This window comes from Shewanella sp. SM101, from assembly GCF_025654465.1.
Lineage (GTDB): Bacteria > Pseudomonadota > Gammaproteobacteria > Enterobacterales > Shewanellaceae > Shewanella > Shewanella oncorhynchi.
Window position 1 is genome coordinate 1 of sequence record NZ_JAKKRH010000039.1, and the last position, 43,396, is coordinate 43,396.

Sequence of the window (43,396 nt, forward strand, 5' to 3'; positions counted from 1 at the left end):
TCGCATGATATGATTTTGGCTTAGTGAATGGGTTTTCTTATTTTCAATTAATCAACTAGGCATCAACCTATGAACATAGAAACAATCAGTTTTTTGAAGAAAAATGCCGCGAGCTTAACCCTCGATGAACCGATGATTATTACTCAAAATGGTGTACCTGCTTACGTTATCGAGTCGGTAGCGGATAGAAATCGACGTGATGAGGCGATAGCTTTACTCAAGCTAGTCAGTTTTGCAAAAAGCGATCAACAAAATGGCCGCACTATGTCATCAAGTGCATTCAAGGAACGCTTGGCGGGTCGTAAACTGGCTTTAAAGGATAATAAGTAGTATGTCTGTGGTAAAACTTGAATATACCAAGACATTTGAAGATACCGTAGATAGTGCTATATCTCACTATTCCCAATGGCATGACGAGATCACTATTATTGAGAGARTTGAGGCAGTTATTGAGGCATTTGAAGCATCTGTGACGCAAAATCCTTTGAGCCATGCATTATGTCAAGAGTTAGTTGAACTTGGCATTACTCAAGTAAGGCACGCGATAAAAGAGGATTTTAGAATACTGTACGAGGTTAGCTACATTAATGATGAGTCTCTTGTTACTGTGCTACTTTTTTTGAACCAACGACCAAGCATACAGAATCAACTGATCAATCATTGCTTGGTTTATAAGTAATTGCTTGCGGCAGTGAGAATCGAGGACGGTCTTTAGTCACGAGAATCTAGGATACTCACAAGCTGGCTTTAGACTCTAGCTGCGAAGCGCTCTAGCGTTCTTCGAACGTCGCTTTGCTAAGGATGTCGTCACGTTTTTCGCTATTTTGGTATGCGAGTTTTGTACTTTGGGTCACTCGGGTTTGTAAACATTTCATCAAAAGAAAATATTTATGTCATTAATGAGCATCATCAATACTTCGGCTTCAAGTCAATCACGTAACCGCTCGCAAACACTCGAAAAATTGTGGCAAGACTACGAAAAAAAACAATTAAGAAATAAACGTTATCAAACAAAATTAGAGGGTTTTTATCGCGAGTTCACCTCACAATTACTTGAAAAAGAGCAGGCCGTATGTGATGCCTCAGCCCAATGGGTGCGTCATTTATTGACTTTTGTGCCGCGTAAATCCATTAAAGGTCGCCAAAGGGAGGCGCTGCTAGAATGGATTGACGAAGAAATAAGTATTATTGAATCGAACCCGTTTAATCCTATCAATACTCACGAAATACGCGATAGCTTCACTAGCTTGCTTATGGCTTATCAAGCAACCTTGCCTAAGCAAGACATTGGTCAGCACGAGCTTGATGCTTTTCGTGAAGAGTTAGAATCTATGTTTGGCTTTGAGTTGGATATAGACGATGCGCAACTGTCTGAACTCATTGATGAACCGGCGAAGTTCCAGGCATTTTTTGAGCAAAAATTGGCTGAGCAGCACAATAAGGCTTTTGATGACGGCGACGCTGAAAATGCGTTTGAGCAAGATGAGGCTGAGTATGATGCCCAAGAGGATGATTTTTTCTTTGAATCGAGTCAACCAGAGCAAGCATTAAGCCTTGAGTTATTTAGCGATAAAACCATGACCAAATTGTATCGACAATTGGCGAATCAATTTCATCCCGATAAAGAGCCTGAACCTGCTAAAAAGGCGCTAAAAAAAGAGTTGATGCAGCAACTATCTCAAGCCAAGAAAAGCAAGGATGCTGTCGCCTTGCTGATGTTGGCCCTTGAATATCTACCAGAGTATAAGCTTGAAGCCGATGCAGATATGGTTAAACGTATTGAGGCTGCGTTGCAGGTTAAAATTAGTTTATTAAATCAAGATTATCAATCAATGCAGAATGGTAATGATATTAAAAGTATGATTTGGCAACGTTTTGGTAGTGGTTCAAAAGCATCACGCGCTAGGGAGTTGGCCCAATATGGTGATCATCTCACGATTGAAACTGAAGAGTTACTCGCAAAAGTGACTAAGATCAAAACAGTACAAGCGATACAAAAGGAATTAAACCAACGTAGCCAACGGGGGAGTTTTAACGACATTTTTGATTTTGCGATGTTTGATGACGAAACTCTTGATGAATTTTGGCAATACAAATAGCGCAATGATGATGCTTCGTAACGGCTAGGACGGCCTTCGGCCGCAAGTACGCAGCAAAAAGCACTGCTGCTAGGATGCCTTCGGCCCTAGGACGCTCGCCAGCTCGCTTTAGAACGCCACTACGTCGCTTTAGACTCTGGCAGCGAAGCGATAGCTTCTACGAACGCCGCTTTGCGGCTACGGAACGTCACTGCGTGACTTACGGATAACGGAGCGGGCTGTGCCCTGACAGTGAGTGAGCGCGCGAGCGTTCCGTAATCCTTCTCTTTTCTGTCATTCCCGCGAACGACTGTATGGTCAATTTTGTTCCATACAAAATATGACATTTCCACCCTCCATGGTAGTTAGATGCAGGAGGTACGAGCCCAGGGACGGGCGAAGGTAGAATAATGCAGGAGCAATTATCGAGAATAACGTAAGCGTCCGCCGAAGCACACCTTCATAACTTGACCATATGTCGCCATCCTTGTTCTTCTGAATCATAGGAGAACGATATGTTTGGTAACTGTAGTGGCTTGCACACATAATCCCTTCGGCGCGATTACATCCGCCAAACTGGGCTCACATTAGCTGATAATAAGCGGGACCACCGACTCACATTAACTGCCAATAAACAGCCATGATCCAACAAGCTCGTAGAGAGTCGAGATATGCTGTATCAGCGGACAAGCAACAAGGCCTTAATGTAGGCTAACTTTACATTTTTGGCGCGTTGGGCAAATTCGGTATGATTAAAACTGCTCCCTGAAGCCTTCGGCTATTTTCTCCAGTTGGTTCATTAAGCCGCTATCACGATCGGTATTATCGACATCATTCGGCTTGTTCTTATCCCAACGTTTAATGATGGCTATCAGTAGGTAACAATGGCTGTTGAAGAAGCCTGGACAATACACCAGAACATAACCGCTGGTCCGTTTGAATTGCACTAGCTTGAGCGGAAAACCTGCAGCTTTGAAATGCAGATGTTGTAATTCAAGATACGAGCGGTTATGGGTAAACAGGTAAGGAACGTCGCGGCCAAAGGTGGTAGGCAGGCCTTTACCTTCCTTATACACCCGAAAATCATCTACTAATGCTTTGGTAGCCAGCTCACCTAGGGCCTCTTTTAAATAGGGATGCGTAAATATGCGTACCGCCTTTACTTCCATTCCTCAAATTGTCACTTGGCACCTTGCTTCAGTTTGTTGGCCATCTGAGTAGAAACCTTATCCATGTTTAGATTGGCAGCAGTAAACTGGGCAGGGATGCTTTCCAATGTGGTGGTGCCACGTTGGGCAAACTCACAAAACGCCGTCATTTCTTCAAACAGTGACGCCGGTACCGCATAAAACTGGATTTGGTTATTAGATGACACCGCAATTGCATCTCCTTGGGCTTCGGCTAATGCAGCACTGGGGTTTGATTTGAACTTGCTGATCGGTGTGGTATAGCCACATAAAATTTTCTGTAACATCATAGCTCCATTTTCTACTGTTGCGACAGTTATACTAAGACCTAAGTATAGACCTAAATTTAGACCTATACCAGTATCGGATTATTCATCCATCAAGTTCAAATAAACGACGGATTTAGTGGTTACCTGCAAGTCGATGGTTACGCCGGTTATGCTAAAACCGATGCCGAACTCGTGGGCTGCTGGGCCCATGCTCGTCGTAAGTTCACAGAGGCTGAAATCGCTCAGCCTAAAGGCAAAACGGGCAAGGCAAACTGGGCTCTGAACCATATCCAGAAAATCTACAGAATCGAAACCTTGAATAAAGACTCAAGTCCCGAGGTTCGCCGCCAACAAAGGCAGCTGCACAGCCAACCCTTACTGGATGAGTTGCATCGTTGGCTGGAGAAATCACAACGCCATGTGCCACCTAAAAGCAGCTTTGGGAAGGCAATAACCTACTGCCTTAATCAATGGCCCAATTTGAACCGCTATCTTGAGGATGGGCGACTGAATATCGACAATAATCGCGCAGAGCGAGCCATAAAGCCGTTCGTCATTGGCCGTAAAAATTGGCTATTTGCCAATACGGCCAATGGAGCAAAAGCCAGTGCCATACTGTACAGCATGATAGAAACTGCCAAGGCTAATGGGCTTATGCCTTTTGACTATCTCATGTACTGCCTAGATCAGCTGTCACTCAAGCCAGAAAGCCTGGATCATTTGTTACCTTGGAATGCAAAACTAGGCTAGGTGCAGATCACCGGACGGATACTAACATTCAGTTTGGCTGATAAGCCAAACATGGCAATTTATCCTCAATCAGTGTAATGTAGTTTGATGTATACATTGTATGATGAGGTTTACCATGAGTGTCATGTCAGTGCGCTTATCCGATGAAATCGAGCAAAAGCTGGTACAGCTTGCCCAGTCAACTGGCAGAACTAAATCGTGGTTGGCCAGCCAAGCGATTCAGGATTATTTAGACCGGGAAGCTTGGCAAATTGCTGAAATCCAAGCCGCATTACGTGAAGCCGATGCCGGTGATTTTGTGCCAGAGAACGAGATGAATGCCAAGTTCCAGCGTTGGGGGAACAATGCGGGTTAAATGGTTGCGCAAGGCCGCGCAAAATCTTGAAGATGCGTATGATTATTTAGCCAAAGACAACCCCAAGGTCGCTCAAGCATTCGTGCAAGACGTTTACCGCTTAGTGAACTTATTGCCGGTGCAACCCGCCATGGGACGGGCTGGGCGCGTAGTTGGTACACGGGAACAGGTTATACAGGATTACCCGTTCATCATCCCGTACAGGGTTAAGCAAGATGAAATCCATATTCTACGGATATTCCACACGCGATTACGCTTACCTAGTCAGTGGTAAAAAAATTGATTTAATTGCAAAAAGTGCTACGAGCTCCTCAGAATTTTTTAAGCGGCTTTAGGCAAGAGTGATTCATTGACATCCTCCACCTCCTTTAGGGGGGGGAGGATGTCAATTCCAGCAGAACCTTCTTAGCTACACAATCCCACAATCCCAAAATCCCACAATCCCACAATCCCACAATCCCACAATCCCACAATCCCACAATCCCACAATCCCACAATCCCACAAATACCCGAGCATGAAGGAGAGTACACGCTTGCTCGCAGCAATATGGTAAAAATCAAAAAATTAATATATTTTCCCAAAAAGGGAAATTAATTATTGACTATCGTTTATGCGTTTCCCATAATGGGAAATATAGAAAAGGGGATTGCATGAGAGTTGTTTCAAGAGTCGCATTGCGGGAGTTTTGGGAGCAGCCCATTTATCAAGATAGTGAGCAACCTCTCAAGTCATGGTACGAGGAAGCTAAAAACGCTAACTGGCAAAATCCGCAAGACATAAAAGCGTTGTACCGCAACGCGAGTTTTGTTGGCAATAACAGGGTGGTATTCAACATCCACGGCAATAAGTACCGTCTTATTGTGGCCGTGAATTACAAGTTTGCAATGGTCTATGTTCGCTTTGTTGGTTCTCATGCTGAGTATGACAAAGTTGATGCAACCACAATTTAGGAGGTTTGCAATGCAAATTAAACCGATCAGAACCGTGGCTGATAATGAAGCAGCCTTAAAGCGTATTGAACAGCTTTTTGATGCTGAACCTAACACGCCAGAGGGTGATGAGCTGGAAGTGTTGATCACGCTGGTGAGCGCGTTTGAGGACGCTCATTTTCCAATTGAAACGCCAGATCCAATCGCGGCCATTCAGTTTCGCATGGAACAGCAAGGGCTTGTTGATGCCGATATGGTGCCGTTCCTTGGGCAACGTAGCCGAGTATCAGAAGTGCTAAACCGCCAACGTCGGCTTAGTCTGAACATGATCCGCAAGCTGAATGAGGGGCTTAAAATCCCTCTGCCTTGCTTGGTCAAAGAATACCAATTAGCTAAATAACGGAATGTCTATGACTACTCACAAGCATGGCGAATCGAGAAATCAGAGGGTAGAAAGTACCCAAGGCCAATTTGACATCCTCCACCTCCTTTATCGTCATCGGATGAGACTCAGCCTTTTCTTCTTTAAGTGAGCGATAGCGTCTCAATGGGTATTCAAATTTATATTCTTCTGCCGCGAGGCTTACCATGGAGACGATGAGCCACAGTAAGTTATTAATGCGACGGTTAGATAATTGACGGGTATTATCTGCTCTCACCATTTGCATTAACTGCTGACGATAAAAATCGACCTGCGATAGGGTGATCTCATTCATCAATGTATTGCCAAATTGTGGGATCAGATACTTATCTAAAACGTTTTGTATGGTGTTTCTATAGCTATTTTTCCACGTCGCCTTTTTGCGTTCAAACCACTGATAGGCAAAATCATTGAAAAATGGATATTCACGAGCAGGATGTTTCTCACGCTGCAACAGCTCAAATTGAGCGATTTTTTTACTTTTGGGGAAATAATCACGGTATTGGAAGCAGCCTAAGTCTATCTCTGCATTCATTTTTTTGAGTGTTGTCTTGGCAGTTGCAAGGTTTTTAGGTGTGGCCAGCATTTTTGTGCCTTTGCCTAGACGCTTACTCATTAACATTACTTTGATTTGGTATCTAACATCATATATTATTGCTGTGTTAACTATTCACACAAATAGGTGGAAACATGTCACGGACAACCAGTGTTACTATCGGATCACAGTTAGATGAATTTGTCAGTCAGCTTATTTCGTCAGGTCGCTATGGCTCGACAAGCGAAGTTGTTCGTTCTGCCTTACGACTATTAGAAAGACAAGAAAACCAGACGATAGCTTTGAAAATGGCGATTGAAGCTGGTGAGCAAAGTGGTGAATGCGCATTATCACTTCATGACATCGCTGCAATGGTGAAACAAAAGCACAATGTATAAACTTTCCAACCTTGCTGCCGAAGACTTTGAGCGAATTTTTGAATACACCCTATTGAACTTTGGTGTTAAGCAAGCGGATGACTATACGGTAAGTATGCATAATGCTTTGTTGGCAATCACTGAGCAGCCTCTAATGGGGCATGAGTGTCCAGAAATTGCTAAAGAACTTCGACGTCATAATCATCATAAACATGCGATTTTCTATAAAAAACAGACTTATGGGATCTACATCCTCCGCATCCTTCATCAACAAATGGAACCATTACGGCATTTTTATCCAGATACTGAGTGACTTCTCACCGCCCTATCGGGTGATGCTTTTTATTTCGTTAGCCGCTGCTCGATAGTATCGAAACTTACGCAGCTTCCATAAGCAGAAATGACCGTCCAGCCGCCTTTAATTCTAGAACTCTTGAATTGCTGGGTTGGCCGTATCTTGATGTTGATCCGCGAGCTATCAGCCAAGCACTCGATATTGCACCTTAATATGAAGTTATACATTGTATAACCCCATATTTGGTGGTAGCATGTTTAAACAATGTATCATGGTTGGTGAGGTTAATATGCAGACCAGTATCAAAAAATGGGGGAACTCTGCCGGAGCAATTATCCCTGCTGCCGTGCTGAAGAAGGCAGGGTTCGGTATGGGGGATCAAGTTGAAATAGAGGTTGTTCAGGGGTGTATTGTGATGAGCCCAGCAACCCCAATATTCACACTTGATGAGTTGCTAAGTGCCAGTCCAAAAGGGTCTTTTGAACTTGATTCAGAAGATACTCAATGGCTGAGTTCGTCACCTGTAGGCAAGGAAGAAATCTAATGAGTTACACCCCAAAACGAGGTGACATAGTGTGGATTGATTTTGACCCATCTGCGGGACACGAGCAGGCTCATCATCGTCCTGCGCTGGTACTTTCGCCTGAGCCGTTCAACAAGCAAATTCAACTTGCTTTAGTCGCACCAATAACATCTAGGGTTAGAGGTCATGGTTTCGAGGTTGCTGTTGATACCGATAAAACCAAAGGTGTTGTTTTGTGTCAACAAGTCAAGACGATTGACTACGCAGCAAGGGACGTCAAGTATATCGAAAAAGCTCCCGTTGCAGTGCTAAATGAAGTGCTCGCAAAAGTGCGAGTATTGGTCAGTTAAGAAGAGGAAATCAGATATGGCTCAACCCTCCTATACTCGTGATCAATGAAGATGCTTGATTTTCAGTGACATGAGGATTAAGGTCGCTGTCACGAGACTACTCCTGACCAAAAACAAGTCCTAGAGACCCTGCATGCTCAAACGCGTGACGGGCTTGTTTGTGACCGCATTAAAGCAGTACTTCTTGCATCCGAAGGCTGGACCGCGGCAATGATTTCTCAAGCATTACGGATAAATGAATCAACGGTCCGCCGTCACCTTGCCGATTACACCTTGTCAGAGAAGCTCAAGTCTGAAAATGTCGCGGTTCACAAAGCCTGTAATCTGTTGAGCAAACCGCAGAGTTAATTGCCCATTTAACTCAGACTCAGGCAACCAAAATCTCACACGGCTGGATATATACAGGGCAGGACAAAGCCAAAGAAACCAACGGCAGTCGTAGGCGGCGTAAACTGATTGTAAGCTTACGGCAGCATAGCTGAACTTAATCAACATAGTCTGATTTACTAAATTAGCGCGAGCATTCGCTGCTTTTTCATGGCATTTGGCGACCATCAATCTAGTTTTTGCTTTTCTTGATAGCTGACGCTGCTTACGTCTGAGGTTTTTCTCAGCACGCTTTACAAATCTTCGGTTGGCTATCTTTTTGCCATTCGATTCGATGGCGAAATGAAACAGCCCCAGATCAACACCTGTGACCTTGCTTGCAGTGTGAAGTAAAGTTGGTACTTCCACTCCATCATCAGTAAGAATTGATGCGTATGTCAAATTAACGTTTGGAGAAGAGAGAAAGGGATGCGCTCTTGTTCCAGTCGTAAGTTAGGTTGCCAATGGGCCTTGAGTCGTTGGTATAGCAGTTGCTCTGTCTCATTTAAGTTGGGGAGCTGTTCGGCTCTGTGGGCTGTGGCAGAAGGCTCGCTTCCCCACCAAGAGCGGCAGGCAAGTAGGGTTGCTTCATCCATTAGTAGAGAACGGGTACGCGGAAAATAGCTGCGTAGTTGCGATAACATGGCAAAGCCATGGCTGTCGATATCGCCCCAGTAGTGGATCTGGCAAGCGCCCAGCCAGGGCACCTCTTTGAGCAGTTGCACGCCATAACCCAGGCCGAAAATCACCAGTCCATTGCGTACCCCAGGAAATGCCAGGCCGTTGATCTTGTTCTCGGTAATAAAAACCCGATCCACCAGCAGGTCCAGCTTGGCGAAGTCGCGCACCGTCAAGGTGATGTCGCTGGCCCCGGCAAACTCGGCCGCCAGTTGCGGGTCAAGTAGACGAAAGCGGACCTGCGGTTCCTCGTAGCGCAGGCCAAAGCGCCGTTCGAAGCCGTGATCGCGCAAGCTGGTCACGGTCGGGTCAATCGCCTGCTCTGGTAGCAGCTGATCCAGCAGACTCTTCAGTATGCTTTTGTGTTGCTCGATAAATTTGGTATCGACGCCGGGTATGTCCAGTTGGCGCAGGTAGCAATCGGGGCGTGGGTGAGCACAGAAGTGGCGGCAGACGGCGATGAGCTCAGGCCAATGACCCGCCTGCTTTTCTAGTTGTGCCGGATTGTCCAGCAACCAGGCCTGCAGCGCCGGGAAGGCGGCGAGCAGCCGTGCGTGCTCATCGCAAAAGATCCGCCAAGCCTGTGCCTGCCCGACAAAGCGGGCCAAGGCGGCCATATCGGCAAACTCGACGGCAGCAGGCAGCCATTGGCGCCCCATGGTCGGGTAGTTGACCTCCTGCTGCTGCAACGTGATGCCGGGCAGATCGGTCAGTCCCTCCTGCAGGCGGGCGATCTGCTGGCGCAGGGCGGCAAAGTCGTGCAGCAGTGCTTTGTCGGTGGGGCGGGATAGTTTGATGGTGAGGGGGAACAGTGATTCCCCCTCAAGCCAGGCCCGATGCAGTCCATAACCTTGCCATTTCTTCAGTAGTTTCTGCTTGAGTGTCTTGAGTTCGATCATGGTCATGTCTCCACGGAACCATTCACGTCTGAAGCCTGCACCTCAGCAATCGGGACCTCAGAAACCAGCGTGCTGTAGCTGCCGAGAGCCTGATGTTGAGCCAGCCGTTGCCGATACTCCTCGATGGTCATGTTCAGCAGCATGGATCGATTCTGCTTCAGATCGACAAAGTGCACATGGCGGACATAGTGCTCGATGACATCGAGTTTTTGCAGGGGGGTGACCAGCAGCAGTTGCAGCCCCAGCTTCTTGAACAGCTCCAGCCCGAAGCGGGTGCTGTCTTTGGAGCCACGAGCGAAAGCTTCATCGATCACCACCAGATTGAAGCGGCGCTCGGCACGGGTCTGGGTAGTCTCGCTGCCGACCAGCCTGTATTGCAGCAAGATAGCGGCGGCCAGAATGGAGTAGGCCAGTTTCTCCTTCTGTCCCCCCGATTTACCACCGGAGTCGGAGTAACACTCCTTCTCGCTGCCATCCTCCCGGTAGCGTTCGATAACGTTGAACAAATGCCAGAAGCGCACATCGACGACCTTCTGGGTCCATTTTGCATCTTGTCGCATCTGCTCGATCAGTGACTTTACTTGTTCGAACTTCTGCTCCGAGTAGAGGTTGTCATCCAGCGTGTGCTCGACACACTGTTTGATACGCTGCTTGAACTCGCGGATCTCCACATCAGGGGAGGAGACGCTGTCAATCTCGATAAAAGTGCCGATCTGGTAGTCCAGTGCATACAGCGACTGGTTAATGAGCCGGATGCGGGCACTGATCTCCTCTTCATGTTTGTCGAGCTGGCTGCGAAACAGCGCCATGGCGCGGATGGTGTCGCGGTTAAGCATCTCCTTGAAACGCGCTTCGTGGCGTGGCAGATCCTCCTGCTGCAGTTGTTGGAGGATCTGTTGATATTCCTTCAATGCCGCCAGATTCTTGTCCAGTTCACTGGCATCGTTGGGAAAGCGGTAGTGGAAGGTGCTCATGGCATCGATCATTTGCCCCTCCTTCTTGCGCCGTTTCTCCTCCAGATGTTGCACCCGCTCGTTGAGTTTACCGCGCAGCAAGCTGGTCTGGTTAGTCAGCATGTCGAAGCGCAACCCGGCGCTGGCACCATACTCCTGATAGAACTGGGTCAGGGTCGCAAAACAGCGCTCGCGCAAGATCGGCGGGACGCTAGCCAGCAAGGCCTCTTTTTCCGTCAGGGCAAGGGTATCGGTCTCGATCTCACTCTGTTGTTGCCCCACGCTGGTTAGCAGGTTATCGCGCTCGCTCCCGAGCGCCTTGAAAGCTTGCTTGGCCAAGGTTAATTGTTGCTGCAGCGTCTGAAGCAGGTCCGAACTCTGCTCCAGTATCTGTACTTCTTGCTGCAGCCGTTCTATCTGCTCGCTAAAACGTGGCCAGTTAATCTGTTCAAACCCCAGATTGAAATCGGCCAGTCTTAACGCCTGATGACGAAGTTTGTCGAGCATGCTGCGGCGCTGCTCCTGTTGTTGCAGCTGCTGCTGGCGTTGTTGGATTTGCTGCTGCAACTGGCTGTACTGTTGGGCCAGCAGTAGGATCTTCTCCTTGTTGCTCCAGCCCAGCACATAGCGGCTCTTATCCTGCAGGGCGTGCCTGTCGTCTTTCTCATGACGTGAGGGGCCGGATTTGATCTGGCCGTTGATGGATAACGCCTTGTCGCTGCGGCGAAAGGTGGCCAGATCCTCGCAGCAGAGATAGTCAAAGCGTTGCAGCTCTTTGTGCAACCAGTCGTATTGCTCACAGGCCGGTTTTATCTCCAGCTTGCCCAGCAGCGAGCCAGGCGTCGCCGGGCTTGGCAGATAATCGGCAGGCTGGCGTACCCGGTAATAGACCAGGCGACTGCCCAGATGGGTTTTTTCCACCCATTCGCTGATCGTGGGGTAGAGTCGCTCCGGCACCAGCAGGCTCAGGGCAAAATTGTGCAGCACCCGCTCCATGGCCCCTTGCCAGGCGAGTTCCTTACCCTTGACCTGCAGTAGCTCACCGACAAAGGGGAGCTGGCTCTCATCTAACCCCAGTTCGGCACAGAGTCGCTCGCGTATGGCCAACTGCTGAGCGGGAATGTTGCTCTGGCGTTTCTTCAGGGCGGCGAGTTCGTCGCCCAGTTGCTGCAGTTGGGCGCTCTGCTGCCACTCCTGCTGCTTGAGCGTATCTCGCTGCTGCTCCAGTTGGGCCAACTCGCCCATCAGTGTCTCGGCCCTTTCCTTGGCGGCGGCCTGGTTGCTGACAAAGCAGTCGAGTTCCAGAGTATCCGGCAGGGCCAGGGCTTGGGTCAGATCGCGATAGTCTTTGTAGTGATGGCGAGCCGTGTCGCGCGCCTGACTCAGGCGGTGCATCTCCCCCTGCAGCTGTTGCAGGCGGCTACCGCCATTTTCCAGGATCTGTTGATGCAAGGTGGCAACCTGTTGCTCCTGCTCACCGAGCCTACGATCCAGGCTCTCGCGCTGCAGTTGTAGCTTGTCCAGGTTCTGGCGGCTGCGCTGCAGTCGCTTCTGATAGAGGGAGATGGCATGTTGTGCCATGAAGCCATCGGTCAGCTCCCGACACTGCTGGATATGCTGTTTCTCCTGTTCGGCCTGCAGCACGTTCTCCCCCAGTCGGCTGACAGGCTCCAGCAACTCGACCTTCTGGCGGGCTGCGACCACCGCATCATGCAGCCGCTTGAGATCGTCATAGTTGCGCTCCAATTCCTGGATCAGCCCCTCGACATCGGGCTGGGTCAGCATGTTCTGGCGTACGAAGTCAGTGACCGAGCCCACGGACTTCATCGAGATGGTCTGATTGAAGAGATCCAGCGCCTTGCCATCGTTACCCAGTCCCAGCGCCTTGCAAAAGGCTTGCTGATAGGGGCCAAAGCTGTCGAACAGCTCGCAGCCACCCTGCTGTTTTAGTTGCTTTTTCAGTCCGGCTATCTTGTCACCAAAGCCGCTGAAGTGGTTGGCGATGGTAAGGGGCTGCTCGGCCACCAGAAACAGTCGCTTGACCCGCTTCTCTGCGGGTGGCAGCCAGCATACCTGGGCCAGGGTCACGCTCTGTTGCAGGGCGGCGGAGTGGAACTGGGCCAGCAGAACGCTGTAGTGATCCTTGCCGCGCAGGCCGACCGGACGCGCCTTGCCATAGTCATCCTGCTGGGAGGTATAGAAGCCATGGAAGTAGGACTCCAGCGAGCGTTCCTTCTCCTCGGCGCCTGCCGCCTTGTTGAAGGCCAGCTTGCGGGTGGGAACCAGCAGGGTGGTGAGACCGTCCACCAGTGTCGATTTGCCACTGCCGATGTTGCCGGTCAGCAGGCTGTTGTCGCCCTCTACGGCCAGATGCCAGATTTGCTGATCGAAGGTGCCCCAGTTGAACACCTCGAAACGCATCAGGCGAAAGCCCTGCAGGGCCTGGTTTGGCAGGCTGTGCTTGGCTGAGATTTGCGCGTTCAGCTCACTATTCACTCGGTGTTCTCCTCGTTGTACTCTTCAGCGTTCTCTGTCGTATTCCCGGCGACAGCCAGTTTTTGCGCTAGTAGCTGGTTGAATTCCACTATCTGTTCGGCGGTGACAAAGGCCTTGAGAATGCGCGGCACCTCGAAGTCATCCGGATGCTTGGGTAGCATTGAGAGGAAGCCCATCTCATCGCATTTTTTGATCAGCGCATCCAGCTCGCGGCGTTGCTTTACCTCATTACCCACCTCGGGGTAGTAGGGTAACAACCACTGGTGGATCTCCTGCCGGGTGACGATGAGGCGGGGCGCACTCTCTGCGCTGTCGTGCTCGGCCAGCCGCTTGCGCAGGCAGACCAATAGCAGTGTCTGGCCAAAGCTCAGGTTACGGCGGCTGATCAGGCGTGGTAACTCCTGACCGGACTCTTCTTCCGCGCTCTCGGGCTGCTTCAAGAAGGCGTACCCTTCGGCCTCGTCGATCAGCAAGGAGAGGCCAATCTGCTGGAAGTAGTCGCGGATGCTGTGTTGTTCGCGCAGTAATACCTGCCAGAGATCCCGTTGCCGATGCAGATAGAGAGGGCCCTTGAGCAGCCGGATGAGCACGGCAGACTTGTCCCGTTGGGCATCCGCCCCCAGTGCGCTTGTTTCATGGATGGTCGACATGGTTACAGCTCCCTGACAAAGGTGATGGCTGGAATGCGCAATATCCGCCAGAGTTCAGGCTCGGCCTGCCAGCGGATCTGTTGTTCCCGGGTGGTGTCGATGTGAGCAGGCAGCGTTTGCTCGCAGGCCAGCTTGATATAGGTGAGCACCTCATCCAAGCCATGGCGTATCGGGTAGTGTTCGATGACCTGGGCCAGGCTCACCTGACCTTGATAGTCACTCAGACAACGTTGGATGTGGCGTTGCAACTGCTGTTCGTCGATATGGCTCACCTCGAACAGGGTACGCAGATCCACTTCTGCCTGTGGCACGGCTTCGGCTACCGAGTTATTGAACTGTTCGCTCTGCGGCGGATGGTAGAGACCGCGACTCAGCAGTACAGAGAGCGTGGCCTGTTGCTCTGACACAGAGGCAAAATCCGGATAGCTGCGGCTATCAAGCCCTTCCAAGCGATGCGCCTGTGCCTCGAAGTCGCGGATCAGTTCCAAAATGCGTTTATTGTCCTGGGATTGCTCTTGGATGTAACGGCGCAACTGGTCGGTGATCTGCTGGCGGGTGATGTTCACCTTGGTTCCCGCATCCAGCAGGTAACTGTAGAGATGGCTGAGCAGGGTGTCCTGTTGCACCAGATTTCTCGCCTCTTCATGTTCTAGCAGTGACTGCAGGTTCTGGCGCATGGCACTGCGCATCTGTGGCGTCATCAGTAGCTCGAAGAAGGCGCTGAAGGACAGTCCTTCGTCCGAGTTGTCGATGACATCCTGATCGCCAAACACCTGATCCAGTACCAGTCCCTTATGCAGGCCACTCTGGGTGATGGTCTTGCGTGTCTCCTTGTCCAGACTGCGGAAGTTGGCTTCCACTTGGCGAAAATCCCCCAGCAGTTGGCGCGAGAGATCGCCCAGAAAAAACAGCCGTTCGCGGATCTGGGTCGCTGACATCCCCGTATCCTGTCCCTGCTCGACGGCACAGATGGCCTGCTCAATCTCGGCCTTGCGAGCGCTCAGGGTGGCGAGCTTGGATGCACTGTCTTCAGTGGTGCCGTGGACCAGCTCTCCGATCAGATCGAGCAACAGTTTGAGCCGTGACTCGGTGCCGACAAACCGGCGCCCCTGCATCTCCTCGATCCAGCGCAGGGCTTTTTCGATCTCGGGCAACAGGTCGCACTCGGGTTCATCGCTCTGCAGTGGCAGGTATTTGCGCAGATAGCCGCCCCGGCTGTTGATCCAGTCGTCGACATAGGCGCGGGCACTCTTGGGAAACAGCTCGGGACCATGGCTGTCGGCAATGTCCTGCAGATGATGTTCCAGTGCGTCGATCAGTTCCTGATAGGGGATGGCACGGCGGTTTTTAGCCAGAAAGGCCCGATGCAGAAAGCTGGCGAGCAGGGCAAAGTGAGGGGAGCGCAACAGACGCAGCGCCAAGCTTTGCTCCTTGAACTGCTCCAGAAACTCAAAGCTCAGATCCTGATTCATGGGGCAACTCCAGGCAGCAGGCGGCAGTTGGTCAGTGTGGCGACTACGTCATGGTTGGCCAGTCTGAGCGGATGGGAACGGGGATCGAGCCGGGCATCTGGTGAGCAGTCGACTCGCCACTGTTGCAACAAGTAACCCACCAGCGCCTCGCGCACTGTCAGCGTTAATTGTCCATCGGTCATGCCATAGTCCAAGGCTATGGCTTCTGGGTGGACAAGCGCGGGGTGGGGGACGAGTGTCAGCGTCATCTGTCGCTGCCAGGCGAGATCTGCCTCGCGCTGTTCTGTGTTTGGGGCTTGCGCCAATTCGTGCACTTGCAGCAGGCGGGTGGTGACGAAGTCGCGAAACTCACCATGCCGCCGGTCGTAGGCGCGGACATGCCAACGGTGGCCGTTGTTAACCAAGACATGGGGGACCAGCTCACGCTCTGTCTCACCGGAACTTAAGGAGTGATAGCGCACGCTGATGGCCCGCCGCTGCGTGATGGCGCGCATCAGGGTGGCTATGGTGTTGCTGTCTGGATGGATGAGGCGGATGGCATCTACACAGTGTTCGCCGGGTGGCGAGATCTGTTTTACGCCTTCACCCATACCCTGGCTCAGGCGGCTGAGCAGGGTTTCCGGCTCATGGTTAAACAGCGGTACAAATTTTTGCGTTATGTGATAGCGCTTGGTTTGGTGTTTGAACTCTAGGTTTTCCGGAGCCAGTTCACGGTATAGCGCCAAATCCCGGGTACAGGAGGCAGATCCGACCGCAAACTGGCGTAGCAGATCGGTTTTGCTCACCTCGCCAAAGTAGTAGAGGCAGAAGTCTATAAACTCCAAGCGGTTACGTTGAGCATGAGGATAGAGATGAAAATCACCAAGTCTTGACATAGGACTTCTCATTTTGCTTTAGTGCGCTTTATAGTATATGGCTAATCAAAATGATGCAATCATTTTGATTAGATGGTGGCGGTTTTGCTCACCAACCCACGAATTGGAGAGCAACTGTTCCAGTTTGAGCCCTGTGAGGTTAGGAGGATTTTGGTTGGGGAGTACGATGTTCGTTATGAGATCCTTGATTCGATTATCTACATGCTGCGACTATGGTATACGCGAGAAAATCGTTGAACAAAACGCCCGCGCAATCCCGCTCCTTTAGGTGCGGGCCAAGCGGGAGGTGTATTGTAGTTGGTAACACTGCTTCAGTTTGAGGGGTAACTACCTTGAAAAACACCGATCTTGCTGTAGTGCAGCAAATTTGGGGCCACTGGCAACTGATGGTTGCTATCTGTGGTCACCTTGAACTTACGAGCTGCTTTGGCTTTTAACCCTTGTCTTTTCATGCTGTTCAATATCGTTTTCAGGTCTGCATGGTCGCCATTTTCAGCCAACGCAACCTGAATATGGCGCGCACCGTCACGTTGCTTACCTTGCGTAAAAGCCTTATTGATTTTCTCGTCCAGCGCGGCCCGCCGTAGGGCTTTCTCGCCAGGTTCTTCACCGGTACGACGCCACTGATAATACCCACTTCGCGATACACCAAACACAGCGGCCATGCGCAGCAGGCGGAACCTGTGTTGGTGCTCCAGCATAAATTCAAATGCAGCTACTTTTGATTTTTCGCGAAGTAGGTTGCGGCCTTTTTTAAGATGGCTAAATCCTCAGCCTGATCAGCCAGTTGGCGACGTAACTTAGCTACTTCGGCCGCTAGTTCAGCTTCACGCTGGCTGGTAGTGGATTTTTTCTCTGATGCATTACGCCAGTTGTAAATCTGGGTTTCGTATAGCTTCAACTGCGGTGCTGCTTCGGCCACGCCAACACGCTCGGTCAGTTTCTGGGCTTCGGTTTTAAATTCTGCGGTATAAGTCTTACGGTTCTTTTTAGTTGTCATAGGCACCTCGTTATGTGATTTTACTCACTTAGCGCGGTGTACAGAACTACTGGATCAGATCACACAAAAGTGTGATTTGGTTGCCTTTGACATTCAGGGATTCACATCATCGCTTTGGCCAACGCGCAATCTAAACCTAAAAGTGGGATATAAATCCTATAATATTCAGTAAAGTGGGAATATAGTCCTGCCTTTCACATGTTAGAGTTGCTTTGATTTCAAAGTTGGACTATATTCCCATTAATGGCTGAATAGTGGGAATATAGTCCCTTTGGTTGGTGGTGTGGCTAAGCGTGATTTACACAATGTACTGTTTCCAAAGCAACGCAAAATCCTGACTCATTTTGGTGAGGACTTGTTGTTGGCGATGAAACGACGTGGTTTTACAAAAAAGCTGCTGTGTGAACGTACTGGTTTTGATCATAAAACCGTGAACAAAGTCTTCGCAGGTGATCCGGGCGTTGCCATAGGCACTTACTTAAAAGTAATGGCCGTACTTGGCATGGAAAGCAACTTTGCGGAAATGGCCGCTCATGATGAAGTGGGTATCAAGCTGCAAAACATAAAATTGCTGGAAGGTTCAAGATGAGCCGTGAAATCGTCGAAGTCTATGCCGACTGGCAGCCAATCGAAGCGCCACTGCTAATAGGGCGGCTTACTTATAGCGATTCAAGCCGAGGTGGCGTGTTTAGTTTTGCCTACGATAAAGCATTTTTAACCTCAACCTGTCGCTTGCAAATTGATCCAATCTTGACGCTTCACTCCGGTGAACTCTACAACGATGAAGCCGATAAAAACTTTCGCGCATTTCTTGATTCATCGCCTGATAGATGGGGACGTATTTTAATGCAACGGCGTGCGGCGATTGATGCGCGCAAAGGCATTCGAGCAACAAGTCGATTAAACGAATTGGATTACCTGTTGGACGTGCACGACTCTTACCGGATGGGTGGTATTCGATTTAAGCGAGCAGGCTCGAATGCTTTTTTGGACGACAATTCTGAATTTGCTGCGCCGCCAATGGCTTCTTTGCGAGAGCTAGAGCACGCAGCCATGCAGATTGAAAAAGACGATGACATCGACAGTGACGAGTATTATCGCTGGTTGAAAATGCTGATTTCTCCAGGCTCATCATTAGGTGGTGCAAGGCCCAAGGCTTGTGTCACAGATGAACAAGGCCACTTGTGGATTGCAAAGTTTCCCAATCTAAATGATACCCATGACGTGGGCGCATGGGAGATGGTCTGTTATGAATTGGCTTTGGCGGCAGGTGTTGACATGTTTCCAAGTGAGATCAAGCAGTTTTCGTCACAGCACCATACCTTTTTAACAAAACGGTTTGACCGCGATGGCGAAAAGCGACTGCATTTTTCATCGGCCATGACACAGCTTCAATACTATGATGGTGAACAATTTCAAGGTGCCAGCTACTTAGAGATTGCTGAATTTATTTCCAATTGTGGTGCGCAAACCGAAGCTGATTTAGCACAGTTATGGCGACGTATCGTGTTTAATATTGCGGTGTCCAACACGGATGATCACCTGCGTAACCATGGGTTTTTATTAACAAAGAATGGTTGGATGTTATCACCCGCTTATGATTTAAACCCGATAGTGGGTAAGCATGGCCTGCATCTGAATATTACCGATACAGACAACGCTCTAGACTACCAATTAGCCTTTGACGTAAAAGACTTCTTCCGACTTTCGCAAACCCAAGCCACGCAAATTTACGATGAAGTATTAATGGCGGTTAAGCAATGGCAAACCGTTGCTAAGCGGCTAGGGGTCAGCCGAGCCGAGCAAACCATGAAACAATCAGCGTTTAACGTTTAATGGTGAGCTTACGGCAGCGTAGCTCAACTTATTTCAATTAATAATCAACAGATCCTTATTACGTATCAAAGCGCCTCTGCCAACTGATTTGAACCACTGACTTTTTTGTATCGATCTTGTAATTGTAAACTATACCCTTTTTCTAGTAGCCATGAAGAGTTCAGTACAACACCTTTAGGTGCTATAAAAAAGTAGTTGGTTTATTTGCTTTGATTTTCTAAACTCGTAGGATAAAAGTAACTTAAAGCTGTGGAACAAGGAGGCGCAAAGGATATACGCCCTGTCATTGAGAAAGAACTTCTTCATTACGACATCTTGTATGCACTGGATGAAGCTAGGGTACTCGATAACTTGGTTTTTCAGGGCGGAACTTCACAGCGTTTGTGCGAGAATCAAATCGATATAGTGAATATCTTGATTTGCAGGAGGTAGGGACTTCAATAGTAAGATGTTAATTGCAATGAAGCAGGTCATTGAAAAGTATATCGGTAATCGGTATGGGCTTGAGTTGTAGCTCGTAGCATGTTCAGTGACATATGATGCAAATTAGCGACATTTTATGCCGCATTCTCCCGGTAAATTTGGCAGGCATCCTCGCCAAATATTACATCTAACTGTTGACGGCGAAACTATTCATGGTGACCCAGAACGTATTCACGAATGTCCGTCCAACCACGAGCCCCTGCAATGACGGCACTGAGTGCACCAAACTGAGCATCAAATAATGCTTTCATTTAGTTGTTGCATAGGCCCATTGCACGATTTAATGAATACAGGGAGAGTATATAGCATATAAGGCGCAGCAAAAAGGACGGCCTTCGGCTGGGAGACGCTTTGGCGTTGCGACGCAACTGCTAGAACGCCACTACGTGGCTCTAGGGTTTAGACTCTAGTAGCGATGCGCTTAAGCATTCTACGAATGCTGTTTTACTGCTGCAGGTTATAGATACACTCAGCGCCATCTTTGATGGCTTGTTATATATCCTATCCATACTTATAATTTATGCGCACAAACAACGCGCATGGGTTATTGTTATGAGAAACAAATATAGCAATCAAGTACACAAAAAAGCTACAAATTTAAGCTTAAACAGTGAGTTATTAGCGGAAGCTAAACGCCTGAACATAAATCTTTCAGCGACAATGGAAAAGGCTCTTGAGAAAGAAGTAAAGCATCGTCTAAAAGCCGAATGGTTAGAACAAAATGCCCAAGCGATTAACGCTTGCAATGAATTGGTTGAAAAACAAGGCTTATTTTCTGATTCTTACCGAGTATTCTAATGTCACAGTTTGCCTTATACCAAAACCACGATAAGAGCACTGCAATTGCATATCCTTACTTTGTTGATGTTCAAAGTGAATTGCTTAATATTTTGAATACTCGGTTAGTTATTCCGCTAACACCTGTCGAACTATTGGAGAAAAAAGCCCCTAGGCATTTATGCCCTGTGATCCATATCGATGAGGGTGACTTCGTGATGTTAACTCACCAAATGGCAAGTGTACCAACGAAGATTTTACGTGAGCCTGTCAATGAGTTGAGTAGTTTCAGGGATGAGATCGTAGCGGCTATCGATTTTTTGATTACTGGCATATAACAGAAGCTGGAGCGTTGCTCGAGATGTATGGACTCCTTTGGCTAATCTTTGAATCGATTAAGACCGTATCCTCTTAGTGGGAGGGAGTCCATACATCTAGGAACGCCGTTTTACCGCTGCAGGTTACTGAACGGGCTCCGCCCGGACGGTGAGCTTGCGAGCGTTCAGTCAACCGTCAACGTCTTTGCTTTTCCTCCCATCTTATTTTCTCTGACTGTTTTTGCGTTTTTTAGGTGTCATTAATTAGTATTTTTCTTAATTACTGAGTACTGTAGGTTGCATTAATTAGCTGTTTTATCTATTTTTGAGTGCTATAGTGTTCATTAATTGTCGTCTGCTTTTAGGGGTTAGGTAATGCAAATTTTAACGGTGCAGATGAACATTGCCGGAGAATGGCGTGATGTTGCTTTGGTGGAGTTTTATGCGCCAGATAAGGGCACTGGCGGGCCATGTGTATTAAATTATGAGATTGAACATGTCACGTCTTACTTCCATCAATTTGCGCAAACTGCAGTGAGTGTATCGTTACCCGTTGATAATATCCCGTTGCGAAGCCCTCACTGGCATCGTTTTTTAGAAGATATTATGCCAGCAGGTTCCAGCCGGGATTATTGGGTTAAGCGGCTTGGGTTGCAGGATTTGCCTAATTTGGAACGTGATTTCCAATTGTTGAAATATGGAACTATCGCGCCAATTGGCAACTTACGTATAAAAGAATCGGTGCCTGAAAAGGCTAAAAGATCATTACCTGTTACCTTTAGTATCGCTGATGTCAGTGAGTTGCAGATTGATTTTATTGAGTATGCCCAGTCTCGCGGTGCAGCAGCAGGTGGCGCTTCCGGCGCAGGCGGGGCCGCACCTAAGTTATTAGTGCGATTAAATGCGCAGCAAGATGTTTGGATTGATACCTTTCAAGATGATCCGCGTAATCTCGATCAGCCTTATTTAGTTAAGTTTCCAAGGGGTAAAACCACTCTGGATGGCGATATTTTGCGAGCAGAGTATCATTTTTATCATGAGCTTACACAATTGGGCTTTGAGACTATTTCCGTTGAGTCGATGAAGCTTATTGAAGCTGAACGAGGCCCTTCTTTATGGTTGCCACGCTTTGATTACGGTGTTGAGGCGGGAGCAATGGTGAGTTATGGCATGGAGTCGGTTTATGCCATTTTAGGTGAGCCGACAGCAAAGCCTTTGCTACATGCCGATGTGATTAGACGGCTTTTGGCCGCGTTTAATAAAAAAGAAAATTATGGTAATACCAGGACGCTACTCGACGTTGAGGCTGAGCTTGAAGGCAAGAGTGGCATTGAGGCGTTTGTGATTGAATGGGTACGTAGAGATTTATTAAATATTGCCTTTGGAAATTCAGATAATCATGGCCGAAATACCTCTTTTATCAAGTATGGAAACCGCGTCCAGCTGGCACCCATTTATGATTTTGCGCCAATGAAAGCAGATTATGAGATGATCACTCGTACCTTTACCTGGGGTGAGGGAATGGAGTTAGGTGGCGTGTATAACTTTCCTGCAATTGCAGAACATTTATCTGATTTACTGTCGCCTAATGAGTTAATGAGCGCTTTGAATGAAACCGCTGCTCGTTTGCTTGGTCTTGAGCAACGTTTACGTCAGCGGGGTGTGCCAGAATCGATTCTTGCGCATTCGGGAATTGGTTTTGCCACGTTAGAAGCGAGAATGCAGCAATGGGGGCTATTATGACGGTTTCATCTAATGTTGCAACGGATTCGATTGAAACAAAAGGCAGAGGTGGTCGAAAAAAAATTTCGGTTAATCGAAAGCCTTTGACCCTTAAAGATAGGGAAGATTTATTATTAGCCGCTACATTGGATCTCTTTTCGGGGAAAAAGACTCAAGGTCAAGTACTTAAATGGCTGAGAGTTGAGTTGTTATCACTGAGCCAGGACCAATATGCCAAAATGGTTGGCGTTAGCCGTAAAGCATTGTCTGATATCGAAAGTGATAAAGGTAAAAACGGTGTTGAGTTGATTAATCGAGTTTTTAGCGGAGTCGGGTTTCGTATAGCAATAATGCCAAAGGATAGTGTCGTGCTGAAAATGGCGGTAGAGGCGATTTAGAAGCTAAGATCTAGAACGCCGCAAAGCGACGACTGCCTGGGTGCAGATGCAAGTCAGGAATTAGATTGCCAAGCCCATGCTTTAATTGACATGGTGAACCCCGTTTAACATTAGCTATATGCCAACACTTGCATCCCCGCAAAACGAGGAACAATTTTCCGTCCTACGCTGAATGTGCAATGTAGTCATTGACTGCATTTTCTACCGCTGCATTCAAACTAATGCTTTGCGATAGCGCAATTTCATTAAGTCGAGCGTGAACCTCTGGCGAGATCCGAACGTTGAATTTGCCAGAGAAGTTTTTGTAAGGCTCAATGCCACGCTCCTGACACATCTCTAAAAAAACGCTTAATGACTTCGCGCCCTCGGCTTCCAATTGAGCGACGCTTTCACCATAGAAATCCGCGCCGCCGTTTAAGCCTACGAACTCACCACGGAATGTTTCAGCGTCTGGATCATAATCAATAAAGGCTTTTACCCCGTTGATCATCATAAGATTTTTCATGCTTTCACCCCGTTCCTTTCTAACCATTTTTTGATGCTTATCACTGCGTCTTTGTCAGTTTCTTTCTGAGGATGTGGGCGGTGATATACCTGAACTTCACCAAACAGCACCACACCAATTCGAGACCCCTCACGCTCTTCAATGTCAGCCCCTAGAGCAATAAACAGCGCTTCAATATCAGACCACTTGATAGCTCCGCTGACAGGCCTAGCAAAGATAGCCGTCAACGTTCTTAAATGTTTTTTGTTCATAAAGTCTCATAATCCGTTAAATCGATAGTACTACTTTTTAGTATCATTTCAAGCGAATTTGGTACTATTTTTTAGTACCACCAATCAAAATGCATTAGCGGCAATTGCCCACATTGATACGGGGTCTGTAGTTAGTAATTTTTGTGTTGTCTCCAAAGTGCGATTGCCAAGCATATGAAGTATGTGAGCAACATCGTAGCCGAGGCGGTGAAGCTCTACTGCGAATGCTCTACGTCCAGATAGCACACTTGGCTGCTCAATCCCCGCATTTTTTAGTAACGTCTCTATCTCATTAAGCGTAAAACCCCGTACTTTTATTGCGGGGATGTAAGCGTCCATATGTGTGAGTAGAATAAAGTCTCCACACTGTAATTGTATATTTAGCTCTTAACGCTTGGTTTAAGTCACATTCCCTTTCGCCTGAAGATATTGAATTAAAGGCGCATAATCGCCGGCATCAGCTTGGCGTAAGCTCGCAATGTACTCACCCCGCTCTTGGCTTTGTTTATCCAAATCTGTATTGGACCAAACTAAAGGCTTTTGTTTGAGTAGTACCATTCGTATGCAGTCCGTCATCACGCGCGAGTGACGTTCGTTGCCGTTAGGAAAAGGGTGAATTTTAACTAACCTGTGCTGTATCCGAGCCGAGAGTTCTAGGCTGTCATAGTGTTCAAACTCAATCCAGCATTTGATGTCTTCCAGTAAGTTGTGTAAATCTGGCCGGATATTCAGCGGATCGACACCAATGTTCAACTCTCGGTGACGGTAGCTGCCGGCCCATTCCCACACATCACCAAGCAAACGTTGATGCAACTCTTCCACAAACGCCATAGAAAGAATGTCATCCATGCTGGTTTTAGGCGTCGTGGCTAACCAACTCAACCCTTGTAGTATGTTGGCATTTTCAAGCTCATTAAGCTCTTCGCGAGTCGTGATGTGATCAAATTTCAGCCCGGCAACATCATCAGCATTTAGTTGGGTTGCGCCCTCTGGTTCAACAAAGAGACTCATTGGTATTTCTCCTGCAAACTGACTTTCCACAAATCTCGGGTGCTGCCAGTTTTAATCTCATTGGCTAATTGAACCAGCGCTTGCTGTTGTTGCTCTGAGGTTAACTGCTGTGCTTCTAAAAACATCGATTGGTGGCTCATGGCCAAACGCTGCTTGGCCAACTCCATAGCGCGCGCTTCTATCATGTCATCAATCGACTGACGCGGAATAATCGCATAAACCAGTTCGGCATCGAGCCCGCTCGCCAGTTGTTTAAGTTGTTTGAGTGTGATGGTTTCATCGGCTTCTTTACGCTCCAATATGGAGACTTGATTACGAGAGAGATTAAGACGTTCACCTAATTGCGCGCCCGACATCCCCAAGGCCTCACGGATACTGCGCACCCAACCATTTTTCGGCGGTTTAGGCACAGATAAACCGAGTAAAGCGCTGATTTTTGCTTTGACTTGCTTGAGTGCAACGGCATAGACACCGGATTTTTTCATAATTTTGTATCTCTAATTAAATACAATGAAACGACAATAGTATCTAATTTTACATACATTATAAGGATTCTTGTATCTAATTTTTAATACACATAAAAGGCAAATGTATCGATTATAAAATACGCTACTTATTTGGCTATCTGTTTACTGGATAATGGTCGTGTCAAATTCATCTTGGAAGAGCAAACGTCTTCGGCAGCGCTAGTTTATAAGGCTGCCACCTTGAATGCGGCTGAAATGGCACTGGATGAGCTGGAGACAAAATGGGGCGATAAATACCCTGTGGTGATTAAATCATGGCGTAACAAGTGGGCGCTGCTATCGGTGTATTTCAAATACCCAGACTATGTCCGTACTACTATCTACACCACCAATGCAGTTGAAGCGGTACATCGACAATCCAGGAAGCTAACCAAAACGAAGGGCGGTTTTGCTAACGAGAACAGTTTACTCAAGCTGCTTTACGCGGGTATATTGAAGGCCTCTGAGCGCTGGACTCACCCCATCTCATCCAAAATTGGAATTTTACGCTATCACAGCTCTCAATCCATTTTGAGGGGCGCTTAGAAAACCATATCGATCTGTGAAATTAACCTGACACAGAATTATGAACAGCCTCAATTTAGCTCAAATCTAATCTGACGGAGTCGTCAGAAAAAACGAGTAATTGTCAGAGCAGATCTGAGCGTGTACACCGTTATCAACCAGTATTTGATAAGACAACAGTCGCTCAACAACCCTGCGACAGCACAATAATGAGGGCAGGGAAGTGTCTCAAATGGCCATTTTTAGCAAAGTAAATGTCTCAGCGCTAAAGTGATTTATGCTTAAGATGCTGAATTTTATTTGAAAAAACCTATAGCAATGTGTGAGTCTATTAGGGGGCACATCATCATTAGATGAAGCGCTATTGATGCTTAACCCGTTACCGAACAATGCCTGAATCGTTCACTCCTTACGGTAAGCTAAGCGTGATGTTTATCGTCAATCAATGGCACGCATGCGCCTCTGTGTTCGCTCCGCCTTGCACAGGTAGCATTCTTCTTGCACCCCGTACTTAAAAAGGTCACGTTGCTCTACAGGTAAAGTTGTATACTTTCGGGCTTTTTATTTTTCTAACCTTTTACTTTGGGATAGGCGATATGCGAATACTCATTACCGGTGGTGCAGGGTTTATTGGATCGGCATTAGTGCGAATGCTGATTGAGCAAACGATGTGCATCGTGATCAATGTCGATAAGTTAACCTATGCCAGTCATCCAGAGGCTTTAGCGGCTATTGCCGATAGTGAGCGCTATCATTTTGTGCAGGCAGATATTTGCGATAGGGCAAGGTTAGACCAGGTGTTGCAGCAATTCCAACCCGATCTTGTGATGCATTTAGCGGCCGAAAGCCATGTGGACCGTTCAATAGATGGGCCCGCGGAGTTTATTCAAACCAATATCGTGGGAACTTACACACTGCTCGAGGCATGCCGTAGTTATTATCAAACTTTAGGGCAAGCACAACAGCGCCGTTTTCGATTGCACCATATTTCCACCGACGAGGTTTATGGCTCCCTTGGAAAGGCGGGGCTATTTAGTGAAACCAGCGCCTATGATCCTAGTTCTCCTTATTCTGCCAGCAAGGCATCGGCGGACCATCTTGTTCGCGCCTGGCATCGTACCTATGGTTTACCGATAGTTATTACTAACTGCTCTAATAACTATGGCCCTTTTCAATACCCTGAAAAGCTGATCCCTTTAATGGTGAATAATGCGTTATTGGGAAAACCACTGCCCGTTTACGGCAATGGCCAGCAGGTGCGGGATTGGTTGTATGTGGATGATCATGTTAAGGCGTTATTTTTAGTCGCCACTGAAGGGCAACTAGGGGAAACCTATAATATTGGAGGCTCAAATGAATACACTAATCTTGCTGTGGTGCAGCGAATTTGCGATCTCTTAGAAGAGTTAGTGCCCACTCATCCGCAGTCTCTGACAATGAGTGGCATGGGGTTTCGTGATTTAATACAACATGTTGCTGATCGTCCAGGCCATGATGTGCGCTACGCCATTGACGCGAGTAAAATTCAACGTGAATTAGGTTGGCAACCACTCGAATCCTTTGATTCAGGCCTTAGGAAAACGGTCGAGTGGATAGTGCAAGCGGTCTAAAAACCACCGCGTAATTGATGTCAGAGTACTTTTAGGATCTAATTTAATTTGATAAACCTGGTGCATGTAATTTGTATCGACATACCACCGCTACCGTAATGTCAGAAAATGGTGCCGACATTCGCTATATCCAAGAGCAGCTAGGCCATGCAGATATTTCGACAACACAAGTCTATACCCAGGTGACGATTGGTAAGCTAAAGGAGGTTTATCATCATACGCACCCTGCAGCACGAGAGGGGGAATGAATCTTGAAGAGTGTTGGTGATGATGCAGAGGAAATAGGAAAAGCCCCTATCGGGAGTATATAGTGAAAACTGTGTATAACTGCGAGTGAGTGAGTGCTAGCCCAGTTAATGCTGGGTTTTTTATTGCGCCGAGAATGTACACAGTGTGTACATTCAGTATGTATATTCTAATCTGGTAACGCTTGTTGTTTTGTAATAGCCGCTGCGCGGCGGTTTAGCAGGATGAAGGCTTGGTCTGATAATACACAGCACATAGAATACACTATATATTCATTCGTGTTTTGACCATAAAAAAGGCCACATAAAGTGGCCTAGATACACATTATACACAGTCCAAACAGCTATATATAACTAACGGGGCTTTATTCACAAAACCAATGAATTACACTGCCATGGATTTGGCTTCAATAATCATTTTATTCTGTGACTCAGTCGCTTTCTTGATAACTTGAGTATACACACGTTTTTTCTCTGCTGAACTTGCGTTCATAACAAAGGCTGAAAGCTTGGATGTAGTAACGTTAATTTTAGCTGTATTGGTCGACATAGATTTCTCACATAAAACAGCCTAAAAAATAGGCTCAGGTGGCAAGTTTAGCAGTCTTATTAATTCTGTGCGAGAGTATTTTTTCTTTATATGATGCTGAACATCCGTAATGTTATCATGGTAAATACGAGTGCTACCATCATTGTTCTTTATCAGTAAATCTATCTTGATTGCCGCGCCATATTTGGCTTTGACTTGCCGGACTACCTCTTGCGAATTTAAGAATTGATCGATAAATGTAGTAGGTAAAATGCGTCTGCCTTCAAGCTTTTCTCTTGCTTGGACAAACTCCCAGGCTAGTGTAGGTTCTTGATAAACAAAGATGATGAGCACGGCTCGATTTCGCTTTAGTGAGCGCTCGATATTTTTACAAGCGATATCAAAGTTTGAAAAAGTACCATCTAAGATGAAACTTTGGTTGTTGTTAAAAATTCTGTCTAGGGTTGGTTCAACAATAAGGCTGACAGCTTTCTGAAAGAGGAATGAATTTTCACCAGTGTACTCTTGGAAGAAGACTCTTAGCTCATCAGGGTCAAGCCTAATAATTCCCGTTTCATCAAACATTTCAAGAAACGCTTTTGAAGCTTCGGTTTTTCCAGCGCCAGGAGAGCCGCACATAAAAATAGACACAGGTTGTTGATCAGCTGGAAACTTGTCCAAATCGGTCAGTTCTCGAGCTATCCGAGTACTATTTGCTTTCGCATAGGTGACCGCTTGAGTTTCAATTTCTGTTTCTTGCTCTGTCATAGTCAGTGATAACGTTACCAGATTTAAACAACATGATATCAGCCAACTCAAGTTGAGTATAACTTACGGGGTTTTACAGCATGTTTTCGTTGCGCATGAGTTTATCAAATGCGTTGCCATCGCTTCGAGATGCGTTTGCAACATAAGGTGCATAGACATCAAATAATAACCGAGTATCACTGTGGCCAAGCATTTGAGATATATACAGTGGATTTTCTAGGGCTGCGATATGCAGCACTGCCGCGGTGTGACGAGTTTCATAAGCTCGTCGACGTTTCAGTCCCGCTTTAATGAGTGTCGGGTACCATAATTTTTTGCTAACAAAATGGGTATCCAGTGGCGCATCTGATTTGCCAGTAAACACAAAGCCTGACTCTGACAATGCCAAATTTTTAATGCGTTTAAAGGCATCGTATACCGTGTCACACATCTTAAGATCACGCCTAGATTTTGGTGTTTTCACATCACATACTTCACCATTCACCCAGTTTTGCCGTATGCGAATTAAGCGGTGATTAAAATCAACATGTTGCCACTCTAATCCATGTATTTCACAGCTGCGCATGCCGGTCCAAAACCGAATGATGAAGTAATCTTTCCATTCGGGAGGGACGTGGGATAGGAAAAGTTTAACCTCCTTTATCGTCATCGGATGAGACTCAGCCTTTTCTTCTTTAAGTGAGCGATAGCGCCTCAATGGGTATTCAAATTTATATTCTTCTGCCGCGAGGCTTACCATGGAGACGATGGGCCACAGTAAGTTATTAATGCGCCGATTAGATAATTGACGGGTATTATCTGCTTTCACCATTTGCATTAACTGCTGGCGATAAAAATCAACCTGCGATAGGGTGATCTCATTCATCAATGTATTGCCAAATTGTGGGATCAGATACTTATCTAAAACGTTTTGCATGGTGTTTCTATAGCTATTTTTCCACGTCGCCTTTTTGCGTTCAAACCACTGATAAGCAAAATCATTGAAAAATGGATATTCACGATCAGGATGTTTTTCACGCTGCAACTGCTCAAATTGAGTGACTTTTTTACTTTTGGGAAAATAGTCACGGTATTGAAAGCAGCCTAAGTCTATCTCAGCGTTCATTTTTTTGAGCGTAGTTTTGGCAGTAGCAAGGTTTTTAGGTGTGGCCAGCATTTTTGTGCCTTCACGAAAACGGCAGCCATAAAGATGCATGTCGAACTGAATACGCCCATTGGGGCGCACACGAATATGAGCCATAGGTGGCCTCCATCAAATAGCACTGTCCCTATCCGATGGAATTCGTTAGAATTTCGCCATCGGCTGGGTCTGTGTTAATAGCTAGTGCAGCCGATACGGGGGAGGGTGGTTGCAGCCGCTCTCTCCCAACTGCTTATTTATTAGGTTAACCGCACTTTTACATCGCGCAACTCAACCTGAAATGTCCCTTCCAATAGTTGCAGTTTGCCAACTATTGGTTAAAAACACACCTATCAATATAACTAATACTGTTTATTTGTCCAGTATTTTGTTTTAAATTGCTGCGCTTTTTAAATTGACCATTTACCAATGAAAATTGTTGTGCAATTTAGCGGAAGTTTGTTGCCGTCATTTACCTCACAACCACACATAACCGTATTCAGTTTAAGTTTGGGGGCTGACTTAATCATCGGCAAACCCATATTCATCGATATTGGCTAAATCGCCACTGTTTTCTGTGATGTTTTCGGAATGCTTATTGTTCGGTTTAGGTGCTAAATCAGGATGAGTCGTTGGCAAATAAACACGAGCGTTCTTGAGTTTATCTTCTGTTTGGTTTTCTGTCGTGTCGGTGTATTGCGCATGCGACTCTATGTCATTAACTGGAGTATCAATTTCGTCTGGCACATCGCTTGGTTGTTCGGCAAACAAATCGAGTTCTCCTTGGCGCGATGGCGGCAAAATGTAGCGGTCATCGTAAGTGTTCAGGTACTCGTTTTTCAATTTTTGATATGCAGCTAACTGTGATTGTTCTGATACTAAGTTAAGGCTATCAAACGGTGACATATCTTCTGGTTTATCAAAGAAATTGAGTTTCAGTTCACCATTTTGATTTTGAGTTAACGTAATGCGGATCTCGCCTCCTTTAGCAAAAATTTTTAATTTCATGTCTTTGAGAGTGCGAGGCGAATAGGAAAATAATAATGCGTTGTGATTATGAAGGTGTTTAACGCTGACTTCGCGAATGAACTCCCGACGTCCGGGCAACATGCATGAGAATAACCTGTTGCTGTCAAACAGTAGCATCGCAGTATTGAGCGATCTAACGCTGGTTTCTTTTAAGATCATGTTATTTAACTGTTTGAAATCGTATAAATTAGATGCAAATTCAAGGAGTAACGTGCTTTCCTGAGTTATTTTTCGATGAAATTGCTCTATGCCTTCCAGAGAGATACTTTGCGTGTGCTGGTCAGTTTTAAACGTGAGTAGTTCTCCTTCTAAGCTAAACGCTATGCTGCCTGTTTCAGAGTTCATGTACAGCGTTTTAAGCGTTTGGCTTGCGGCTTCAGTCAAGGGGAGGGTATGAGGTAAGTCGATATTGTCTTGTAATCGTTTGGTCGTGACTTCACCATTTTTCTGGAAGCGGATCTCTTTTTCATTTTTTCTAAATTCAACAAAATCAAAAGGTATGATTGAATTGGTTGAATTGATAATGTCAACAATCGAGCGTCTGTTCAGCTCATGATAAGCACGTTGAGTATTGGCCACCTGATATTGAATATGATTTTCATGAGCAGCGTCTAATTCAAAACGGGACATTGGGAAATGTATTGAATCATCAATCTTTTTGTCGTCTCTGAGTAATAAACAATACTCGATATTGATGTATTTGCCATTTTTGTACCTGAGCTCAAAAATATACTGATTGGCTAGGGTATTAAACTCTTGCTGTTGCTCTTTCATGCACATGAAAAAATCGAAAGGGATTGAGAATTCAGCATTCTTCAAACCATGGCCTTTTTCGAGAGGTATTTCAATTTGTCCATATTGACCAGGGGCACCACCAATAAGGAGCATACGGCTGTTATCGCTGTCGATAAACACACTGATACATGCATCCGAATGATGTTTGTCTAGTGCATTTATCATATTGATAAACAAGGGAGATTTTATTTTCGGGATTAATATCTTTGACATAATACACCTAGTTGTTCTGTTGAAAGTGTGAGAGATATAGCTGTGTTTGTTGAACGACAAATTGCAGATCCACTAACTTAGCGTGCTGCTTATGAGGGTTTAGTTTGGTTTCACTCAATTTGGGCGTCAGAGTGATGGTCAGTTCGCTTTGACCAACAGGTTGTTTTTGAAGCGTTATTGTTTCACCCAATTGAGCAAAATGGTCTTTTAACCTGTTTAATAGAATGTCGATTTTTGTTTTTCTATTCACGGTTAACACAAAGCTGGGCGCTAACCAGCGCCACAGTGGCTGACGAAATACTGCTGCAAAATGTCGTGCATTTTTGACATTACACGCCAAGGTTAATGTTAATGCTGGATGTATGCCGTTGCTTAGCACGATTGCTGGCAAATTACTGAGTGCTGTGATTTGCGCTTTGGTCATTGGCAAGAATTGATATTTGCCTGGAGATTGCGAGATTTGGCTTAATAACGGCCAGTTAACCTCTTTTACTTTTCGCATTTCAAGAAATAGATATTGAAGAAAGTCATGAGAAATTTTGTTGGCGTTACCAAGCCATTTTTGATGATACTTGACGGTGTCTTGTGCAATCGAGACTGTATGAAAATCGCTGAGCGGCTTTTGGGCGACACTATTTTTATTCGTCTTAAATAGATGTTGTCTCAGTGCTGTCTCTGTGAGTAAGACGTGGTTTTGACGCTTCTGGTTAATGTCTTTTGCTTGGTAATCAGGGCTGATTAAAGCGAGTTGACGTGATAGATCATTTGAGTCGTTTTTTAACCCCAGCAAATATCGCAATTCACTATGCGAGAATTCTCGAGGCTGTGATTCACCAAAGCCTGGCCGATAGAATGGGTAAAGCCAGTCTATATCGTGCAGATAGGACCATCGAGTTGTTGCATAGTACTCGTGTCCGATTTGACGAGTCATTTCATCTAACAAAATCCCATCATTACACAGTGAAAATGGTTGCCCTTCAAGCCAATAGTCAAATCGCGCAGCAAGCACGTCATCATGGAGTAAGCGTTTCATTTGCTCTGTATTCGTGGTTTGCTGTGGCGGCAGATTGTATGCAAGGTGCAGTGCTTGCAGCATAAATAAATGTACACCGCTATGACGCAGGTGATGAAACCGCGCTTGCTGGCCGCATATTGCTTTGATGCATTTAGTGGCAGGTAATAAGTATTGCAACTGCCGTGAATGGTATGGCTCATCCGTGAAGCCGATCAAATGCTGGTGAGGTTCACAAAGCTCACTGTTTTTTATCACAATTCTGACTAAAATCGCGAATTCTTCCGGTATGACTGTATAGACGACGCGTGAATGTTTGCTTTTGGTCGTCCCCTCCTTAGTATTTGTGATATTGAAACGAAACAATTGTTTATTCGCTGGATCAACAAATACATCCTTTAAACGAAGACGCAGTAACTCTCCTCGGCGCAACATTGCGAAATAGCTGATAATGACAGTGACTGCGCAAAATAACCTCTGCAATAACCCCCCGTAGGGCGGCGCGATGAGCTTTGCGACGATTTCATGCAACTGTTCTATTGAGATCCGAAATGGATCAACACCTGGAGGGCTGAGTGGTGGTTCGAACTGGCTAATGTCTAAATGGTCTGTGAGTGATTGGTGACGCATAAAGCGAAAAAAATACAGCATGATCAGTTGCTCTGTTTCAGTCGCTAAATTGTCATAAATGTTGTGGCTCCATTGTTGTAGTAGTTCTTGGTCTATTGCTTGGTCATAACTGAGCGGGCTCGTGAGTTTTAATTGAATATTGCAGTATTTTTTGATGGTGCTGTCTGCGAGTTTTTGCTTTTTTACCCCACCGAAATTGATGAGTTCTAACGTGTATCGATAGAGCATTGTTGGCAGGATATTGTCTACAGGCCAATGACTAAGGTCATGGACACATTCTGTAATCTTATTGCGATTATTTTGCAGTTCGAGGTGCGGCCATTTCTTCGAGGCTTGATTGGCTTTAGGTATTGCGGTAACTGCCATTTCGTCATAATCGATGCCATAAATTCTCACTAATTGTCGTTGTTGGTCCTTCTTGTCAACCGAGACTAAAGGGGTTGCGACATGACGTTCTGGGTAACTAATATCTTTTAAGAATGTAGGAACGACATGATCGCGATAGTGCCAAACGGCTTGAAAAAGGTGCTGGTAATGACGAGAGACCTGAGTTGATATGGAGAATGACGTTAATAAGGTTTCTAATCTTTTTAGCAACTGCTTTTCAGTTAGCTTGCTATGCGAATATGCCTGATATTCCGTCAATGATTGATAGACAAATAAGGGCAGGTGATACCGGCTTGATTTCGGTAGATCGTCTTGATTAGATGACTTATCTAAGTGTTTGATATTAAGATATGTTTGTCTTTCAATACGCTGAATGCTTTCTTTGTCGTTAATGATGTTGACGAGATGTGCAATGGTTAGTGGCGCAATTTCAAGTGCGATAATCAATGCCATAAACTCAGCTGACAGTGCGGAGCGCTGTTGCAAGAACTGAGCTTTGACGTTTTCATACTCTGTTTGCAGTTTAAATGCATCGTTCGCTTGAGCTGTGATGCATTCATACCATCTTAAATCAGGATCTGGCCAAGGCAGCTTTTCAATCTCAGGAGTTTGCCACTTCAGTGCTTCTTTGAGGTAGACAATAATGGCTTCTAGCGCACGTTTATAGTGACGTTGCTTGCCTGTAGGTACAGATCTGATGATTTTATTGATGACTTGTAAATCTTGAAGAGTGATTTCACGACTATTGGGTTGGCTGATTAATATGTGAGTCGGCTTTTGAGCTGAAAGGTTTGAGGCTTTGAGTGTTGGGTTCGGCCACTGGCTGATCACCCAGCTAATGGCATCTATGCCAGCGTTTGACAAGCCCTGACGTTGGTGATAATTGTAAATCTCAACAGGGTTTAATTTGTTGAATAAACTAGACATATTTCAACTCCTTTAAGCCGTATCGAGCCGGCAGACTATCAAGAAATAAGTCTTGTTGTTTTATGCTTGCTGGAAATGTATGGTCACTGCCCAGATGTTCACCGTACTCCGCGTGTCCCATTAAGCGATCAATTTGGTGTGTTGTCAGTTTATGTATAATGCTGGTAGCGGCACTTTGCGCAAATTGATGACGCAACACATAGGGGACAATGCCATTGGCTCTTTGATGTAAAAATTGTCGCAGCGATTTTGCTGATATTGCAGTCGCTTGATTATTTGCATCATATAAACTCCATGCCCAGGGAAGAGCATTGCTCAAATTCAGCTTCAAACTGAGTTTTTGTTGCAGCGTGGTGTAATGCAGAATTTGTTGTCTCAGATAGTCACAAATTCTGATTTCGCGTTGAAAGCCTTTATCAGATACTGTCGTGCGGCGGTAATCATAGTGTGATTGTTTATTGATAGAGATAGCATGGGTAGGGCGCATGCCCGTAAGCAGTATAAATAACAGCGCAGTATGGTTAGCGCAGAGATTGTGATAATGAATTAAAGCGGCTTGACCAGCTTTGTTTTCAGGCTTAGATGAAGTTATCTCGTCATGAAGATGACGAAAAATCGCAACAATCTCACTCTCGGGTATAAGTCGACTACTACCGAAAACCACGGACTCGTCTGCGTATTTTTCTAGGTCTTCACCAACCCATTTACTATGAAAACTCACACCCACTTTTGAACTTGTAATATTAGCGGGAATGTTTCTTTTGGCGTTGTCATTTAATAGTGAAATGCTGGGAAGTGTGGCATTACTTACTGCTGAACTCGACGAGAATGTGAGTGTCAGCAACTTGCTCACACCTAGAGAGTTTGCATGAGTGAATAATCGACTGAGATACCGATCTTGCGCGTGAAATAGCTCTGTTCGAACGTGTTCACTGTTTTTTTGCTGATAAACCGCTGCATGTCGATGGTGCCGTATATCAGCAGGTAATAATAATGATTTAGTTAAACTGGATAGTTGATTATCTGTGCGAATACAGCGTGTTATGTACTTAAAAAACAATTGCTTTCTTATCGCTGGAAAGTGTTCGATCTCGGCAGGTTTTCGCCATTTTGCCATGAGCAGATTAAGCAATTGTTGTTTTTCCGCTGCCGTTAGCCATGAAACGTTATAGCTGTGATTGCTAACGAAGGGTTTGAAAATGTGGATTAAGCAATTAGGGATGGGTTGCCATTCAAATTTTTTATCGCCGCTTTGAGTAATGGTTGCACGTGCGTAATAGGTCCAAGACTTGCCATCCTCAAACTTCTGATTTTTGAATCGATGTGCTTCGCATGCATCACTATTTCTTACTTTATGACAGTCGGGAATATCATCTACTGTGATGGGTTTTTCACTGGCTCGCAGGAGAAAGTCATCTAACTGCTGAGTAAGCCATAAATACATAAAAACAATCAATAATTTGCCTGTGTTGGTGTCATGACTCTGTTTTTGGGCTTGATAAAACATCTTCATTAACGCTGTGTTAGTACTGAGTCTATCTGGCATAACACCGCCGGAATTTTTTATCCTATTACTTTTAGCATTAGCTTGTAGCTTTCCCATTACTCATATCCTTTTTCGATATCTGAGGTATGAATTGCACTGGGAGAGAGTTGCGCTAAGTGATCTACTTGCAGTTTGAATTTGATGAGCCTGCGCGCAGCAAAGGAGATTGAGGTTCGGTTCTGTGGGACACTCTCACTCTGTTTAACCTCTTCATTTGCCAGCAGTCTGATAAGTTGTGGGTGTTGCTGTGAAAGTAAATTTAGCAGTACTTTTTCAGACTTATCGATACTCATAACCAAGCTCCAACATCAAGGTCTTTAGATTAAATCACAAAAAAATGGTAAATATCTTCAATTCAGGAACTAATTTCGTAGCTAAAATTAAAATTTGTTATTTAGGTCTTTATTTTCGAGTTTATTTTTTTATTGGTCTATTGAGTTAATTTAAGCAGTTGCATTAATCATGGTCACTGAATATTAATATGAGATTACGTTGTTGCGCTACAGTTTTTTTAAAGGTTTACTTAGATGTAAACATGTTGCTTCTAGTTGTTGATACTATTTATTAGTTATATTCTGGTTGTAATGGAGACTTTTTATTCTGTTATTCCATAAAATTCTGCCCATCAGAGGAATTAAGATGATAAGCAAGGCGTTAGTGGGAGTGTTTGTACATCTTAAATCATCTGTTCTTGCTTGAGAATAGGCTAGGGTGCTGTTATTGGCTATAAGTACAGAGGCAATTTACTCATATTGACTTCTACTTCTAGCTATCATTAAAATGGACTGTTATCTAATTTGTTAGGAGAGTTTTTGTTAAATAAAGTTTTGCAAGGTTACAAAATAAAGTTTCTCAAGGTCACAAAATAAAGTTTCTCAAGGTCACAAAATAAAGTTTCTTAAGGTTACAGAATGTAAAGTATCGCTCTCAATTTTAAAGAACATTAAATGTAAAATGCCTATTAGCGTTAAGATAGACCAGGTTGTCGTGAAATGCTAAAGAATAAAGGGTGATTTTAGCATATAATCAACTGATTTATATGGGTATTAATCATTTTAAAATCATTAGTTTTTCCGTTGCAAATGACATCTATTGGCCTTGTGCCATTAAAAGGTTCATTATAATTCACCATGTTCATAAACCCATAAATATTTTCAGGGTTACTAAAAAGCGCATTTAAGCTAGCGTGAATATTCAGTATATAGCTGATCCTTTCGACTTGGTCTTGACTGAAGTTAACCTTTTCAATATCAAGGTTGCTATACTTTTCAGGTAGCTTTAGTAAAGTCTGAATTTGCTGTTGGTTGCAGTTCCATTTTTCCAATATTTGCAAGGCTGTTGTCATGCAAGCCCTTACTGTGGTTGATTCGTTTTGCATACTCTTTCCTCTGCATTAATCTTGATCTGATCCAGTAATAGTGGACACTTTGCTAAGCACTATTTTTTAATTCAAAGTTTTCTGGGCTCAAATACCCAAGAGCACTATGCCGTCTGGTCCGATTGTAATCAACCTCAATATACTCAAATACCGTTTGTCTCATTTGATCACGTGTCATGAGTGGCTCATCTTGCAGCGCTTCAACTTTCAATGAATGGAAAAAGCTTTCTACACAAGCGTTATCCCAACAATTTCCTTTACGGTTCATGCTTTGCACAAGCTGATGTTTTTGCTCTAAGGCTCGATAATCGTTTGCGCAGTATTGGCTGCCTCGGTCGCTATGGATAATCACACCAGTAGGAAAGCATCGGCGGAATAATGCCATCTTCAACGCGTCACAAACAAGCTCCGATGTCATTCTGCTTGCCATCGACCAACCCACAACGGTACGAGAGTAAAGGTCAATAATTACAGCCAGATAGAGCCATCCTTCGCTGGTGTACAAATACGTGATGTCTCCAGCCCACTTCAGGTTTGGCGCAGTAGCAGTAAAGTTCTGCTCTAGCAAATTAGGCGCGACGGGATGCTTATGGTGACTGTCAGTAGTTACCTTAAATTTCCTCGCCGCCTTTGCCACTAAACTCTGCCGTGACATGCTAGCCATAATGGTTTTGATATCTGCCTTACAATTATTTTCCGCTAAATCTTGCTGAATACGCCGTGCGCCGTTGCGCCTATTGGAATCATCAAAGGACGCTTTAATCAGCACGTCACGGGCCATACGCTTAAGCGCTCTAGGACTTAGCGCCGTGCCGTTCTGTCGCCAAGTGTAAAACCACTACGCGATACCTTGAGCACCGCCACCATTCGCTTGAGAGAAAAGCGGTGCTGGTGCTCAAGGATAAACTCAAATCTGGCTACTTTTGGTTCTTCGCGAAGTAGGTAGCCGCCTTTTTAGGATTGCTAAATCTTCGGCTTGTTCAGCGAGTTGGCGTTTAAGCCTTGCGACCTCAGCAGCAAGCTCTGCTTCTCTTGTCGTGGTATTTGATTTCTTCTCGGAACTTGAGCGCCAATTGTATAGCTGTGACTCATAAAGATTAAGCTCACGCGCTGCGGCAATCTTCTGAGCGAGCTTCAGCTTTAAATTCTTGCGTGTGGATTTTACGGGGTTTCTTTGTTGACATACTTCACCTCAATAAGCGATTTTACTCACTTAGCGAGATGTCCAAAAGTATTGGATTAGATCACTCTAAACACTACCTGTAGCGGCTTGCACACATAATATCTTCGGCGGGATTACATCCGCCAATCTGGGCTAACATTAATTGCCAATGGGCGCAGATTAACTAACAACGGGCTTGCATTCATCTTGGTGGACTCACATTAACTGCCAATAAAAGTACGCTAAGCTTCTTACCCAGCTGAACGGTCACTTGCCAACTTTTTAGCAACCCGAATTACCGTTCTATCCGACACATTGGTGAGTTTGGCGGTATCGCTAATACTCAGCTTGTTAACAACTCGTAGCTGATAGATTTTTTCGTGTAGATCTGAGTCTGCTTGCCGTCCTCTGTATTTCCCTTCCTCTTTGGCTTTCTTTATTCCTTCAGCCTGACGGCGCCGGCGATCTTGATAATCTTTTCTCGCGATAGCAGCTAGCATATCCATCATCATGCTATTTATCGCTTTGATCATCGATCCAGTAAATTCATTGGTGATTTGGGGAGAGAGTGCAATATGGCTGGTTGGCAAGTCCAGGCTAATCACTTTGAGTTCTTTCTCGTGCAGCATTTCTTTTAATGTGAACCAGCTTTTCTCATCCAGACGAGAAAGCCTGTCTATCTGTTCAATGATGATTGCATCGCCTTTCGCAGCATCATCAAGTAAACGAAGAAGTTCTGGTCTTTGCAGCGAAGCTCCTGATTCATTTTCGATGTACCATCCAGCGATACGAAATCCCTTCTCCTGTACAAACTTTTGTAAGGTGCTCTGTGCTCGTTTCGCATTTTGATCGCTAGTTGATGCCCTAAGATAGCCAAAGATGTACATAATCCGACCTAAGTGACATTTAAGTTATGACCTAACGGTGTGTGCCATATAGGTTATGACAAATATATAAAAACTGCCACTTTTTACATGTGATTTTGAAGTATACCTTATTGTCATGGTGTAGTTAACATTACTTTGATTTGGTATCTAACATCATATATTATTACTGTGTTAATTATTCACACAAATAGGTGGAAACATGTCACGGACAACCAGTGTTACTATCGGATCACAGTTAGATGAGTTTGTCGGTCAGCTTATTTCGTCAGGTCGCTACGGCTCGACAAGCGAAGTTGTTCGTTCTGCCTTACGACTATTAGAAAGACAAGAAAACCAGACCATAGCTTTGAAAATGGCGATTGAAGCTGGTGAGCAAAGTGGTGAATGCGCATTATCACTTCATGACATCGCTGCAATGGTGAAACAAAAGCACAATGTATAAACTTTCCAACCTTGCTGCCGAAGACTTTGAGCGAATTTTTGAATACACCTTATTGAACTTTGGTGTTAAGCAAGCGGATGACTATACAGTAAGTATGCATAAGGCTTTGTTGGCAATCACTGAGCAGCCTCTAACCCAGCGCATCAACTGATAAATTGATTTTTACAAGTTGCCCATATAGTTCGAGTAATTTAGATTCACTTTTTATGGTTTTCGCAGTATTGGCCAATTGATATTGAGACGTAATGGTTTGCAGCTTAGTAATAATTTCATTGCCAGTCTGTTTTAGCGTTTCGTACATAGTTTGATCAGCAGTATCTAGAAACCAGTTACGAGCATCTTGATCCATTTGCTTCATCTGTACGGTGACGGCATTAATTTCGGCAATGGCTTGCCAATTGATACCTTCAATCGATGATTTCATCACTTCTACATGCTGTGCCTGCATGTCCGTAATTGATTGGGCTAATTGCATAGCTTCGGCAGATTTTTCTGCCTTAGAGTCAATTAGTTGGGTGAGATTTTCGTAAATTGTTTTATATTCAATTAAATGACTAATAGCCTCATCTAATATGGCTGCTTCTGTAGCGTTGCTGTACTTGGATCTTTCAACTTCAAGAATTGAAGTCATCAATTCGATATTGTCTCCAAGTACTTGTTTGTCCTTTTCCTTCATCGAGCGAAGGTAGTTTTCCCGAGCTGCCTTCGTGTCTGAAATGGCTTTGTTGAGGGATTGAATTGCAACCATTTTATCGCTGCTATCAATGGTATTTATTAGTCCCAGCCATCCTGTAATGGCTAAAACAAAGCTGAAAAAAATAACTATACCGAAACCTAAGCCCAGTTTGCCCGCAATTGAGATATTGCGCATTGTACCTTTTTCATCCTTATTTCTGCTGACAGTCTGACCATGTATATAACGTCCACAAGGCTAACCATGATGTAGTGTATTTACTCTAGATGGTTTCTTTGATTGGAAATCCTCATCAAACAGATCGATTGTTTGTTTAACCGCCCAAATTTAGCGAAATGTGAATGTTTTGCAATTGTAAAAATCACACAATATTAAAAAAATGTCATATCTATGACCTATATCATTAAATGAGTAACATAATGAATTAGGAGTAGCTCAAGTGGAGGCTCATGATACTGATGATAGACACGTGAAGAACTATTACACCTAAATAACTGATCCTAATACTGCTACATCTATGCTTTGCCGTGTCTATTCTCGGGAAATGGTGAAACGGTTTCTATGAAATGCCTTACCTTGCCGAGGAGTTCTCGGATGTTACTGCAACTATTATTGCGAGTTATCGTTTCATGCAGAGCAAGCTATAGCCGCTCTATTTTGTTGACCCACGGTGAATATACTGGTTGAACAGTAACCTGAATTTAGCTGCTCCAGCGGTTACGTTGGTAACCAAAGTACTGTGGACATAGCTGAATAAGCAAAGATAGGTAGAGTAATATTAGGGGCTATTGGCAAGATTGCTGGCAGCCAGCCACTGCGTCAAGGACTTAAGCCCATCAACGCCGCATCCGGTGTACCATCTTAACCAGCTACCGATACTGGAGCGTGTGGCACCAGTAGTATGATGAACGTCGGTAATCGACTGCCCTTGATGTAGCATCAACATAGCGATAAGACGTCGGGCTAAGTGCTTGTTCTTGGTTTTACTGATCAATTTCTGCAGTTGCTTGCGTTATGCGCGACAAAGTGGTTTTAAGATGGCCAATCTCAGTCCTCGACGAGTGGTGGGCTTGTTTGGCGATAGATCAGATCACTCAAACGGTAGTGTAAAAAATCTATGTAAGTGGGACTCTATTCATGTATTTAAAAGGAATAAAGAATGTCAATATTAGACCAGCTTATCGATCAGTTATTAGCTAGCTGATAACAAACCTCCTGAAGACTTGCTCGGCGAACAAGGTTGTCTGTCCGCTCTTTCTGCTGACTTGCACCTTTCAGTTTTAAGGAGTGATGTCGTGGTTAATAACTTAAAAAAATCAATATTTTGCTTGGAATTTGGCCAGCGTAAATCTATAGCCTATATAGCAAGTCTTTATTTTTATTCCGTTTTTTTAAATACTCTTAATAGTCAAGCCTAAAAATAAATTAAAACTATTTAAGCATTACGCAATAATGAATAGTTGACTAAAATACTCAACAAATATAACATGCGCAATATAAGCATGTTTAATGAATGCTAGTCCTAAATAGATTAAGTAGAGGTAGTTCTGATGAGTTCATCATTGACTAAGTTCACTAAAACTGATGATAAAACCAAAAATGTTACCCAATTTGTGCCGGACACGGATGATAATACTGCAACGGATACCAAAAACACTGAGCAACCTGAACAGGTAAAAACGGTAGAAAAACCTAAATCCCCTGGTTTTTGTTGTGGTTCTTGTTCATAAACCACTTGCTTTAGAATTTTAATATCAACTTACATGTATAGCAGGGCACTAATTAAAAAATAGCTTATGGTGCTTTTTATTAGAAATAATACATGCTTATTAATAAGCAATGGAAATAAGCTAGCAATGCTTATCTCTCTTCAAACTCATCTAGGCTATTTTTTGTTGTTTATGGTTGATATAAAAATGACTAATAGTCAAGTTTTTCTCAGTCGATATGATTCTTCGAATACTTATGATTGGTTTTCGAATACACCAGAATTCAGATAATAACTGCGACACTCTAATCGAGGTGTAGAAGAAGCCAACTGCTGAAAAGTGGTACGCTTTATCTCGCCAAAGTAAAAGAGTATCACCATGAATTATCAACAATTGACCGAAGCAAGACGATACCAGATTTCCGTACTGTTAGAACAGGGCTTTTCGATAGCACACATAGCTAAATGCATTGATTGTCATCGCTCTAGTGTCTATAGGGAAGTTAAACGATGCCAAGGGCAAT

Annotated in this window: 46 protein-coding genes and 8 pseudogenes; 27 read left to right on the forward strand and 27 right to left on the reverse strand. The window is 45.1% G+C overall.

Translation table 11 applies throughout. The features are described from left to right. Positions 1-69 precede the first annotated feature (69 nt). The 3 genes from L5M38_RS18340 (at position 70) to L5M38_RS18350 (ending at position 2,099) form a co-directional block, all read left to right on the forward strand. Positions 70-330 (forward strand): type II toxin-antitoxin system Phd/YefM family antitoxin, encoded by a 261-nt coding sequence (locus L5M38_RS18340; RefSeq protein WP_115017884.1) that lies wholly within the window; start codon positions 70-72, stop codon positions 328-330. 1 nt (position 331) lies between these two features. Continuing rightward, positions 332-679 carry a type II toxin-antitoxin system RelE/ParE family toxin gene (locus L5M38_RS18345; RefSeq protein WP_263179926.1) on the forward strand — a complete coding sequence of 116 codons (348 nt, stop codon included), beginning with the start codon at positions 332-334 and terminating at the stop codon, positions 677-679. A gap of 211 nt (positions 680-890) precedes the next feature. Beyond that, positions 891-2,099 (forward strand): J domain-containing protein, encoded by a 1,209-nt coding sequence (locus tag L5M38_RS18350; RefSeq protein ID WP_263179927.1) that lies wholly within the window; start codon positions 891-893, stop codon positions 2,097-2,099. Between the two features lie 119 nt (positions 2,100-2,218). On the opposite strand, the gene L5M38_RS18355 is transcribed toward L5M38_RS18350, so the two are convergent. The 3 genes from L5M38_RS18355 to L5M38_RS18365 all read right to left on the reverse strand — a co-directional run bounded on the left by L5M38_RS18355 (position 2,219) and on the right by L5M38_RS18365 (position 3,552). Continuing rightward, the gene (locus L5M38_RS18355) at positions 2,219-2,425 is read right to left on the reverse strand and encodes a hypothetical protein (RefSeq protein WP_263179928.1); all 207 of its coding nucleotides are present in this window, start codon (positions 2,423-2,425) and stop codon (positions 2,219-2,221) included. 405 nt (positions 2,426-2,830) lie between these two features. Next, positions 2,831-3,247 (reverse strand): type II toxin-antitoxin system YafO family toxin, encoded by a 417-nt coding sequence (locus L5M38_RS18360; RefSeq protein WP_069453197.1) that lies wholly within the window; start codon positions 3,245-3,247, stop codon positions 2,831-2,833. A gap of 11 nt (positions 3,248-3,258) precedes the next feature. Further along, positions 3,259-3,552 carry an antitoxin of toxin-antitoxin stability system gene (locus L5M38_RS18365; protein ID WP_086904668.1) on the reverse strand — a complete coding sequence of 98 codons (294 nt, stop codon included), beginning with the start codon at positions 3,550-3,552 and terminating at the stop codon, positions 3,259-3,261. Between the two features lie 90 nt (positions 3,553-3,642). Between L5M38_RS18365 and tnpC the strand changes: the two are divergent. The 5 genes and pseudogenes from tnpC to L5M38_RS18390 all read left to right on the forward strand — a co-directional run. Next, positions 3,643-4,284, forward strand: a pseudogene (gene tnpC, locus L5M38_RS18370) (IS66 family transposase); the annotation flags it as partial. A gap of 115 nt (positions 4,285-4,399) precedes the next feature. Further along, positions 4,400-4,639, forward strand: a complete 240-nt coding sequence (locus L5M38_RS18375) for a CopG family ribbon-helix-helix protein (RefSeq protein WP_069453195.1) — start codon at positions 4,400-4,402, stop codon at positions 4,637-4,639. Next, positions 4,629-4,913, forward strand: a complete 285-nt coding sequence (locus tag L5M38_RS18380; protein WP_069453194.1) for a type II toxin-antitoxin system RelE/ParE family toxin — start codon at positions 4,629-4,631, stop codon at positions 4,911-4,913. Before L5M38_RS18375 ends, L5M38_RS18380 begins: the two co-directional genes overlap by 11 nt. A 377-nt stretch (positions 4,914-5,290) precedes the next feature. Further along, a complete protein-coding gene (locus tag L5M38_RS18385; protein ID WP_014610937.1) occupies positions 5,291-5,590 on the forward strand; it encodes a type II toxin-antitoxin system HigB family toxin in 300 nt (99 codons plus the stop codon). Positions 5,591-5,600: 10 nt separating this feature from the next. Continuing rightward, positions 5,601-5,969, forward strand: a complete 369-nt coding sequence (locus L5M38_RS18390; RefSeq protein ID WP_014610936.1) for a type II toxin-antitoxin system HigA family antitoxin — start codon at positions 5,601-5,603, stop codon at positions 5,967-5,969. Here the strand turns inward: L5M38_RS18390 and L5M38_RS18395 are convergent. Then, positions 5,962-6,660 carry an Arm DNA-binding domain-containing protein gene (locus L5M38_RS18395; RefSeq protein ID WP_317630252.1) on the reverse strand — a complete coding sequence of 233 codons (699 nt, stop codon included), beginning with the start codon at positions 6,658-6,660 and terminating at the stop codon, positions 5,962-5,964. The genes L5M38_RS18390 and L5M38_RS18395 overlap by 8 nt on opposite strands. Before the next feature lie 20 nt (positions 6,661-6,680). On the opposite strand from L5M38_RS18395, the gene L5M38_RS18400 reads away from it, so the two are divergent. The 5 genes and pseudogenes from L5M38_RS18400 to L5M38_RS18420 form a co-directional block, all read left to right on the forward strand. Further along, on the forward strand, positions 6,681-6,923 hold the full coding sequence (locus L5M38_RS18400; protein WP_014610908.1) for a type II toxin-antitoxin system ParD family antitoxin: 243 nt from the start codon (positions 6,681-6,683) through the stop codon (positions 6,921-6,923). Next, positions 6,916-7,215 (forward strand): type II toxin-antitoxin system RelE/ParE family toxin, encoded by a 300-nt coding sequence (locus tag L5M38_RS18405; RefSeq protein ID WP_014610935.1) that lies wholly within the window; start codon positions 6,916-6,918, stop codon positions 7,213-7,215. Before L5M38_RS18400 ends, L5M38_RS18405 begins: the two co-directional genes overlap by 8 nt. 235 nt (positions 7,216-7,450) lie before the next feature. Further along, complete coding sequence (locus L5M38_RS18410) at positions 7,451-7,741, forward strand: AbrB/MazE/SpoVT family DNA-binding domain-containing protein (RefSeq protein ID WP_220777345.1); 291 nt, start codon at positions 7,451-7,453, stop codon at positions 7,739-7,741. Continuing rightward, on the forward strand, positions 7,741-8,070 hold the full coding sequence (locus L5M38_RS18415; protein WP_014610905.1) for a type II toxin-antitoxin system PemK/MazF family toxin: 330 nt from the start codon (positions 7,741-7,743) through the stop codon (positions 8,068-8,070). The genes L5M38_RS18410 and L5M38_RS18415 overlap by 1 nt, the downstream gene beginning before the upstream one ends. Before the next feature lie 129 nt (positions 8,071-8,199). Beyond that, positions 8,200-8,537 (forward strand): annotated as a pseudogene (locus L5M38_RS18420) (helix-turn-helix domain-containing protein); the annotation flags it as partial. 40 nt (positions 8,538-8,577) lie between these two features. On the opposite strand, the pseudogene L5M38_RS18425 reads toward L5M38_RS18420, so the two are convergent. From L5M38_RS18425 to L5M38_RS18450, 6 genes and pseudogenes are all read right to left on the reverse strand, one after another. Next, positions 8,578-8,805, reverse strand: a pseudogene (locus L5M38_RS18425) (transposase); the annotation flags it as partial. A gap of 29 nt (positions 8,806-8,834) precedes the next feature. Beyond that, entirely contained in the window at positions 8,835-10,013 is a 1,179-nt protein-coding gene (locus tag L5M38_RS18430; protein WP_069453191.1) for a Wadjet anti-phage system protein JetD domain-containing protein, read from the reverse strand. 2 nt (positions 10,014-10,015) lie between these two features. Continuing rightward, on the reverse strand, positions 10,016-13,462 hold the full coding sequence (locus L5M38_RS18435; RefSeq protein ID WP_263179933.1) for an ATP-binding protein: 3,447 nt from the start codon (positions 13,460-13,462) through the stop codon (positions 10,016-10,018). Then, positions 13,459-14,112 carry a DUF4194 domain-containing protein gene (locus L5M38_RS18440; protein ID WP_088585322.1) on the reverse strand — a complete coding sequence of 218 codons (654 nt, stop codon included), beginning with the start codon at positions 14,110-14,112 and terminating at the stop codon, positions 13,459-13,461. Before L5M38_RS18440 ends, L5M38_RS18435 begins: the two co-directional genes overlap by 4 nt. Before the next feature lie 2 nt (positions 14,113-14,114). Continuing rightward, complete coding sequence (locus L5M38_RS18445; protein WP_263179935.1) at positions 14,115-15,584, reverse strand: DUF3375 domain-containing protein; 1,470 nt, start codon at positions 15,582-15,584, stop codon at positions 14,115-14,117. Continuing rightward, positions 15,581-16,459: a helix-turn-helix transcriptional regulator gene (locus tag L5M38_RS18450; RefSeq protein ID WP_261762700.1), complete on the reverse strand. Its 879-nt coding sequence runs from the start codon at positions 16,457-16,459 to the stop codon at positions 15,581-15,583. The genes L5M38_RS18445 and L5M38_RS18450 overlap by 4 nt, the downstream gene beginning before the upstream one ends. A gap of 81 nt (positions 16,460-16,540) precedes the next feature. On the opposite strand from L5M38_RS18450, the pseudogene L5M38_RS24485 reads away from it, so the two are divergent. Then, positions 16,541-16,696 (forward strand): annotated as a pseudogene (locus L5M38_RS24485) (type II toxin-antitoxin system RelE/ParE family toxin); the annotation flags it as partial. A 122-nt stretch (positions 16,697-16,818) separates the two neighbouring features. On the opposite strand, the pseudogene L5M38_RS18455 reads toward L5M38_RS24485, so the two are convergent. After that, positions 16,819-17,459: pseudogene (locus tag L5M38_RS18455) on the reverse strand (transposase); the annotation flags it as partial. A 283-nt stretch (positions 17,460-17,742) separates the two neighbouring features. Between L5M38_RS18455 and L5M38_RS18460 the strand changes: the two are divergent. The 6 genes from L5M38_RS18460 to L5M38_RS18485 all read left to right on the forward strand — a co-directional run bounded on the left by L5M38_RS18460 (position 17,743) and on the right by L5M38_RS18485 (position 22,992). Further along, entirely contained in the window at positions 17,743-18,048 is a 306-nt protein-coding gene (locus L5M38_RS18460) for a helix-turn-helix domain-containing protein (RefSeq protein WP_004249763.1), read from the forward strand. Further along, positions 18,045-19,295, forward strand: a complete 1,251-nt coding sequence (locus tag L5M38_RS18465) for a type II toxin-antitoxin system HipA family toxin (RefSeq protein ID WP_263179937.1) — start codon at positions 18,045-18,047, stop codon at positions 19,293-19,295. Before L5M38_RS18460 ends, L5M38_RS18465 begins: the two co-directional genes overlap by 4 nt. A 1,035-nt stretch (positions 19,296-20,330) precedes the next feature. Continuing rightward, positions 20,331-20,576, forward strand: coding sequence for a type II toxin-antitoxin system CcdA family antitoxin (locus L5M38_RS18470; protein ID WP_014610893.1), 246 nt, complete (start codon positions 20,331-20,333; stop codon positions 20,574-20,576). Further along, entirely contained in the window at positions 20,576-20,893 is a 318-nt protein-coding gene (locus L5M38_RS18475) for a CcdB family protein (RefSeq protein ID WP_014610892.1), read from the forward strand. The genes L5M38_RS18470 and L5M38_RS18475 overlap by 1 nt, the downstream gene beginning before the upstream one ends. A 354-nt stretch (positions 20,894-21,247) precedes the next feature. Then, complete coding sequence (locus L5M38_RS18480; protein WP_014610930.1) at positions 21,248-22,615, forward strand: type II toxin-antitoxin system HipA family toxin; 1,368 nt, start codon at positions 21,248-21,250, stop codon at positions 22,613-22,615. Beyond that, positions 22,612-22,992: a helix-turn-helix transcriptional regulator gene (locus L5M38_RS18485; RefSeq protein ID WP_263179939.1), complete on the forward strand. Its 381-nt coding sequence runs from the start codon at positions 22,612-22,614 to the stop codon at positions 22,990-22,992. Before L5M38_RS18480 ends, L5M38_RS18485 begins: the two co-directional genes overlap by 4 nt. Before the next feature lie 163 nt (positions 22,993-23,155). Here the strand turns inward: L5M38_RS18485 and L5M38_RS18490 are convergent, their stop codons facing one another. The 4 genes from L5M38_RS18490 to L5M38_RS18505 form a co-directional block, all read right to left on the reverse strand. Continuing rightward, entirely contained in the window at positions 23,156-23,497 is a 342-nt protein-coding gene (locus L5M38_RS18490; RefSeq protein ID WP_014610929.1) for a type II toxin-antitoxin system HicB family antitoxin, read from the reverse strand. Further along, positions 23,494-23,748, reverse strand: a complete 255-nt coding sequence (locus L5M38_RS18495) for a type II toxin-antitoxin system HicA family toxin (RefSeq protein ID WP_014610888.1) — start codon at positions 23,746-23,748, stop codon at positions 23,494-23,496. Before L5M38_RS18495 ends, L5M38_RS18490 begins: the two co-directional genes overlap by 4 nt. Before the next feature lie 399 nt (positions 23,749-24,147). Continuing rightward, positions 24,148-24,759: a mobile mystery protein B gene (locus tag L5M38_RS18500; protein ID WP_115014218.1), complete on the reverse strand. Its 612-nt coding sequence runs from the start codon at positions 24,757-24,759 to the stop codon at positions 24,148-24,150. Then, positions 24,756-25,244 carry a mobile mystery protein A gene (locus L5M38_RS18505; RefSeq protein ID WP_069453178.1) on the reverse strand — a complete coding sequence of 163 codons (489 nt, stop codon included), beginning with the start codon at positions 25,242-25,244 and terminating at the stop codon, positions 24,756-24,758. Before L5M38_RS18505 ends, L5M38_RS18500 begins: the two co-directional genes overlap by 4 nt. 204 nt (positions 25,245-25,448) lie before the next feature. On the opposite strand from L5M38_RS18505, the pseudogene L5M38_RS18510 reads away from it, so the two are divergent. From L5M38_RS18510 to L5M38_RS18520, 3 genes and pseudogenes are all read left to right on the forward strand, one after another. After that, positions 25,449-25,831, forward strand: a pseudogene (locus L5M38_RS18510) (transposase); the annotation flags it as partial. 555 nt (positions 25,832-26,386) lie between these two features. Continuing rightward, on the forward strand, positions 26,387-27,400 hold the full coding sequence (gene rfbB / locus L5M38_RS18515) for a dTDP-glucose 4,6-dehydratase (protein ID WP_069453176.1): 1,014 nt from the start codon (positions 26,387-26,389) through the stop codon (positions 27,398-27,400). A gap of 71 nt (positions 27,401-27,471) precedes the next feature. Beyond that, positions 27,472-27,648 (forward strand): tyrosine-type recombinase/integrase, encoded by a 177-nt coding sequence (locus L5M38_RS18520; RefSeq protein ID WP_205403037.1) that lies wholly within the window; start codon positions 27,472-27,474, stop codon positions 27,646-27,648. 382 nt (positions 27,649-28,030) lie between these two features. Here the strand turns inward: L5M38_RS18520 and L5M38_RS18525 are convergent, their stop codons facing one another. From L5M38_RS18525 to L5M38_RS18570, 10 genes and pseudogenes are all read right to left on the reverse strand, one after another. Next, positions 28,031-28,195 carry a hypothetical protein gene (locus L5M38_RS18525; RefSeq protein ID WP_014610884.1) on the reverse strand — a complete coding sequence of 55 codons (165 nt, stop codon included), beginning with the start codon at positions 28,193-28,195 and terminating at the stop codon, positions 28,031-28,033. Positions 28,196-28,216: 21 nt separating this feature from the next. Beyond that, positions 28,217-28,942 carry a zeta toxin family protein gene (locus tag L5M38_RS18530; RefSeq protein ID WP_263179941.1) on the reverse strand — a complete coding sequence of 242 codons (726 nt, stop codon included), beginning with the start codon at positions 28,940-28,942 and terminating at the stop codon, positions 28,217-28,219. 73 nt (positions 28,943-29,015) lie between these two features. Beyond that, positions 29,016-30,182 carry an Arm DNA-binding domain-containing protein gene (locus tag L5M38_RS18535; RefSeq protein WP_014610925.1) on the reverse strand — a complete coding sequence of 389 codons (1,167 nt, stop codon included), beginning with the start codon at positions 30,180-30,182 and terminating at the stop codon, positions 29,016-29,018. A gap of 402 nt (positions 30,183-30,584) precedes the next feature. Continuing rightward, entirely contained in the window at positions 30,585-32,099 is a 1,515-nt protein-coding gene (locus tag L5M38_RS18540; protein ID WP_263179943.1) for a hypothetical protein, read from the reverse strand. A gap of 7 nt (positions 32,100-32,106) precedes the next feature. Continuing rightward, positions 32,107-35,055, reverse strand: coding sequence for a hypothetical protein (locus tag L5M38_RS18545; RefSeq protein ID WP_263179944.1), 2,949 nt, complete (start codon positions 35,053-35,055; stop codon positions 32,107-32,109). After that, positions 35,048-36,658 carry a hypothetical protein gene (locus tag L5M38_RS18550; protein WP_263179946.1) on the reverse strand — a complete coding sequence of 537 codons (1,611 nt, stop codon included), beginning with the start codon at positions 36,656-36,658 and terminating at the stop codon, positions 35,048-35,050. The genes L5M38_RS18545 and L5M38_RS18550 overlap by 8 nt, the downstream gene beginning before the upstream one ends. Further along, positions 36,658-36,894, reverse strand: a complete 237-nt coding sequence (locus tag L5M38_RS18555; RefSeq protein ID WP_263179947.1) for a hypothetical protein — start codon at positions 36,892-36,894, stop codon at positions 36,658-36,660. Before L5M38_RS18555 ends, L5M38_RS18550 begins: the two co-directional genes overlap by 1 nt. A gap of 722 nt (positions 36,895-37,616) precedes the next feature. Then, on the reverse strand, positions 37,617-37,979 hold the full coding sequence (locus L5M38_RS18560) for a hypothetical protein (protein ID WP_263179948.1): 363 nt from the start codon (positions 37,977-37,979) through the stop codon (positions 37,617-37,619). Between the two features lie 52 nt (positions 37,980-38,031). Next, a pseudogene (locus L5M38_RS18565) lies at positions 38,032-39,163 on the reverse strand (IS3 family transposase). A 229-nt stretch (positions 39,164-39,392) separates the two neighbouring features. Further along, on the reverse strand, positions 39,393-40,028 hold the full coding sequence (locus L5M38_RS18570) for a recombinase family protein (protein WP_014610919.1): 636 nt from the start codon (positions 40,026-40,028) through the stop codon (positions 39,393-39,395). Between the two features lie 199 nt (positions 40,029-40,227). Here L5M38_RS18570 and L5M38_RS18575 point away from each other — a divergent pair, with 199 nt between their 5' ends. Further along, positions 40,228-40,470 carry a type II toxin-antitoxin system ParD family antitoxin gene (locus L5M38_RS18575; protein WP_011074401.1) on the forward strand — a complete coding sequence of 81 codons (243 nt, stop codon included), beginning with the start codon at positions 40,228-40,230 and terminating at the stop codon, positions 40,468-40,470. Next, positions 40,463-40,621 (forward strand): type II toxin-antitoxin system RelE/ParE family toxin, encoded by a 159-nt coding sequence (locus L5M38_RS18580; protein ID WP_263179949.1) that lies wholly within the window; start codon positions 40,463-40,465, stop codon positions 40,619-40,621. Before L5M38_RS18575 ends, L5M38_RS18580 begins: the two co-directional genes overlap by 8 nt. Here L5M38_RS18580 and L5M38_RS18585 read toward each other — a convergent pair. Continuing rightward, positions 40,601-41,341: a hypothetical protein gene (locus L5M38_RS18585; RefSeq protein WP_263179950.1), complete on the reverse strand. Its 741-nt coding sequence runs from the start codon at positions 41,339-41,341 to the stop codon at positions 40,601-40,603. The genes L5M38_RS18580 and L5M38_RS18585 overlap by 21 nt on opposite strands. Positions 41,342-41,679: 338 nt before the next feature. Then, positions 41,680-42,167, reverse strand: a pseudogene (locus L5M38_RS18590) (hypothetical protein). Positions 42,168-42,714: 547 nt separating this feature from the next. Here L5M38_RS18590 and L5M38_RS18595 point away from each other — a divergent pair. Next, positions 42,715-42,894, forward strand: coding sequence for a CCGSCS motif protein (locus tag L5M38_RS18595; protein WP_263179951.1), 180 nt, complete (start codon positions 42,715-42,717; stop codon positions 42,892-42,894). 357 nt (positions 42,895-43,251) lie between these two features. Further along, positions 43,252-43,396: helix-turn-helix domain-containing protein (locus L5M38_RS18600; RefSeq protein WP_263179145.1), on the forward strand; the 145-nt coding region annotated here is incomplete at its 3' end.

Excerpts from the sequence above, each read along its gene's own strand:
- L5M38_RS18440 (WP_088585322.1), bottom strand. The coding sequence starts at position 14,112 with ATGTCGACCATCCATGAAACAAGCGCACTGGGGGCGGATGCCCAACGG.
- L5M38_RS18470 (WP_014610893.1), top strand. The coding sequence starts at position 20,331 with ATGAGAAACAAATATAGCAATCAAGTACACAAAAAAGCTACAAATTTA.
- L5M38_RS18405 (WP_014610935.1), top strand. The coding sequence starts at position 6,916 with ATGTATAAACTTTCCAACCTTGCTGCCGAAGACTTTGAGCGAATTTTT.
- rfbB (WP_069453176.1), top strand. The coding sequence starts at position 26,387 with ATGCGAATACTCATTACCGGTGGTGCAGGGTTTATTGGATCGGCATTA.
- L5M38_RS18555 (WP_263179947.1), bottom strand. The coding sequence starts at position 36,894 with ATGAGTATCGATAAGTCTGAAAAAGTACTGCTAAATTTACTTTCACAG.
- L5M38_RS18495 (WP_014610888.1), bottom strand. The coding sequence starts at position 23,748 with ATGAACAAAAAACATTTAAGAACGTTGACGGCTATCTTTGCTAGGCCT.
- L5M38_RS18525 (WP_014610884.1), bottom strand. The coding sequence starts at position 28,195 with ATGTCGACCAATACAGCTAAAATTAACGTTACTACATCCAAGCTTTCA.
- L5M38_RS18410 (WP_220777345.1), top strand. The coding sequence starts at position 7,451 with ATGTTTAAACAATGTATCATGGTTGGTGAGGTTAATATGCAGACCAGT.
- L5M38_RS18375 (WP_069453195.1), top strand. The coding sequence starts at position 4,400 with ATGAGTGTCATGTCAGTGCGCTTATCCGATGAAATCGAGCAAAAGCTG.
- L5M38_RS18430 (WP_069453191.1), bottom strand. The coding sequence starts at position 10,013 with ATGATCGAACTCAAGACACTCAAGCAGAAACTACTGAAGAAATGGCAA.
- L5M38_RS18490 (WP_014610929.1), bottom strand. The coding sequence starts at position 23,497 with ATGAAAAATCTTATGATGATCAACGGGGTAAAAGCCTTTATTGATTAT.
- L5M38_RS18595 (WP_263179951.1), top strand. The coding sequence starts at position 42,715 with ATGAGTTCATCATTGACTAAGTTCACTAAAACTGATGATAAAACCAAA.
- L5M38_RS18485 (WP_263179939.1), top strand. The coding sequence starts at position 22,612 with ATGACGGTTTCATCTAATGTTGCAACGGATTCGATTGAAACAAAAGGC.
- L5M38_RS18505 (WP_069453178.1), bottom strand. The coding sequence starts at position 25,244 with ATGAAAAAATCCGGTGTCTATGCCGTTGCACTCAAGCAAGTCAAAGCA.
- L5M38_RS18445 (WP_263179935.1), bottom strand. The coding sequence starts at position 15,584 with ATGAATCAGGATCTGAGCTTTGAGTTTCTGGAGCAGTTCAAGGAGCAA.
- L5M38_RS18535 (WP_014610925.1), bottom strand. The coding sequence starts at position 30,182 with ATGGCTCATATTCGTGTGCGCCCCAATGGGCGTATTCAGTTCGACATG.
- L5M38_RS18365 (WP_086904668.1), bottom strand. The coding sequence starts at position 3,552 with ATGTTACAGAAAATTTTATGTGGCTATACCACACCGATCAGCAAGTTC.
- L5M38_RS18530 (WP_263179941.1), bottom strand. The coding sequence starts at position 28,942 with ATGACAGAGCAAGAAACAGAAATTGAAACTCAAGCGGTCACCTATGCG.
- L5M38_RS18550 (WP_263179946.1), bottom strand. The coding sequence starts at position 36,658 with ATGGGAAAGCTACAAGCTAATGCTAAAAGTAATAGGATAAAAAATTCC.
- L5M38_RS18500 (WP_115014218.1), bottom strand. The coding sequence starts at position 24,759 with ATGAGTCTCTTTGTTGAACCAGAGGGCGCAACCCAACTAAATGCTGAT.
- L5M38_RS18360 (WP_069453197.1), bottom strand. The coding sequence starts at position 3,247 with ATGGAAGTAAAGGCGGTACGCATATTTACGCATCCCTATTTAAAAGAG.
- L5M38_RS18540 (WP_263179943.1), bottom strand. The coding sequence starts at position 32,099 with ATGTCAAAGATATTAATCCCGAAAATAAAATCTCCCTTGTTTATCAAT.
- L5M38_RS18560 (WP_263179948.1), bottom strand. The coding sequence starts at position 37,979 with ATGCAAAACGAATCAACCACAGTAAGGGCTTGCATGACAACAGCCTTG.
- L5M38_RS18575 (WP_011074401.1), top strand. The coding sequence starts at position 40,228 with ATGTCACGGACAACCAGTGTTACTATCGGATCACAGTTAGATGAGTTT.
- L5M38_RS18465 (WP_263179937.1), top strand. The coding sequence starts at position 18,045 with ATGAGCCGTGAAATCGTCGAAGTCTATGCCGACTGGCAGCCAATCGAA.
- L5M38_RS18385 (WP_014610937.1), top strand. The coding sequence starts at position 5,291 with ATGAGAGTTGTTTCAAGAGTCGCATTGCGGGAGTTTTGGGAGCAGCCC.
- L5M38_RS18570 (WP_014610919.1), bottom strand. The coding sequence starts at position 40,028 with ATGTACATCTTTGGCTATCTTAGGGCATCAACTAGCGATCAAAATGCG.
- L5M38_RS18400 (WP_014610908.1), top strand. The coding sequence starts at position 6,681 with ATGTCACGGACAACCAGTGTTACTATCGGATCACAGTTAGATGAATTT.
- L5M38_RS18450 (WP_261762700.1), bottom strand. The coding sequence starts at position 16,459 with ATGTCAAGACTTGGTGATTTTCATCTCTATCCTCATGCTCAACGTAAC.
- L5M38_RS18480 (WP_014610930.1), top strand. The coding sequence starts at position 21,248 with ATGCAAATTTTAACGGTGCAGATGAACATTGCCGGAGAATGGCGTGAT.
- L5M38_RS18390 (WP_014610936.1), top strand. The coding sequence starts at position 5,601 with ATGCAAATTAAACCGATCAGAACCGTGGCTGATAATGAAGCAGCCTTA.
- L5M38_RS18355 (WP_263179928.1), bottom strand. The coding sequence starts at position 2,425 with ATGTCATATTTTGTATGGAACAAAATTGACCATACAGTCGTTCGCGGG.
- L5M38_RS18340 (WP_115017884.1), top strand. The coding sequence starts at position 70 with ATGAACATAGAAACAATCAGTTTTTTGAAGAAAAATGCCGCGAGCTTA.
- L5M38_RS18585 (WP_263179950.1), bottom strand. The coding sequence starts at position 41,341 with ATGCGCAATATCTCAATTGCGGGCAAACTGGGCTTAGGTTTCGGTATA.
- L5M38_RS18415 (WP_014610905.1), top strand. The coding sequence starts at position 7,741 with ATGAGTTACACCCCAAAACGAGGTGACATAGTGTGGATTGATTTTGAC.
- L5M38_RS18350 (WP_263179927.1), top strand. The coding sequence starts at position 891 with ATGTCATTAATGAGCATCATCAATACTTCGGCTTCAAGTCAATCACGT.
- L5M38_RS18475 (WP_014610892.1), top strand. The coding sequence starts at position 20,576 with ATGTCACAGTTTGCCTTATACCAAAACCACGATAAGAGCACTGCAATT.
- L5M38_RS18545 (WP_263179944.1), bottom strand. The coding sequence starts at position 35,055 with ATGTCTAGTTTATTCAACAAATTAAACCCTGTTGAGATTTACAATTAT.
- L5M38_RS18580 (WP_263179949.1), top strand. The coding sequence starts at position 40,463 with ATGTATAAACTTTCCAACCTTGCTGCCGAAGACTTTGAGCGAATTTTT.
- L5M38_RS18380 (WP_069453194.1), top strand. The coding sequence starts at position 4,629 with ATGCGGGTTAAATGGTTGCGCAAGGCCGCGCAAAATCTTGAAGATGCG.